We start from the raw sequence: 57,295 nt of genomic DNA, 5'->3' as shown, positions 1-57,295 counted from the left end.
CATACGCAGCGGGAGTTCTCGATAGCTGTGGGAGCGGGAACGGTAGATCACGGCGTGGTGGGGACAGAGGCTGGGCCGCAGGACGACCTGCTCGCCGCCCAGGTCCATCGGGGGGAACATGTCGTCGCTGTAGTGGGACCAGTGCCCCGAGATCTCGTACAGCTCGCGCTTGCCGAGGACCGGCGAGTACACGTGCCGGTAGCCGGCCCGCTGCTCGGCGGTGCGGATGTACTCCTCGAGGGTGTGCCGTACCGCTGCGCCGTCGGGCAGCCAGTAGGGCAGTCCCGCGCCGATCAGGGGGTCGGTGCCGAAGAGGCCGAGCTCACGGCCGAGCCTGCGGTGGTCGTGCTTCGGACCCTCGGATTGGTGGCTCTCGGGCTGGTGCCTCTCTGGCTTGTGGCTCTCTGGCTTGTGGCTCTCTGGCTTGTGGCTCTCGCGCTTCGCGTGATCTTCACTGCGCTGGTCGTGGTTCTGCTGGTCGCGCTTGTGCTGGTTCTGCTTCTGCTCGTTCATCTGGGGATTCCTCGCGGTCGTCGGGCGAGTGGTCCCACGGCGAAGCCCCGGGGCACTCGCCCCGGGGCTTCGGACTGAGACAGCTGTCAGCGCGCCGGGACACTCTCCGGCGTCGTCGTCATGGCAGCTGCGCGTCGCTTCATGGTCGGACCGTAACAGGGCCCCGGCCACCTCCGCTCGTCATTTTCCGGCGGGCTCAGTGCGCCGTACGGAACCGGTCCCGCAGCTCCCGCTTGAGGATCTTGCCGCTGGCGTTGCGCGGGAGTTCGTCCACGAAGACGACCCGCTTGGGCGCCTTGAAGTGGGCGAGCCTCTCGCGGGCGTGGGCGATGAGTTCCGCCTCGCTGACCTCGCCGCCGCGCACGACGACGGCCGTGACGGCCTCGATCCATCGTTCGTCGGGCAGTCCGATGACGGCGGTCTCGGCCACCTGCGCGTGCGTGTAGAGCGCGTCCTCGACCTGGCGCGAGGCGACGAGCACTCCCCCGGAGTTGATGACGTCCTTCACGCGGTCGACGACGGTGAAGTAGCCCTCACCGTCGCGCACGGCGAGATCTCCCGAGCGGAACCAGCCGTCGCGGAAGGCCGCCTCGGTCTCCTGTGGCTTGCCCCAGTAGCCGTCGCACAACTGCGGTGAGCGGTAGACCACTTCACCCGCGGTGCCGTCCGGCACCTCCTTGCCGTCCTCGTCGACGACCCGTGCCTCGACGAACAGGACGGGCCGCCCGCAGGAGTCCATCCGGCCCTCGTGCTCGTCCGGCCCGAGGACGGTCGCGAGGGGCCCGATCTCGCTCTGGCCGAAGCAGTTGTAGAAGGCTAGTCCGGGCAGGCGCGCGCGGAGCCGTTCGAGGACCGGCACCGGCATGATCGACGCGCCGTAGAAGGCCTTGCGCAGGCCGCTCAGGTCCCGGGTGGCGAAGTCCGGGTGCTGCGACAGGCCGATCCAGACGGTGGGCGGCGCGAAGAGGCTGTCGCCGGCGCCCGCCTCCACCAGGTCGAAGATCTTCGCGGCGTCCGGGGCGTCGAGGATCGTGTTCTGCGCGCCGACGGCTAGATAGGGCAGCAGGAAGACGTGCATCTGCGCCGAGTGGTAGAGCGGCAGGGAGTGGACGGGCCGGTCCGTCTCCCTGAGGCCGAGGGCATGGATCGCGCTGACGTACTCGTGGACGAGCGCCCGGTGCGACATCATCGCCCCCTTGGGCAGCGCCGTCGTGCCCGAGGTGTACAGGAGCTGCACCAGGTCGTCGGCGTCCGGCTGCGGACCGTCGTACGGCTCGGCGGAGGGGATCCGGGCGAGCAGGGACTCGTCCGCGTCGCGCAGGGCCAGGGTGCGCACGCCTGAGGGGAGCCGGTCCGTCAGGCCGGGGTCGGTCAGTACCAGTGCGCAGCCGGACTGACCGACGATGTAGGCGAGGTCGTCCCCGGTGAGGCTCTGGTTGACCGGCACGTGCACGAGCCCGGCGCGTGCGCACGCCAGGAAGCCGATCAGGTACGCGTCCGAGTTGTGCCCGTAGGCGCCGACGCGGTCCCCTCGTCCGAGACCGAGGCCGCGCAGCACGCCGGCCGCGCGCGAGACGGCCGCGTCGAGTTCGGCGTACGTCCAGGTACGCGCGCCGTAGCGGACGGCGACGCGTTCGGGGGCGCGCCGTGCGCTGCGGCGCAGCGTCCCGTCGACCGTGCTGGCACGTACGTCTCGTTCATTGCTGACACCCGTCATGGCATTGCTGACACCCGTCATGGCGCGATCCTGTGCCCCGTCCGACGCGAAATCAAGGCACGTGATGCCGGCCGACGCGAAAGTGCGCCGACATCGGAAGTGTCAGTGCTCAGCACGCCGGCGCCCCGGCTTCGGCGGTGCCGGGACAGGCCGTCGGACCCGGACAGCCGAGCACCGCTTCATCTCGTGCGCCGTCAACTACCCGGTCGTGGAACGACCGGGCTTGCTGCTCGAGTCATCACTGGCTGTGATGGGTTCGGCTGCGTCCAGGACTCACGCGATGAGGGTGGCTCCGCAGCCGGGATGGCCAGCGGCACATCACGGCGACGCTCCGCGTCACACCCCGTGGATACGATTCCTCCCGGGCGTGAACGCCCAGGGTTCCTCACAAGAATCCGCTGAACGACGGGAGCGGCCCGGGGATCTCTCCCCGGGCCGCTCCTCCGTCACACCTCCGCCCGTGGATCACATCGCGCGCGTACGGCCCTCCCAATACGGGTCGCGCAGGCGGCGCTTGTAGAGCTTGCCGTTCGGGTCGCGCGGCATCGTCTCGATGAAGTCGACGGTCTTCGGCCGTTTGTAGCCTGCGAGTTGGCGCTCGCAGTGGGCGAGGATCTCGGCGGCGAGCGTGTCCGAGGCCGTGTGTCCCTCCGCAGGTTCGACGACCGCCTTGACCTCCTCGCCCCAGTCGTCGTTGGGGATCCCGAAGGCCGCGGCGTCGGCGACGGCCGGGTGGGTGAGGAGCGCGGACTCGATCTCGGCGGGGTAGATGTTGACGCCGCCCGAGATGATCATGTCGATCTTGCGGTCGCGGAGGAAGAGATACCCGTCCTCGTCGAGGATGCCGAGGTCGCCGACGGTGAAGAAGTCGCCGATGCGGTTCTTCTTCGTCTTGGTCTCGTCCTTGTGGTACGAGAATCCGCCGGTGCTCATCTTCATGTAGACGGTGCCGAGTTCGCCGGGCGGCAGCCGGTTGCCGTCGTCGTCGAACACGGCGAGTTCGCTGATGGGCCAGGCCTTGCCGACCGTGCCGGGCTTCTTCAGCCAGTCCTCGGCGGTGGCGAACGCGCCGCCGCCCTCACTGGCCGCGTAATACTCCTCGACGCTGTGGCCCCACCAGTCGATCATGGCGCGTTTGACGTGGTCGGGGCAGGGCGCGGCGCCGTGGATGGCGTGCCGCATCGCCGACACGTCGTACGCGCTCCTGACGGATTCGGGCAGGGCGAGCAGGCGGTGGAACTGGGTCGGCACCATGTGCGTGTGCGTGCACTTGAAGGTGTCGATGAGGCGCAGCATGTCCTCGGGGGTCCACTTGTCCATCAGGACGAGGGTGTGCCCGATGTGCAGGGACGCGCCCGCGAACTGGAGCACGGCCGTGTGGTAGAGCGGCGAACAGACCAGGTGGACGTTGTCGTCGAACGGCTTGATGCCGAAGATGCCGAGGAAGCCGCCGAGGTAGGTCTCCTCGGGAAGTTTGCCGGGCAGAGGGCGGCGGATGCCGCGGGGGCGGCCCGTGGTTCCCGAGGTGTAGTTCATGACCCAGCCGAGCGTGCGGTCGTCCGGCACCGACTCGGGCTGCCCGTCGAGGAGTTGGGAATACGGGCGGAAGCCGTCGATGACTCCTACCGCGTACCGCTGTCCTGCAGGCAGTGCCGCCTCGTCGGCGGCGGCAACGGCCTGTTCGGCGAAGCGCTCGTGCGCGACGAGGACCTTCGCTCCGGAGTCGGCCACGATCCAGGCGATCTCGGGGCCGACCAGATGGTGGTTGACCGGGACGAGGTAGAAGCCGGCCTGCGAGGCGGCGAGGAACGCGGTGAAGAACTCCACCCCGTTGGGCAGGACGACGGCGAACGCGTCGCCTCGTTCGAGCCCGGCCGCGCGCAGACCGTGCACCAGTTTGTTGACGTCGGCATGCAGCCGGCCCGCGGTCCACTCCTCCCCGTCGGGTGCGACGAGGACGGTGCGGCCGGGATCCTCGGTGGCCTGGGCCCAGAATCCGTTGGGGGGAGTGCTGTTGGAGGGAGTGCTGTTGGAGGGCGTCCTGTTGGGGTGGGGGCCTGTGTTCACGACTGGCCGCTCCTTCCTGCGATGCGGTTGATCCGGTCGACGGCGCGCTCGAAGCCGCGGGTGAGGTCGTCGAACACGGCCTGAACGGGGCGTTCGCTCGTCATCCGGCCGACGATCTGCCCGACGGGCGTGCCGAGCAGCGGATCGACCTCGTACTTCTGGATACGCGAGACCGCCTCGGCGACGAGCAGCCCCTGGAGCGGCATGGGCAGGGTGCCGGGGCCCGCCGGGTCGTCCCAGGCGTCGGTCCACTCCGTGCGGAGCTGGCGCGCGGGCTTGCCGGTCAGGGCGCGGGAGCGGACGGTGTCGCCGGAGCCGGCCGCGAGGAGTTTGGCGGTGAGTGCGCGGGAGTGGAGGTCGGCCTCGGTGGTGGTGAGCCAGAGGGAGCCGAGCCAGGCGCCCTGGGCGCCGAGCGCGAGGGCAGCCGCGATCTGTTCCCCGCTGCCGATTCCGCCGGCCGCGAGGACGGGCAGTGGCGCCACGGCGTCGACCGCTTCGGGCGTGAGCACCATGGACGCGATCTCGCCGGTGTGTCCGCCGGCCTCGTAGCCCTGCGCGACGACGATGTCGATGCCGGCGTCCGCGTGTTTGCGGGCGTGCCGTGCGCTGCCCGCGAGGGCGGCCACGAGCACGTCGTGCTCGTGGGCGCGCCGGATGACGTCGGCGGGTGGTGAACCGAGCGCGTTGGCAAGGAGTTTGATCGGGTAGTCGAAGGCTACGTCCAGCTGGTTGCGGGCGACCTGCTCCATCCAGCCCGTGATGCGCCAGCCCGATGCCTCGCCCTCGGCGAGCTCGGGCACACCGTGCTTGGCGAGGGTGTCTCTGACGAACTGGCGGTGTCCTTCGGGGATCATCGCCTCGACGTCGGCCTCGGTCAGTTTCTGGTGGTTCGGACCCTCGGCCTTCTTCGCGGGCATCACGACATCGAGACCGTAGGGTGCGCCGTCGACGTGTTCCTGCATCCAGTCGAGATCTCGGGCCAGGTCGTCGGGTGCGGTGTAGCGGACCGCGCCGAGCACGCCGAACCCCCCGGCCCTGCTGATGGCGGCGGCCACCGCCGGGAAGGGCGTGAAGCCGAAGATGGCGTGCTCGATCCCCAGTTTCTTGCTCAGCTCCGTCTGCATGGGCGCAGAATGCCGCACTCCTCCGAACGAGGGAAGACACTTTCTGATGCTGCGTCAGATTTCTGCGACGCAATTCCGAGCTTGACACGACCGGAACCTGACATGAAAGTTTCAGGCGTCGAGCTAGATCCCGAAAGATTCTTTCAGAAGGGGTTCGTTCATGACCGACGGCGCGGCGGACAGACTGCACGACACGGGCGACGGGGTCTCCCGTCGCCAACTGGGCGCGGGCATGCTGGCGTTGGGCGGGGCGTTGGCCATCGCCCCGTTCCCGGCGGGGCCCGCCGCCGCGGCGGACACACACACGGGCGGGCACGCCGACGGGCACGGAACCACGCTGCGACGCGGGTCCCCGGAGAGGGCCGGCCTGGTCGCCGGGCATCTGCGCCAGCTCGTCGCCGACGCCGAGAAGTTCCTCGCCCCCTCCCCCAAGTACCCCTGGTACGCGGGCGCCGTGCTGCTCGCCGGCCGCGGCGGCACGGTCGCGCTCCACCAGCCGATCGGCAAGGCCGTGCGCTACTCGGCCTACGACGACAAGTCCGACACGGGCGTGGAGTTCCCCGCCGACCAGCAGATCGCGGCGGCCGAGGACACGGTCTACGACCTGGCCTCCGTCTCGAAGCTGTTCACCTCGCTCATCGCGGTACAGGAGATCGAGCGCGGCAAGCTGGAGCTGGAGGCCACGGTCGCCTCCTACATCCCCGACTTCGCGGGCGCCGGCAAGCAGGGCATCACGATCCGTCAACTCCTCACGCACACCTCGGGATTCCGTGCCTGGATCCCCCTCTACAAGGAAACGACGCGCGAGGGTCAGCTCCGGCTCATCTGGAACGAGGCTCCCCTCAACCCGCCCGGCACCGTGTACCTGTACTCCGACCTCAACCTGATCTCGCTCCAGCTGGTCCTGGAGAAGCTCACGGGCCAGACCCTCGACGTGCTCCTGCGCGAGCGGATCACCGGCCCCCTCGGCATGCGCCGCACCCGCTACAATCCGCCCGCCTCGTGGAAGCCGAAGATCGCCGCGACGGAGGACGCACGCCTGCCCTGGTCGGGGCTCGACCGCGGACTCGTGTGGGGCGAGGTGCACGACGAGAACGCGTTCGGGCTCGGCGGAGTGGCGGGCCATGCCGGTGTCTTCTCCTGCGCGTGGGACCTCGCGATCCTCGGCCGCACGCTCCTCAACGGAGGTTCGTACGGCAAGGCGCGCATCCTGTCCGAGGAGTCGGTGCGGCTGCTGTTCACCGACTTCAACCAGGCGTTCCCCGGAGACGAGCACGGCCTCGGCTTCGAGCTCTACCAGCACTGGTACATGGGCGCGATGGCGACCCCGCGCACGGCCGGGCACACCGGCTTCACCGGCACGTCCATCGTCCTCGACCCGACGACGGACTCGTTCCTCATCGTGCTCGGCAACTCCGTCCACCCCGTGCGCACTTGGCGATCCGGCTCCGCTCCCCGGGTCGCCGCGGCGAACAACCTCGCCCGCGCCGTCGCCGTACGCCCCGCACACGGCCGCACCGCCTGGTTCTCCGGCATGGCGAGCGCCACGTCGGCGACGCTCACCCTGCCCGGCCTCGACGTCACGTCCGACACCGCGAGCCTCCGCTGCGATCTGTGGTGGGACACGGAGCCGCACTCCGACTTCCTGTACCTGGAGGCGTCGGCCGACGCCGGGGCGACCTGGCAGGCCCTGCCGTTCACGACCACCCGTAAGGGAGAGAGCGCCGAGGACCACCCGAAGGGCACCGCCGACGGCTGGTCGGGCCGTACCTGGCACAGCCTGACCGCCCCTCTCGGCGCGTTCAAGGGCGGCCAGGTCCACCTCCGCTGGCGCTACGCGACGGACCAGCTGTACGTGGGGCGCGGGGTGTACGTGGACGGGGTGCGCGTCACCGACGGCCGCCGGACGGTGTTCGACGAGGCACGCCCGTCCGACGCCGCGCGGATCGAGGCGGTGGGGTGGTCACCGTCGCGGGACTGAGCGGCGCGCGGGCCCCCTTCGGGAGCCTGGGTCGGGCTCGAGTCGGCGGCTTGAGTTGAGGGGCCGGGGTCGGGGTCGGCGGCTCACTTCCCGAGTACGGCCATCGCCGCGTTGTGCCCGGGAATCCCGCTGACCCCGCCGCCGCGCACGGCACCCGCGCCGCACAACAGGACGTTGGCGTGGGCCGTCTCGACGCCCCAACGGCCCGTCCCCTCCTGGGAGTACGGGAAGGACAGGTCGCGGTGGAAGATGTTGCCGCCGGGCAGGCGCAGGTCCCGCTCCAGGTCGAGCGGGGTCTTCGCCTCGATGCACGGCCGGCCGTCGGCGTCCAGGGCGAGGCAGTCCTCGATCGGCTCGGCGAGCTGCGCGTCGAGCTGGGCGAGGGTGGCCTTCAGGAGCTCGGCGCGCGCGGCGTCGTTGTCTCCCGCGAAGAGCCGGGCGGGCGTGTGCAGGCCGAACAGGGTGAGGGTCTGGTATCCGCGCGAGACGAGGTCCGGGGCGAGGATGGTCGGATCGGTCAGCGAGTGGCAGTAGATCTCCGACGGAGGCGCCGCGGGCAGTGAACCGGCCGCCGCCTGGCCGTACGCGGTCGCCAACTGCTCGTAGCCCTCGGCGACATGGAACGTTCCGGCGAACGCCTCGCGCGGGTCGACGGAGGTGTCCCGCAGCTTCGGCAGCCGCGTCAGGAGCATGTTGACCTTGAGCTGCGCGCCCTCGGCCGGGGTCGGCGGCTCGTCACCGACGAGGGCGGCGAGGGCCTGCGGGGACGCGTTGACGAGCACGTGCCCGGCACCGACGCGGCCCGCGCCGCTCTCCGACTCGTACGTCACCTCGGCGCGGCGCCCGTCGGTCTCGACGCGGGTCACCTCGTGCCCGGTGACAAGCTCGGCGCCTGCCGCGCGCGCGGCGGTGGCGAGGGCGTCGGTGAGGGCGCCCATGCCGCCGACGGGCACGTCCCAGTCGCCGGTGCCGTTGCCGATCACGTGGTAGAGGAAACAGCGGTTCTGCTGGAGGGACGGGTCGTGGGCGTCGGCGAACGTGCCGATCAGGGCATCGGTGAGAACGACGCCGCGCACCAGGTCGTCCGTGAAGCGGTCCTCGACGGCGGCGCCGATCGGCTCCTCGAAGAGCATCCGCCAGGCCGCCTCGTCGTCGACCCGCCGGCGCAGCGCGTCCTTGTCCGGGAGCGGCTCGGTGAGCGTGGGAAAGACCCGCTCGGCGACGCGGCGGGTCGTCTCGTAGAAGTCGGTCCAGGCCGCGTACTCGCGCCCGCCGCCCGTGAGGCGCTCGAAGGAGGCGCGGGTGCGCTCCTCGCCACCGCCGACGAGCAGCCCGGTGGCCCGCCCCTCGCGCACGGTCGGCGTGTACGAGGACACGGTGCGGCCGCGCACCGCGAAGTCGAGCCCGAGATCGTCGACGATCTTGTGGGGCAGCAGGCTGACGAGGTACGAGTACCGCGACAGGCGCGCGTCGACCCCGGCGAACGGCCGGGTCGAGACGGCGGCACCGCCGGTGGCGCCGAGCCGCTCGAGAACCAGGACGGAACGTCCGGCCCGAGCGAGGTAGGCGGCGGCGACGAGGCCGTTGTGACCTCCGCCGACGATGACGACGTCGTAGCGCTCGTGTGCTGGCATCCCTCTTGGTAACACGAGCCGATCATGCCGGGCCAGACCTCGGGGCGGCGGATCGCGCAGGACGGGAGGCGCTGGGGCCCGCGACGCGGGGAGAGCTGCGGCGCGGGGAGAGCTGGAGGGGGCGGGGGGAGAAGTGTCGCGGGCGCCGCACGCGGGGAGAGCGAGCGGGCGAGCGGGCGAGCAGGCGAGCAGGCGAGCAGGCGAGCAGGCGAGCAGGCGAGCAGGCGAGCAGGCGAGCAGGCGAGCAGGCGAGCAGGCAACTGGGCGAGCGAGCGGGCGAGCGGGCAACTGGGCGAGCGAGCGGGCGAGCGGGCAACTGGGCGAGCGAGCGGGCGAGCGGGCAACTGGGCGAAGCGCTCGCGGGAAGACGACCGCGGGCAGCGCTCCCGGGCAGCCGACCTCACGCAGCCGACCTCCGGCAGACGATCACGGGCTCCCGGTCACGGGCAGCGACCGCACGCGTCCGATCACGCGCAAGCGACCGCCGCCAGACGCTCAGTGGCCGCCGGACCCCCGCTGCCGGCGCAGGGCCGCCACGCGTCGGTACAGGTCGATCGCCTCCGTGCCGCGGCCGAGTTGTTCCAGGCAGTGCGCCTCGTCGTTGCGGCTGGCCAGGGTGTCCGGGTGGTCGGCGCCCAGGACCTGTTCACGGGCCGCGGCGACCCGCCGGTACTCGGCGAGCGCGTCGGCCCACCGACCGAGCCAGCCGAGCCCGACGGCCACCTCGCGCCGGCTGACCAGCGAGTCCGGGTGGTCGGCGCCCAGGACCCGGGCGCGGATCGCGCAGACGTCGCGGGCCTCGGCGAGCGCTTCCTCCCAGCGGCCCATCCGCCCGAGGTTCACGCCGAGGCCGTGGCGGGCGCGCAGGGTCTCTGGGTGGGCCGCGCCACTGACGCGCGTACGGTCGTCGATGAGGTCGCGGTAGAGGCCGAGGGCCTCGGCGCTGCGGCCGAGCCGGCCGAGGCTGATGCCTATCTCGTAGCGCGCGGCGAGGGTGTCCGGATGGTCGGCGCCGAGCGCCTGTCCGCGGGCCTCCGCCACCTCCTGGTAGGCGCGCAGGGCCTCGGTCCACCGCCCCAACTGACCGAGCGCGTAGGCGACTTCGCACTTGGTGACGAGCGTGTCCGGGTGGCTGGGGCCGAGGACGCGGGCGCGCGCCGAGGCAACCTCGCACGCCATGCGGTACGAGTCCTCGAGGCGCCCGAGCCGGCTGAGGTTGTACGCGAGGTTGTGGCGACAGCGCAGGGTGTCCGGATGGTCGGTACCCATGGCTCGCTCACGCGCCGCGAGCACGGACGTGTACACCTGGTGCGCGTCGAAGTGCCGCCCCAACTGGCCCAGGACGTAGGCCATTTCCTGCCGGGCGCCGAGCGTCTCGGGGTGCTCGGGGCCGAGGACCCGCTCGCACCCCTCGGTGACGCGACGGTACTCGCGCAGCGCGTCGGCGGGGCGGCCGGTGCGGCTGAGCGTGAAGGCGACCTCGTAGCGGCTGGCGAGTGTGTCGGGGTGGTCCGGGCCGAGGGCGTGCTCGCGCTCCGCCGCGACGGCGCGGTGCACCTCGCCGGCCTCCTCCCAGCGGCCGAGCCGGCCGAGGCTCAGGCCCGCATTGTGCCGGGCGGCGAGATGCGCGACCAACTCCGGTGCCGGCGTGGGGCGTTCCGCAGGGATCGACTGCTCCCCGCGTCGCGACTCGGGGCGGGCGATCCACTCTCCAGCCAGCCCAGCCGCCGCGTCGGGCGGCGTGCCGCGCAGGACGGGCGGGCCTGCCGCCTTGTGGCCCGTCGTCATGCCGCGCGTCCAGGAAGGCAGCCGCGGCTCACGGGACACCGGCGGCCCCGGCTCGACAGCGGTCTGCCACGCCGGCGTGGTGGTCACCGTCGGAACGTATCCGGACGGAGAACGGCTGTCACCGATACGGCGGGCCAGCTCACGGGCGTCCCGCGGCCGCTCGTCCGGCTCCTTCGCGAGCAGGTCGAGGATGATCCGGTCCAGGAAGCCGGGGAGCTCCGCTCGGTGCGTGCGGGGCGGTTCGGGGAGGGTGTCGCGGTGCCCGACGAGGACGGCCCAGGCGTCCTCCAGGTCGAACGGCGGCGCTCCCGTCGCGATCTCGTAGAGCACGCAGCCGAACGAGTACAGGTCGCTGCGCTGGTCCACGTGGTCGCCGCCGATCTGCTCGGGCGACATGTAGTGCGGGGTACCCATCGCGATGCCGGTGCCGGTGAGGCGTGAGGTGAAGCCGATGTCGTGGCCGAGCCGCGCGATGCCGAAGTCGCAGATCTTCACCGTGCCGTCGGTGAGCCGCATGATGTTCGCGGGCTTCAAGTCGCGGTGGACGATGCTCTGTTCATGGGTGTAGGCGAGCGCGGCCGAGACCTGGCCGGCGATCTCGACGATGTCGGCGACGGGTAACGGGTGCTGTTTGTTGTCCTCCAGGAGCTGGCTGAGGTTCTTGCCCTCCAGGAGTTCCATCACGAGGTACAGCACGCCGTCGTGCTCGCCGAAGTCGTGGACGACGGTCACCCCGCGGTGCTGAAGGGCGGCCGCCACGCGGGCCTCCCTGCGGAAGCGCTCGCGCAGGACCCGGGTGAAGGACTGGTCGTGCTGCGGCCCCAGGGGCTTGAGGCACTTGACCGCGACTCTGCGCCCGAGCGACTCGTCCCTGGCGCGCCACACTTCGCCCATACCGCCCCGCCCGATGAGATCGAGCAGCCGGTACCGGCCCTGGATCAGCCTGGTCTCCCCCGACTCCGGCATCTCGCGCTGTCGCCTCCGTCGCCTCGCTGCGCCCTCCCCGGCCTGTCCAGTATGGCCGTCCGACTCCCGATTTTGTACGGTGCCGGGCGGCTGCCGGGGCCGAGTCGTGACATGGCGCGCAGGATGTGTTTCGGCGGGAGTTGCCAGCGCACACGTGCGGGAACGCAGCGCAGGACGGTTCCGGTGAACCGCAGCTCCCGGGTCACGGCGGCCGGTGTCGGGGCCGGCCTGCCGTACAACTCGTGGGCGTACGGCGGCAGAGAGGCGTACGCGAGCTGCGACACGCGCCGCCACAGCGTCGCGCGCGCCGGGATCAGCAGGGGGTGAACGGGCGGCCTGAGCAGGAAGTCGTCGACGTCCCGGGCCTCCGGACCGGCGGCGAGCAGGGGCCTCATCTTCTCGAAGTACGCGGCGAGTTGGGCCCGGTCGCCGGGCACGTCGGCGGGGTCGAGGCCCACCAGCCGGGCACTGGTGCGGTGTTCGGCGATGTACTGGTCGGCATGCGCTTCCGTGAGCCGGAACCCGGAGCGGCGTGCGACGTGGAGGTAGGAGTCGATCTCGGCACAGTGCACCCACAGGAGCAGCTCAGGCTCGTCGACGCCGTACGGCTCCCCGGTGTCGGGATCGGTGACCTTGAGATGACTGTGGATCTTCCGCACGCGAACACCGGCGCGCTCGGCGGCCTCAGTCGTCCCGTACGTGGTCGTGCCGACGAACCCGGCCGTCCGCATCAGCCGCCCCCAGGCGTCCTTCCGGAAGTCCGAGTTCTGCATGACGCCCCGAACGGCCCGCGGAAGGAGCGCCTGGAAGTAGAGCGCACGCACACCGGCAACCCACATCATCGGATCCGCGTGCACCTGCCAGGTGACCGAACCGGGCCCGAAGAGCCCCGGATCACCCCGCCCCTGTTCCGCTCCTGTGCCCTCCACACCATCGCCTCTCTCCCGAATCAGCGGTTCCCACTGCGATCGAGGACCTGTACTTGGCGCTACGGTGCAACGCTACCGGCGAGTTGGGATGCCGGTCGACGGCGCGGCGGCCGGCGTCCCTCCGGGGGCGCGCTCGACCAGGGGCGCGCACACCGGACGTCAAGATCCACTTTCGACACACCGGCCCCGGGCCGGCCCGGGGACACAGCGGGCAGGCCGCGGGTCAGCATCCTGCGCCCGATAGCCTGGCCCGCATGTCTGACGGGATCGCCTGGATAGGCGCACACAGCACTACCGACACGGCAGCACCTGGGGCCGGGATGCTCGGGAGGATCTCCCTCACGGTGGCCCGCGGCTTCGACGAAAAGGACGAGTTCCTGATCGCGCTGGGCGCGGACCTCGACGAGTTGGCCGGCGGGGCCCTGTACAAGGACCGTGGGCTTGTACCGTCCGATGCGCATGCCGCGATGTACGGCAGGTGCGGCGAATGGACGTACGTCCTGGAGGACTGGGGCATGGCCACATGGGCCACGGGCTGGCAGGGCGTCAAGTCGATGCGCCCCTACCCCGGCGAAGAGGTCGTGTGCCTGACGCTGAACCGTTGGTCGCCCCCGAACCGGATCATCCACGCGCCCGGCGACGGACAGGTACGGCGGGCCGACTTCGGCACCGACACCGGGTGCGCCTCGGACCTGGACGCTGCACTGCACGCGGCCGGGGCTGTGGTCCCGCCGCGCCCCGACGCCGGGGACGAACCGGCCGTCGCACAGTACGAGCAGGACCGGGAGCGTCTGCCGCAGGCGGTGTTCGCTGCGGTCGGCGACTACTGCGGACTGGTCCTCGACCGGGCCGCCATCACGGCCGGGACCCTGCCGGGGCTGGTGCTGCCCGCCGTCCACTGACCCAACGCGGACCGGCCCCCACCCCTGGCTCGGGGTGGGGGCCGGTCCATGGTGCGGCCGTGCGGGTCAGGCGGTGGGGGTCAGCTTGCAGATGACCGGGGTGCTACCGCCGTTGAGGCACGTGATGCCCGGCGTCATGCGGGTGTCCAGCCAATAGGCGTCCTTGTCCATGATCCGCATGTCCTTCATGAACTTGCCGAAGTGCCCGCCCATCGACTGCTGATTGTGCATGCCGCTGATTGCCGACCGGCCGCACACCTCGGTGAACGTCGGGTCGGTGCCGTCCAGACTGAACAGGTGCACCGTCGTACCCAGCTTCTTCGCATAGGTGGACAGGCACGCATCACCGGTCGGGGTCGGCTTGCCTGGCAGCAGCGCCGGGTTCAGGCCTCCCTCGGTCGCCGTCATGCCGCCACTGTTGTAGCTGGACGCAAAGGCGAACTCGTCGCAGTTCAGTTCATCGGTCGCATCCACCAGCGCCGACGCGTCGCCGTGGTCCTTGGCCCATCCGGTCGGACAGATCCGGTCACGGCTGCGCCCGTTCTGCGCATCGTCACCCATGTAGTACAGGGGCTTACGTTCGGCCTCGGATCCGGGGTGAGTCGGGTTGTACGTCTGGATCAGCCACGCGTGCGCGGTCGCCTGCGGGAAAGCCTTCGAGTTGAACTCGAACGTCGGCGCGGAGTTCACGAACACGCAGCCCGTGCCGGCCCCGGCCGTGGTGGTGTCGCATCGGATCTGGTCCAGCTCGGCCGTGTCGCCGCGGTAGTCCAACGACCACTGATAGCCGGTCATGAACGGGCGGATCTTCCCGTCAGACGGCATGATCGCTCCGTCGACCTGCACATCAGGCTTGTACAGGTACGTCTGACCCGCGGTCGTCGCGTCCCATGTGTACGGGGTGGAGATCTCCGCGGAGTGCATCTCGCCGGGCACCCACCAGTTCTTGCCCTTCCACGCGGACGCGTCGGGCTGGATCGGGTCGCACGACCCCTGACAGAAATGCTTGCCAAGGTTCATGTCGATCTCGGCGAAGTCGAATGGGATCTGTTGCGCGGGCTCGATCAGCAGGTGCTCGGTGAAGCTGTTGGCCCCGTCGAGTTGCAGGGTGCGCACGAACATGAAGTACGCGGTGGCCTGCACGACGTCGTCCATGGAGATGTACACGGGGACGGACCGCACGTCGCACTGAGTGGACCGGGTCGACAAGATGCTGGGGAAGTCCGTGTTGCACCACGGGATCCCAGCGATCTCGTCGGCTGCCGCCTGCATCTTGGCGGCCACCTTCTTGGGGGCGTCGGCCTTGGACAGTTGCTTGCCGAAGCAGGCCTGACGCCCCTCGGCGTCCTTGGGCCCGCACTGCTCGACCGCGGGCTTGGTCTTCCCGGCCAGTGTCGCACCGGCCCCCAGCGGCTTGGTCTGTAGCTGGCTGGGCGGGTTGTCCAGAGCCGACGGGTCGGGCGCGGTGTAGTCCGGGGTGGGCAACGTCAGGTCGACGGGCATTTCCACACGGAACGGGGCCCACGGCGACCACGTCGTTTCGTACAGGGACCCGTCGAAAGCGCTGGTGTGGAACACGTAGTTCGTGTTCAGGGACAGCCTGCCCGCCGGGACATCGACCGTGACCAGTGTCCCTGTCGCCACGTACGGGGAGACGATGACGCCGAACTCGGAGTCGTTCAGCTTGATCTTGGTCTTCGGCTTACCGGCCGCGTCCGCCGTCCACACCTCGAACGTGAGGGTGGACTTGTCGCCGTCCGCATCGGTCACAGTGTTCTTCAGCTGGACCTTTTGCGAGATGACTCGCTGGAACCCGGCCGCGTCCTTCCGCTTCGACGGCGCGGCGGTGGGGCTCTTTCCCGACACCGGACGCGAACCGGCCGCGGCAATGGACTTCACCTCGGGCCCGGCAGCGGGCCTCGTGGAGGGGGCCGCGTTGGGGTCGGGCTGCGTGGCGGTGCCGGTGGCCGCGGTCGCCACACCAGCGGTTGCCAGCATCAGCATGGCGACACCGGCGGCTAACCTGGAGATGAGACGTCTTGTTGTGCGCATGCCAGACAAAGGGGTTGCCCTTCTGGCCCGGCCTACCCGGTAGTTGGGCATGCGGCCGGACGGATCGTGTGTCGCGCCGGGGACATTCCTACGGGCAACAGCGATCGACGGCAAGATCCACAACACGGGAGGTTCGCCCTTAACCGGAGCTAACAGACGTGATCCACAACACTGTTGACTCTGAGCCCGTCAGGTGACCGGCTCGAGGCCTGAGCGGTGGGCGTAGTCGTATCCCTTGTCGCCGTGGAGTTTGCCCGGTCGCCTGCGCCGCGGTCTGCGGTGGGACCGGATAGTGGGATGCCACGCACGAGGGGTTCCAGTCCCTGACGGGGGACCTAGGCGCTCGCGCCTGAACGGGTGGGCCCCGAACGGCGGTTGCCGGTCGGGGCCCCGAGCGCTCAGGCCTTGGATGCCGTCAGCCCGGACCGGGTCCGTTCCTCCGCGTCCGCGTCGAAGCCGATCGGCTCCCAGCGCTTCGCCAGCAGTGCGGCCAGGCCCAGGACGGGGGCGGCCAGGATGACCCAGTAGACGTGGGTGCCGAGGCCGGTGCTGAGGATGGGGAAGAAGAACAGGGTCAGTGTCGAGCCGAGGCGCAGCACGGCCTGGTTGAAGCCGATGCTGACGCCGCGCATGGACGTCGGGAAGCCCAGCGAGGCGTAGCTCATAATGTGCGCGCCGGGGCCGAAGCCCTGGGCGAACATGAACGCGCCGAGCATCAGGATGCCCGCCGTCACGAAGGCCGTCCCGGACGGATCCCCGATGAGGCCGAGCACCGTGATCGCGACGAACTGGATCGCGAAGCCCAGCGTCATCATCGGCCAGGCGCCGCGGGTCGACGCCCAGCGGATTCCGAGCAGCCCACCGGTCAGGGCGAAGACGAGGTTCAGGGCGAAGGAGGACGCGATCGTGGTGAGCGGGCCCTGGGTCAGCAGCGTGGCGATGATGACCGGCAGTCCGAACGCGACCGCGTTGTAGCCGAAGGTCTCCGCCAGACCGACCGCCACCGACTGGAAGGTGCGTGTGCGGTACGGCGGGGTGAAGAGCCGTGCGTACGCGCCGATGCCGGTCCGGGGCGGGCGGGTGGTTGCGGTCGCGTCGTCGGCGACGCGCGCGTCCACGCCGTACGACTGCCGCAGGATCTTCGCCGCGCCTTCCAGATCGCCCTGGTCGGCCGCCCAGGTCGGCGACTCGTTCATGTAGCGACGGCGCAGCAGCAGTACGAGCAGTGCGGGGACCGCGCCGAAGCCGACGGTGAACCGCCACAGCCAGCCCAACTGGGCGTCCGGCAGGAGGAAGTACAGCAGCATGATCACCAGGTAGCAGCCGCTGGTCGCGGTGTACCAGGCGGGTGACCAGGCGGCCGTGCGTGAGCCCTTGCTGCCCTTGCCGCGCAGCCGGGAGAACTCGGCGAGGAACGCGATCGCGACCGGGATGTCCATGCCGACGCCGATGCCCATCACGAAGCGTGCGGCGATCAGCGTCCACACGTCCTGCGCGACCGCGCACACCAGCGCGGTCGCGACGAAGAAGAGCATGTTGGCCATGAAGACCCGGTAGCGGCCGATCCGGTCCACCAGCCAGCCGCCGACGAGGGCGCCGAGGAGCGAACCGACGCTGATCGAGGCGGTGACCGTGCCGGCCATGGTGGAGCTGAGGCCGAACTGCCGCGTGATGTCGGGCAGGCCGTAGGCCAGGGAGCTCAGGTCGTAGGCGTCGAGGAAGATGCCGCCGAGCGCGATGACCACGATCATCTTGGCGTGCCGGCCCCGGGCCGTGCCCGAGTTGACCAGATCGGAGACGTCGGCCGCGGAGCGGATCAGCACCGGGCCCGGCTCCGTCACCGGGGATGTGCTGGTGGACTGGGGGGAGGTCGTGCTCACGAGCGCCTTCCGGTGTGGTGCGGGAACGTACCGTCGGATCGTATGCACCGGCCGGAATTCGCTCGTCCGTATGTCCAGATGGTGGTCAACCCTGTGGACTCGGCAGCGGCACATGATCCAAGCTGTGAAGGTGGAATCGTCCCGGCCTCGGACACAGGCGACATCCTGCGTTCTCCGTCCATTGGGGCGGAGCTTGGTGCGGTGATCCGGAAAGCGCTCTACCTTCGACCGAATGAGAGAGGCGCATAGCGACATTCGGGTCTGGGCACAGCGGGGCGTGTGGGGTTCCGTGCTGCTCTCATCAGGCGCCTGGGGCGCCGGCGCTCTGCCGCGCGGCGTGCCGGACGGCATCTGGGGAGCCCCGGGACCCGCCCTCGCGCTGATCGGTGCCACGGCGGCGTATGCGGGACTCGCTCTGCTGCTGTGGTCCTGGTGGCAGTTGGGCACGCTGCTGCGGGCCGGCGCGGTGATGAGCAAGCGGCGGCAGTGGCTCACCTTGGGAGGCTGGGCGCTGCCCCTGCTTCCGGCGCCGTCGCTGTTCAGCACGGACATCTACAGCTACGTGGCCCAGGGCGCTCTGGCCGGGCGCGCCTGGAACGTCTACGAGGTCGGACCCTCGGCACTCGGCGGGCCGCTCGCCGCGAACGTCCCGGAGGTGTGGCAGAACGCTCCGGCTCCGTACGGGCCCCTGTCCGTGTTGGTGAGTCGGGCCGTGGTCTTCGTGACCGGCGAGCAGCATGTGGTCGCCGCTGTCGTGCTCCATCGGGTGGCCGCGCTCGCCGGACTCGCCCTGCTGGCCTGGTCGGTGCGGCGGCTGGCCACGCGGTCCGGCGGCGACGGCGCGGGAGCCTGGTGGGCGGCTCCGCTCAACCCGCTGGTGCTGGCCCACCTGGTGGGCGGGGCGCACAACGAGGCGCTGATGATCGGCTTGATGATGGCCGGTCTCGTGGCATGCCGGTCGGGACGGTGGATTCTGGGACTTGTCGCGCTGACGTGCGCCGCGTTGGTGAAGGCCCCTGCCGCAGTGGCCCTGGGGTGCGCCGCGTTGGTGGCAGTTGCCGGGCAGACGGGCCGGTGGCGACGCCTGGGCCGTGCGGCGGCCATCCTGCTCGTGTCCGTCGGGACGCTGTTGCTGACGGTGACGCTTTCCGGGCTGGGCTGGGGTTGGCTCGATACGCTCCGCACACCGACCCACTCGTACACACCGATGTCGGTGAGCACGGACGTCGGCCGGCTGCTGAGGTGGATCGGGACCGAAGCCGGCTGGGTCACCACTCCGGACCCGGTGACCGTGATGCGTGCGATCGGGACCCTGGCCGGGCTCTGCGGGGCCTTGTACTTCCTGGCGCGTGCTCCGCGTCTCGGCGCCGAACGCGCGGCGGCCCTCGGGTTGTTGGCCCTGGTGGTGTGTGCTCCCGCCGTACAGGGCTGGTACCTGCTGTGGGGGGCGGTGCCGCTGGCCACGGTCGCATGGCGCGTACTGGCGGACAACCGGATCAAGATCGCAGTCCTCGTTCTGGTTCTCATGGTGTTCCCGTCGGGCCGGGGGCCCACCGTCACCGATGTGGTCGGCGCCGTCCTGGGGGGCTCGATGATCCTGCTGTGGGCGGCATGGATGTCTCAGCGAACCCGTGACGCGGGGCTGCAGCCGTCCTCCCGGCCCAGTTACGGTGAGGCACCGTTGCGGTTTCCCTGACGCTCGGGCCGACGGTCGGTGCCTCCAGTGCAGGCGTTCCGGGGAACGGGCGGCGGCCGAATTCGGCCGACCTCACGCGCCACTTCGCGTTCATCGACATCCGGGACCCTGACGGGCGCCGGATGACCACATCACCTAGGAGTCCGTCACATGGAACCCGTCACGCTGATCACCGGTGGCTCGTCGGGAATCGGCGCCGCCACCGCCCGTGCTCTGCTCGAGCAGGGTCACCGCGTAGCCGTCACCGGACGTGACGCAAAGAAGCTGGCCGCCTTCGCCGCTTCGGCGGCAGCGGGTGAGCGACTGCTGACGATCACCGGCGACACCAGCGACGAGCACGACGTCGCCTCCGCCGTCGGCCACGTGGTGGACGCGTGGGGCCGGCTGGACAACGTCGTCGCCAACGCCGGTTTCTCACTGCCGGGCAACCTCGAGAGCCATGCTCCCGAGGACATGCGCGCCATGGTCCTCACCAACGTCCTGGGTCCTGCCCTGCTGGTGCGGGAGACCCTGTCGCACCTCAGGGAGTCCAAGGGCCGGATCGTGATCATCGGTTCGGTCGCCGGAGTGCGCAACACGCCCGGCAACCTCTACTCGGTCACCAAGTGGGCCGCACACGCGCTGGCCGAGAACACCCGGCTGCTGGTCGGCAAGGACGGGGTCGGCGTGACCGTCATCGCCCCCGGAGTGGTGGACACTCCGTTCTGGGACGAGCGCGGCGGCACGCCCGAGGCGGCGCCGGCCATGACTCCCGAGCACATCGCGGACACGATCGTCTTCGCCGTCAACCAGCCCGCGGGCGTGGACATCAACCACATCACCATGCGGCCGACCGGTCAGCTGGGCTGACGCCCCGGGGCCGTGCCCCGCCCTCCCTGTACCTGCGGTGGCCGAACCTGTGACCACAGCCGCTGGATGACTCCGGAGCCCCGCACTGACCTGCTACACCCGTGAACTCTCCTCCTGTCGCTGCCACTCCCGTCACCCTGGCCGTCACCCGCGCCCGCACCACCACGGCACCACCGGCAGCGAACTCGTACCGGCCGGCGGCCGCGAACTGCTCCGACTCCTGAGGATCACTGCTCTGCCCCGCCACAGACTGCTTCCACTGTTGCTACGTCGGCGACGGCTTGAGCGGCTCGATGATCGGCGCGCCGTCCTTGTCGGTCATGAAGTCGCGGCGGACCGGCTTCTTGTCCGTCGGCTCGGGATGGTTCGGGCATGCGATTGGCCACGACGTACAGGCGATTGGCCTTCTCGTCGACCGTGAGGTCGGCGGGATTCGCGCCCACCTGGATTGCGTCCGCTCCGCGCTCCGTCGGTGTGGAGGTGTCATTCAGCGTGAACGACGACTTTTCGCCTCGACCGCACTTGTTTTCCTCGCCGACCACCACCACGTCATGGTCTCGACCGGCCACCGTGACGGCATGCAGACCCTCGAGACCAGCATCAACGCCCTCGTCGCGGCAGGCACCATCGCCTACGGGTAGGCCGTGCTGTCCACGGCCTACCCGGAGGACGTCCAGCGGCCCTACGTCCCGGTCGGCCGCACCTGACCGTCCGATGGGCAGCGTCTCGAAGAGACAGCCTGGAGCGCGGAGGTCGATCGCGCGGGATTCACTTCGCTCGTCGACGAGTGCGCCCCGCGATCCGCTGCCCGGCGGGGTCACGGTGATCTGTGACGACCAGGCCGGTCGCGCCGGCCCCTTGCGGCCTCGGCGGGGCAGGCGGGAACACGGCACCGCCCGCCCTCCCTGTCCCTGCGGTGGCCGAGGTCCCTGCAGTTGCCGAGCCTCAGCGGCGCACGCGCGGCATTCCCAGGCCGATCCAGGAGATGATTTCGCGTTGGATCTCGTTGTTCCCGCCGCCGAAGGTGAAGATCACGGCTGATCGGTAGCCGCGTTCGAGCTCGCCGTGCAGAACGGCGCCCGCGGAGCCCTCCTTGAGCGCTCCCGCTGCTGCGACGACCTCCATCAGCCAGGCGTACGCCTCGCGGCGCGCCTCGGAGCCGTACACCTTCACGGCGGAGGCGTCCTGCGGGGTGAGGCTGCCTTCCTGGACGGCGTTCACCATCTGCCAGTTGAGGAGTTTCATCGCGTCGAGCCGGGTGTGGGTCTGGGCGAGACGCTTCCGCACCCAGCCGAGGTCGATGACGCGGCGCCCGTCGGCCAGTTTGGTGTCCATGGCCCAGCGCTGCACGTCGCGCAGGGCGCGGATGGCCATGGTGCCGTGGGCGGCGAGCGTGACGCGCTCGTGGTTGAGCTGGTTCGTGATGAGACGCCAGCCCTTGTTCTCCTCACCGACACGCCGGCTGACGGGAACGCGGATGTTCTCGTAGTAGCTGGCCGTGGTGTCGTGCGAGGCAAGGGTGTTGATGATGGTGCAGGAGTAGCCGGGGTCCGACGTCGGCACGAGGAGCATGGTGATGCCCTTGTGCGGCGGGGCGTCCGGGTCGGTGCGCACGGCGAGCCACACCCAGTCGGCCGTGTCGCCGTTGGTCGTCCAGATCTTCTGCCCGTTCACCGTGTAGTGGCCGGTGGCCTCGTCTCCGTCGCGCACCGCCCGCGTCTTCAGCGCGGCGAGGTCGGTGCCCGCGTCGGGCTCGCTGTAGCCGATGGCGAAGTCGAGCTCTCCGGAGAGGATCCTCGGCAGGAAGTACGCCTTCTGCTCGTCGCTGCCGTACTGCATGATCGTGGGGCCGACGGTGTTGAGCGCCATGAGCGGCAGGGGCACTCCCGCCTGCGCGGCCTCGTCGAAGAAGATGAACTGTTCCATGGGCGTGAGGCCACGCCCGCCGTACTCCTTCGGCCACCCGACGCCGAGCCACCCGTCGGTGCCGAGCCTGCGCACGGTCTCCCGGTAGAACCGCTTCTGCGCGGCCGGGTCCTCGTAGCGGGCGTACGCGTTGTCGGGCACCAGCTCCGCGAAGTAGGCGCGCAGCTCCGCGCGCAACTGCTGTTGCTCGGGCGTGTATTCGAGGTGCACGGCCCCTCCTGGCGGTCGCTGGTACACCGGGTCCCGGTCCTGACGGCGCACACAGTAGAACTCGTTTCAGAAATAGGGAATGGGCACGGGCGGACGGTTCCGGTGCCGGGGCCCCAGCGCGGCCAATCCCTTTGCCGGGGCCGCGCGGTCAAACCCTTTGCGGGGGCGTGCGCCCGTGGTTAGGTTCAGCCGCGTCCTCAACTCCCTGACCAAGGAGCCCTCTTGTCGCTGCACCTGACACCGCTGACCGATCCGTCCGGCGGTCCGGACGTCCGCCGCCTCGCCTGGCTGGCGTCCGACGCCGACGGGAATCCGGTCGGCTCCGCGTTCCTGCGGCTCATCGACCGGGACGGGCAGCGGCATCTGGCCCAGTTGTCCCTCCAGGTGCATCCCGCGGAACGCCGTCGCGGCGTCGGCACCCTGCTCCTGGACGCGGTGGTGAAGGGCGCGAAGGACGACGGGCGGCGCTCGCTCACCGCGCCGGCCGACGACGGCTCACCCGCCGACCTGTTCCTGGCCGCGCGAGGGTTCCGCCGGGTGCTGAACCTGACCTACGCACGGCTCCCGCTCGCGGGCGCGGATGTCCCGGCCCTCACTCGGACGAAGCATGCGGCGCACCCCGGCTACCGCCTCGTCTCCTGGGAAGGCACGGTTCCGGACGACCTGGCCGCGACGTTCGCCGCGTCGCGTCGCGCCATGGACGACATGCCCATGGACGACACCGACTACGGGACGGTCGCGTGGGACGTGGACCGGGTCCACGCGGTGGCCAAGGCGGTCGAGCAGCGTGGCGAACACCTCGACACGGTGGCGGCGGTCGACGCCGCCGACGGCACCGTCGTGGGATTCACCGAGCTCGTCGTCCCGGGTGACGGCACGGGCGACGGAGAACACTACGGAACAGGCGTGCTGCCCGAACACCGAGGTCACGGCCTCGCGCGCTGGATGAAGGCCGAGTCGATCCTCCGCGCCCGCAGCCGCCACCCGGAGCTCGGTGGCCTGCTCACGGACACCGCCGACAGCAACACGCACATGCGCGCGGTGAACGACGGACTCGGATACGTGCCGACGCACCGGACGTACGAGTACCAGCTCGACCTCCAGCGGGGCTGAAGGCACGTGCGCCGGCCGCCGCGGGGCCGCGGTGGCCACCGTCACACCCTCCCCCGTACCCCATCCCGGCGAGATAGTTGTAGAGTACAACGTGAAAGGTTGTAAACGCCAACTCACACAGCCGGAGGTCCTGCCCATGCCCGCCGATCACAAGGCACACCGCCCCGAGCACTCGGGCGCCGTGCACGGCGTGCGGAATCCGGCGCTGCGCCACGTCCTGACGCACCTCATCACCCCACTGCTGATGTGCGTGGGCATGGGGCTCGCCTACATGGGGGCCTTCGTGGCGCCCGAGCCGCACCATCTGCCGGTGGCGGTCGTCGGGGCGGGGCCCGAGGCGAAGGTCTTCGCCCAGACGGTGAAGGACAAGGCCGGCGACGCGCTCGACGTCCGTACGCTCGACAGCCGCTCGGCGGCCGTGGAGCAGCTTCAGTCCCGTGACATCGACGGCGCGTACGTACTGAGCGCGAAGTCCCCCGAGCTGATCGTCGCGACCGCCGGGTCCGACATGAGCGCGATCACCGCCGAGAAGATCTTCACGCCCGTCGCCACACAGCGGGGCGTGCCGCTCAAGGTGACCGACGTGACCCCGACCGTCTCCGACGACCCGACGGGGCAGGGCCTGTTCTTCCTGCTGGTGGCCCTGAGCATCGGTTCGTACGCGTCGGTGGCCGTGATCGGCGCGGCGGGCTCCGCCCTGTCGATGCGGACGCGGGCCGCGCTCGTGGTCGGCGTGTCCGGTGTGGTCAGCCTCGTCGGCGCGGCACTCGCAGGGCCCGTCTTCCATCTGGCCCACCACGGCCTCGGGGGCATGTGGGCCATGTCCTGGCTGTACTCGGCGGGCATCCTGTTCATCGGCGTGGGTCTGCACACGTTCCTGAAGCGGTGGACGACGCTGGCGCTCATGGTGCTGTTCGTGATGCTGAACTTCACCAGCTCCGGCGGCCTCTACCGGCCCGAACTGCAGAACGGCTTCTTCGGCACCCTGCACGCCTTCTGGAACGGCGCCGGATTCGTCGAGGGCTCGCGCAGCCTGCTCTACTTCGGCAGCCACGACCTGGCCAGGAACGTGTGGACGCTGGCCGTCTGGCTCGTCGTCGGCCTGGCCGTGATGGGGCTGGCCGCCCTCGCGGAGCGACGGCGCGGCGCCGCCACGGCCGAGCCCCGGCAGCACGCCGCGCACAGCGTGCCGGAGGCTCCCGCACGCTCCGTGGAGAGCTCCACCGAGAGCTCGGCGGAGGCGGCAGAGGAGGAGATGGAGGAGACGGTCGCGGTCTGACCGTCACCGACCGGTCGGCTGCCGCGCCGGGCCATCGTTCTTGAAGCCCCGACAGGTCGGCTGCCGCGCCGGGCGTCCCGATGCGGGCGCCCGGCGCTCACGTACCGGCCCATCGTCCTCGAAGGCCCCCTCACACCCCCTGCGGCACCCGCTTCGCCCTGCTCCGCAGCTGGAACGCCGTGACGATCTCCACCACGCCGACGGCGATCAGCCAGCAGCCGCCCACCAGGGTGAGTACGGCGACGGACTCGAACGGCGAGACGATCAGGACCACACCGGCCAGCGCGCTCACGACGCCGAGGAAGATCTGCCAGCCGCGCGCCGGCATCGCCTGGTCGGAGGCGGCCGCGACGGCCTGGGTGATGCCGCGGAACAGCCAGCCGATGCCGATCCACAGCGCGAGCAGCAGGGTCGACTGCATCGCCCCGCGGAAGCAGAACAGGCCGAGCAGGATCGACACCGCGCCGCTGATGAAGGCCATCACGCGCAGCCCGGTGGTGACATGGGTGCCGAACGCGGCCACCACCTGGAAGACGCCGGCGACCAGGAGATACACGCCGAAGAGCACTCCGGCGGCGAACAGGGACGCCCCGGGCCAGACCAGGACCAGTACGCCCAGGATCACGGCCGCCAGTCCCGCGAGGAGCACCACCTGCCACGCGGATTGAGCCAGTCGTCCGAGCGGCCCCTCGGGCGCGGCTGGGCGCTCTTCGCGGGTTTCGTCGGCCGTCGGGGTTCGGGGTTCGTGCGGTGCGTGGGTCATGTCCGACTGTTCACACGGCAACGGCGCGACCGCCACTCGGGTGAGGCGAACGACGTACGCCACCGGCTGCTGGGGGCCGTCACCGCAGCGGCGGACGACCACCGGCACGAAGCCGCGAGACTCCGCACAATTGGGCCATGACCGAACGCTCCAAGAGCTCCGAACCGCCCTTCCGCGTCCGCCGGGTCTACGATCCGCCGTCGCCCGCCGACGGAACCCGGGTCCTGGTGGACCGCCTGTGGCCGCGCGGCGTCTCCAAGGAGCGGGCCGACGTCCAGGAATGGATGAAGGACCTGACCCCGTCCACCGCGCTGCGCTCCTGGTACCACGAGGACCGCGAGTCCCGCTTCCCTGAGTTCGAGCGCCGCTACCGCGACGAGCTCGCGGAGCCGGACCGCGTGGAGCTGACGGACAGGCTGCGGGCGCTGGCCCGTACGAGCACGGTCACGCTGGTCACCTCGGTCAAGGACATCGAGCACAGCCATGTGCCGGTCCTGGTGCGGCATCTGACCGAGAGCTGACCGGCCCGGGGACGGTACGGACCGGGTCCCGTCGCACGCCTCGGGCGTGCCGGCCCGACCCGACAGCGGGTGCGAACCGGCACAAGCTATGCCAATTTTGTGCAACGACGTACCACTTGACCGTCTACTGCCCAGACCAGCTCGACCGGATCCAGGACAAGACCGACGACCTCAGCACCGACGACACGGTGAGGCGATGAAGCATGTCCGCGCCCGACAGTGAACTGGCCGCCCGCATCGCCGAGTTGATGCCGCGGGCGAAGGCCGACCTGGGCGAGCTCGTCGCCATCCCGTCCGTCGCCGACCCGCGCCGGTACCCGCCCGAGGAGTGCCGCAAGGCCGCGCAGTGGGTCGCGGAGGCGTTCACCGAGGCGGGCCTGCACGACGTCCACCTCGCCGAGACCCCGGACGGCAGCCATGCCGTCATCGGGCACCGGCCGGCACCGCCCGGCGCACCGACCGTGCTCCTGTACTGCCACTACGACGTGCAGCCGCCGCTCGACGACGCGGCCTGGACGAGCCCGCCGTTCACCCTCACCGAGCGCGACGGACGCTGGTACGGGCGTGGCACCGCGGACTGCAAGGGCAACATCGTCATGCACCTCACGGCGCTGCGGGCCCTCGGCGACGACATCCCTGTCGGCATCAAGTTCGTCGCCGAAGGCTCACAGGAGCAGGGCACGGGCGGCCTGGAGGCGTACGTCGCCCAGCATCCCGAACTGTTCCTCGCCGACGCCCTGTTGATCTGCGACACCGGGAACGCGGTGGTCGGCACGGGCACGGCGACGACGTCCCTGCGTGGCCTCACCGACGTCGTGGTGAGCGTCGACACGCTGGCCGGCGAGCTGCACTCCGGCGTGTACGGCGGACCCGCGCCCGACGCCCTCGCCGCGCTCGTCCAGATGCTGTCGACCCTGCGCGACCCGAAGACGGGCGCCACACGCATCGACGGGCTCGACGGCGAAGGGACGTGGAAGGGCGCCGGGTACGACGAGGAGCGGTTCCGCAAGGACGCGGGCGTGCTCGACGGGGTGCGGCTGACCGGGACGGGCTCCGTCGCGGACCGGCTCTGGGCGCGTCCCGCGGTCACGGTCCTCGGCATCGACTGTCCGCCCGTGGTCGGTTCGTCCGCCTCGATCCCCGCGACCGCCCGCGCGCGGGTGAGCCTGCGCGTGCCGCCCGGCACGAACGCCGACGCGGCGCGCGAGGCGCTCACCACGCATCTCGTGGCGGCGGCGCCGTGGGGTGCGCGGGTCGCCGTGGAGGCCGGGTCCACCGGCTCCCCGTTCCGGGCCGCCACCGACGGTCCCGCGTACGCGGCGCTGGGCCGGGCCATGGCCGCCGTGTACGGAAAACCGATGGAGTTCCTCGGCCAGGGCGGCTCCGTCCCGCTGTGCGGCGTCCTCGCCAAGGCCTTTCCCCGAGCCGAGATCGCCCTGATGGGGGTGGAGGAACCGCAGTGCCTCATCCACGCCCCGAACGAGAGCGTGGACCCGTCCGAGATTGAGCACATGGCGCAGGTGGAGGCACTGTTCCTGCGCGCGTACGGCACCGAAGCCCGCCGCTGAGACATCCCTGGGAGACCGAAGTGACCACCGCCGACATCCCCGCCGCCGCCCCCGACTTCGCCGACCGGTCCGACTTCGAGGAGGCGGACCGGGGTCTCGTCTCTCCGCCGCTCTCGTCGACGATCACGGCCGAGGACGGGCGCGTCGTGTGGAACTTCGACGACACCGCGTTCCTCGACGAGGACTGCCCCGGCACCGCGCACCCGAACCTGTGGCGACAGTCCCAACTGTGCGCTCGGGCAGGCCTGTTCGAGGTGACCGAGGGTGTCTTCCAGGTGCGCGGGTTCGACCTCTCCAACATGACGCTGATCGAGGGCGACCACGGTGTCGTGATCGTCGACCCGCTCGCCTCGACGGAGACCGCGGCCGCCGCCCTGGAGCTGTACCGGTCGCAGCGCGGCGAACGGCCGGTCGCCGCCGTCGTGTTCACCCACTCCCACATCGACCACTTCGCCGGCGTGCTCGGCGTCGTCGGAGCCGACGACGGCGTGCCCGTGGTCGCTCCGCAGGGCTTCATGGAGCACTCCGTCGCCGAGAACGTGTACGCGGGTACGGCGATGCTGCGCCGCGGCGTCTACTACTCGGGCTCCACCCTGGAGCGCGGGCCGGAGGGGCTCGTGGGCATGGGCCTCGGTTTCACCGCGTCCACCGGCACCGCGGGAATGGTGGCGCCCACGGTCGAGGTCCGGCACACGGGACAGGAACTGACCCTCGACGGCGTCGTGTTCCGCTTCCAGATGACACCGGGCGCCGAGGCTCCGGCCGAGATGAACTTCCTGCTGCCCCGGCGGCGCGCCCTGTGCATGGCCGAGAACGCCACGCACAACCTGCACAACGTCCTGACCCTGCGCGGCGCCGTGGTCCGCGACGCCCGGATCTGGGCCCGCTATCTCAACGAGGCCATCGAACTCTTCGGCCACGACGCGGACGTCCTGTTCGCCTCGCACCACTGGCCCACCTGGGGATCGGACCGGATCAGGTCGTTCCTGGCGGAGCAGCGCGACCTGTACGCGTATCTGCACGACCAGACCTTGCGTCTGCTCAACCAGGGGTACACGGGGGCGGAGATCGCCGAGCTGATCGAGCTGCCGCCGGCGCTCTCCGCGGCCTGGCACGCGCGCGGCTACTACGGCTCCGTCAGCCACAACGTGAAGGCCATCTACCAGCGTTACATGGGCTGGTACGACGGCAACCCCGCCTCACTGTGGGAGCACCCGCCCACCGAGACCGCCGAACGCTACGTCGACTGCATGGGCGGCCTCGAATCGGTCCTCGGCAAGGCGCGTTCGTACCTGGAGGAGGGCGATCTGCGGTTCGCCGCCCAGCTCCTGAGGCACGCCGTGTTCGCCGCGCCGGACAGCGCCGACGCGAAGGAACTGCTCGCCCAGACCTTCGAGCGGCTCGCGCACGGCGCGGAGTGCGCGACCTGGCGCAACTGCTACCTCACCGGCGCCCAGGAGCTGCGCGGCGAGATCAAGGCGACCAACATCGGCGGCGGCAACATGAGCGACGCGCTGAGCGTCGAGCAGCTCTTCGACTCGCTCGCGGTCCGGGTCGACGGGCCCAGGGCGTGGGACCGCTCGCTCACCCTGCACTGGCATCTGTCGGACCTGGGCGAGATGTACCGCATGACGCTGCACAACGGTGTCCTGGTCCACACCCGTACGACCCGGCCTGCCGACAGCGCGGACCTCTCCCTCACGCTGACGAAGCCCCAACTCCTCACCCTGATGGCCGGGAAGGGTCTCCACGGCGTCTATCACTCGGGCGACCTGGGCGCCCTCGACACCCTGCTCTCGGTCCTCGACGAGAACGAGCCGGACTTCCCGATCGTCACTCCGTGACGGTGGCGACGGGCGGGGCGTGTGACCGGGCCACAGCCCATACGCACTAGTCCAGCGGGCCCTCCGCCACCCCGTGGCATCCCATGAGTACATGACACCGGACCGTGAGGACCGTCCCCCGGCGGACGCGAGCGACGAGATCGCCGCGCTCCGCGCGCGAGTCGCCCATCTGGAGTCCGCGGGGCCTGCACGGCCCCGGCACCGTCTGCGCTCGTTCTTCGCGGGCCTCCTGATCGTCCTCGTGGCGATCCTGACGCCGCTCAGCGCCGTCGCGACCTGGGCGAGCGACGTCGTCGGCGACACCGATCGCTATGTGGCGACGATGGCACCGCTGGGTTCCGACCCCGATGTCCAGGCCGCCGTCACGGACCGCGTCACGAACGCCGTCATGGAGCACATCGATCTCAAGACGCTCCTCAGTGACGTGGCACCCGAGGACCGGCCGAAGCTCGAAAAGGCACTGGGGAGGCTGAGCGGCCCGCTCACCAGCGGACTCAGCGGATTTGTACACAACACCGTGCAGAAGTTCGTGTCGAGCGACGCGTTCGAGACGCTGTGGACCGGCCTCAACCGGCGCGTGCACACGGCGGTCGACAAGGCGCTGACCGGGAGCGGCGGCGGAGCCGTCAAGCTCACGAACGACGCGGTGACGATCGACCTGGCTCCCGTGATCGAGGAGGCGAAACAGCGGCTCGTCGACCGCGGCCTCAAGGTCGCCTCGAAGATCCCCGAGGTGCACACCGACTTCACGGTCATGACGTCGGACTCCATCGGAAAGATCAAGAAGGGGTTCCGGCTGCTCCAGCTCCTGGGTGTCTGGCTGCCGGTCATCACCCTGATCCTGGCCGCCTGCGCCGTCCTCCTGGCCGTCCGCAGGCGGCGCGCGCTGGTGGCGGCGGGGATCGCCGTCGCGGTGGGCGCCGCGATCCTCGGCATCGGTCTGTGGATCTTCCGCGCGATCTACCTCGACGGGTTGCCTGCCGAGGTCTCGCAGCCCGCCGCCGGAGCCGTGTACGACGCGCTGGTGCGGTACCTGCGCACGACCGTACGCATGGTGATCACCGTCGGCGTCGTGGTGGCGCTCGCGGCCTGGCTGACCGGCGACGGCCGTGCAGCGACCCGGGTCAAGGCCATGTGGCGGGGCGGCATCGGCGCGGTGCGCGACGCGGCCGGCCTCACGGGCGGCGCGGTGGGCGCGTGGGTGCACCGGGCAAAGACGTGGCTGAACTGGACCGTCGTCGCGGTGTCGGTCGTGATCATGCTGGTGTGGGACCGTCCGACGGGCGTCGTCATCGTGTGGATCGCCCTGTGCGCGCTCATCGCTCTCGCGGTGGTCGAGTTCCTGGACGACGACGGATCACCGCATGTGACGGCCACCCCCGCCGGATGACGCGGTGGCGCCTCGGTGTCAGGCGCGCGCGGGTCGGCGTACGGCGCGTGGGCGGTACTCGACCACGGTCAGCGCCAGGGCCACGTACCGCTCGACCAACTCGTCCACGGATACGGGTCCCTCCGCCTGGTACCACTCCGCGATGGCGTTGCACATGGCGATCACCGCGCGCCGGGCGTCGTCCGGGAAGGGGGTGAGGAAGATGCCCTGCGCCACGCCACGCTCGACGACCTCGCGGAACTGCCGGCTGCCGCGCGCCTCGTTCTTCCGGTAGCGCGCCAGGTGCTCCGGCTCCAGGCTGCGCCCTTCGGTCAGCACGATGCTGCTCTTCACGGGGTGGTCGGTACGGAACCGTACGGTCGCCGCGACGAGCGCCTCCAGTTGCTCGGCGGGGTCGTCGCCCGCCGCCTCCAACGCCTCGTCGCACGCGCCGAAGTAGGCGTCGAGACCGTCGTCGAGAATGGCGACCAGCAGGTCCTGCTTCCCCTTGTAGTAGTAGTACAGGGCGGACAGACTCACCCCCGCGCGCTGGGCGATGTCGCGGATCGAGGTGGTTCCGTAGCCCCGCTCGGAGAACTCCTGCCGGGCAGCCTCGACGATGGCCCTGTGGCCTGCGGGTTGCGTGGACACAGTTCTCCGATCTCCTGCCCCGTCCCGGCGATGCGCGCGCTGAACGAACGGTCGAACAGTCGTAGCGGGACGCCGCCGAGTGTAGTGGCACACACCGCGAACCGGCCCGTCGCAGGGCAAATGACCAGCGCGAACTCCTCGGAGCTCCGATCCTGGCGGCACGGCGGCGGGCCGCGTGATCACCGTCACAGCCGCGGAGGCGTCCGGCCTGGCAGCATGCCGACCATGGGTGCTCAATACAACCAACTCGCCGTTGCGCAGGCCGATGCCACGTCCGGACGCGCGGACCTGCTTCCCCTCGGTGAGCTGCTGGGGCTCGACGCGTCGGGCGACAGCGCCTTCACCGGCATGCCGCACACGGGCCGGCCGCCGCTGGCCTTCGGCGGGGTCACGCTCGCGCAGGCGCTGCTGGCGGCGGGGCGCACGGTCGACGGCGGGCGGCAACCGCACTCCCTGCACGCCTACTTCTTGCGTCCCGTCGCTCCGCAAGACCCGGTCTCGTACGAGGTGGAGCGGTTGCGGGACGGGGCGTCCTACGCTGCACGGCAGGTGGCCGCGCGTCAGGACGGCATGACCGTGCTCAGCCTCTCCGCCTCCTTCAAGAAGCCAGAGAACGCGCTTGACCACCAGCCGGAGATGCCCAGCTCACCGGCGCCGGACGACTGCGAGGCCCCGTACCGGGCGATGGCCCGGGAGCACCCGGAGCGGTACGCCGAATCCGTCATCCCCCGCGCCGTAGACCTGCGGGTCGTGGAGGCGGACGCCCATGAGCTGGCGGCGCGGGCGGAGGGGATGTCGCGGCGGCGGTGCTGGCTGCGGGCGGCGCGACCGCTGCCCGACGAGCCTGTGCTGCACGCCGCGGCGCTCGCCTACCTCTCCGACCTGACGATCTCCCCCACGGCCGCGCTTCCCTGGGAGTCGCCCGGTGCGGGGCGTACCCGGCGGCCGAGGGTGCGGCTGGCGTCGCTGGACCACGCCATGTGGTTCCACCGTCCCGCGCGCGCCGACGCCTGGCTGCTGTACGCCCAGCACACCACGAACCTGTCCGACGGCCGCGCGATGTCACGCGGTGAACTCTGGTCGCAGGACGGTCAGTTGGTCGCCTCTGTACTCCAGGAAGCGCTGATCCGCCACCGGCCCGCGACCGCCTGACCCAACCCGCCCCCGCAGCGCAACCGGAAGGAATCCTCTCCACATGCTCGACTTCTCCTGGGGTGCCGGCACCGGCCTCGACCGCATCCGCACGCTCGCCGAGGAGCTGGCTCACTCGCCGCACGTCCCCTACACGCAGTTCGGCCTGAGCATCACTCAGGTCGACAAGGGGCGGGTGGAGATGGCCTGGTCGCCCGGGGCGTCCCTGCTCAACCGAGGCGGTGTCGTGCACGGCGGCTTCATCGCGACGACGCTCGACGAGGCGTGCGGCACCGCTGTGATGTCCGGGAGCGAGCCGCTCACACCGTTCCTGACGATGAGTCTGAACGTCGAGTACCTGCGCCCGCTCCGTGCGGGCGCCACGTACAAGGTGGTCGGGACGGTGCTCAAGCCGGGCCGGCTCCGGACGCTGGTACGGGCGGCCGTCGAGGACGCGGCGGGCAGGCTGTGCGCGGAGGCCACGGCTTCGATGACGCCCAACCGGGCCCTGCTGCAGACGTCTGGACACGCACCGACGGGGACCGTAGCTTAACGAATGTTCTGACAGCACGCCCGTCGCACCCGCCGACAAGGGAGTTGTCACGTGATCCGTCGCCACCCCAAGGGCATGCCGGCCCGCCTCTCCTACCCGGAGGCGGCCGTCGGAGACATCCTCGCCGGCTCGGCCAGGAGATACCCCGACCGCGTCGCCCTGCGCGACGGCGACGACACGCTGACCTACGCGGAACTGAACGAACAGGCACTCCGCTGTGCGCGGGGCCTGCGCGAACGCGGTATCGCCCAGGGCGACGTGGTGGCACTGCACCAGCCCAACTCCCTATGGTTTCCAGTCACTTACTACGGGATCCTGCTGGCCGGCGCGATCGTGGCGCCGATCAACCCGACCCTCCCCCCGGCCGCCGTGCGCGCACAGCTGGACGAGGCGGGCGCCCGCGCGGTCGTGACACACCCGGCCCCCTCCGCGACGCTCCTCGCGGCGGGCACCGACGCGCTCGAACTGGTCGCCGTAGTACCGCCGTCGGCCGTCGCGCCCGGCGATCCGGCGCACCTCGACGGCACAGTGCCGCTCACCGAACTGCTCGCGGGCGAGGCGGAGCCCGGCCCGCGCGTTTCGCCCGACGCGGTCGCCCATCTGTCCTTCACCGGCGGCACGACGGGGCGCTCGAAGGCGGTCCAGGTGCTGCACCGCCACGTCGTGGCGAACTGCCTCCAGTTCACCTGCTGGCGCGCGGCGGCCGTACCCGCGGTGGACCCCGACGGGGGCATCTTCCTCGACCCGGTGCCCGAGGCCGCCACCGAGTACACCAACACTCCGGGGCAGGGCCTCTCGATCGCCGTCGCGCCGTTCTTCCACGCCATGGGTCTGGTGGGCCAGTCGATCGGTGTGCTCGCGGGGCTGACGAGCGTCCTCGCCGGGCGTTTCGACCCCGAGCGGTTCCTCGAACTGGCCGAGAAGTTCGGGGCCACCCAGATCGCCGGGTCCCCCGCGCTCTTCCACGCCCTGCTCGCCGCCCCCGCCGCTCAGGGCCGCGCGCTCCCGGCGGTCCGCGTGGTCAACTCGGGTGCCGCGCCCATCGATACGACCACGTTGCGGGCCCTGCGGACACTGTTCCCCCGGGCTTGTGTCGTGGAGGGGTACGGGCTGACCGAAGCCACCATGGGTGTCACGTCGGGGATCGTCGACCCCGACGACCCGGTGCCGATCGGGTCGGTCGGCCTGCCCGTGTTCGACACCGAGGTCGAGATCCGCGACCTCGCGCAGACCGGGAGTTGCGTCCCCAACGGCGAGACGGGGGAGCTGTGGGCCCGCGGCCCGCAGATCACGGCGGGCTACCACGGCCACCCGGAGCTCACGGCCGAGCAGTTCGTCGACGGCTGGCTGCGCACGGGCGACCTGGCGCGGTGCGACGAGCGCGGCCACGTCTACATCGTGGGGCGCGCCAAGGACATGCTCATCTACAAGGGATACAACGTCTATCCGGGCCAGCTGGAGGAGATCCTCAGCGGGCATCCGGCGGTCGCGCAGGTCTCGGTGATCGGGGTTCCCGCGGCGGACGCGGGCGAGATCCCCGCGGCGTACGTCGTGGCTCGCCCCGATGCCTCGCCGGCCCCCGGCCCGGCACTCGCCCAGGAGCTGATGGCGCACGTGTCCGCCCACGTCGCGCCGTACCAGCGGGTGCGCGAGGTGCGGTTCCTGGAGGCGCTGCCGACCTCGGCCGCGGGGAAGGTCCTGAAGGCGGAGCTGCGGCGGGCACACCAGCCGTAGATTTAACGAACGTTCAACACGCCCGGCGCAGGGTCTCTCGATCAGGCGCCGGGTCCCTCGATCGATGGAGACCCGGCCCTCCCCGCTCACACCTCCCCCGCACCTCCCTCACACCCCCGGTCGCCCTGAGCCGCATGGCAGGCGGCGTTCCGGGCAGGCGACCACCGTACGTGCCTGCCCTGTCACCCGTTCGGGCTAACCCGAGATGTCGTGGAGCCAATCCGCACGCACGTTTGGAAGGTAGAGCCCGTGGGGTGTCGTACCCGTCGGCAACCGCGCCGACGACCGGACGGGCGCCGGGGAGGTGCGTGATGCCAGAGATTTCCGTGGACGTCCACATCAGCCGATCCGTCACAGAGGTGTACGACTTCCTTGCCGACGCACGCAATCTCGCACTCTGGTTCTCGGGGGTCGACACCGTAGCCGAGAGCTCGGAGCCCGCAGGTCCCGGCGTGACCCATGTCTACCGCTTTCCGGGGCGTCACCGGGACCAGCTGCTCCAGTGCGTGGCGTACGTCCCGGGCGAACACCTCGTCTTCCGTGGCGACCGGATGTGGAACCCCCTGGGCGCCCAGACGCCGCTCTACTCGTTCACGCTCTCGCCGCGCCGGCGCGGCACGCTCCTGCGCCTCACCGTGCAGTGCCGCCTCGCGGGCGCCCTGACACTGCTCGCGCCCGTCGTCGCCATGGCCTGGCGGCGCGATCTGCCGAGGGACGCACGCCGACTCGGCGAGCGCCTCGGCGCCCCGCACTGCCACGTCATAGCCGCCCCGCGACGGATACGCCTGCCCGTGCCGGCACTCGCGCCGGCCGTCATACCCGCGGCCACTCCGCCGCCCCTCGCGCCGTCGATCCCGCAGGTCCAGCCCGAGCCCCGCCCCGAGCCGCGTCCCGCCTCGGTCCCGGCCGCCAAGGAACGCGCGTCGCGCCCCGCGGCGTGAGCCGCCCACATCAAATCCCGTGCGCCGGGGGCAGCGCGGCCGGTAGCGTCCCCGCCCATGACTCTTCCTCGCATACGCCCTCCCTACGACGCCGACGAGCGAACGCAGTTGGTCGCGTGGCTGGACATGCAGCGGGCCATCGTCGAGTGGAAGTGTGAGGGCGTGTCCGAGAAGGACGCCCATCGCTCCGTACTCCCCGCGTCCCCCGCCATGACCTTGGCGGGGGTCGTGTCGCATCTGCGGTGGGTCGAGCACTGCTGGTTCGAGGTCATGCTGATGGGCGGCGCGGCCGAGGGCCCGCAGTTCGACGACGGACCGGAGGACGCCGACATGCTGGTCGCCGACGACGTCCCCCTCGACCAGCTCCTCGGCGAGTACGCGCGCCAGTACGCCCGGTCGAACGAGATCACCGCCGCCCACTCCCTCGAACAGCCGGGCCGGCACCCCGACTTCCGCGCGGGGTCCGCGAATCTGCGGTGGATCCTCCTGCACATGATCGAGGAGACCGCCCGGCACGCCGGTCACCTCGACGCGATCCGTGAACTCCTCGACGGCGAGAGGGGCTACTTCTGACCGCCCGGTCCGGCCGGCACGTCGTCCTGACAGGTGCGTCGACCCGGCCTTCAGCGGTTGTCTGCGAGCTGCTGCGCGCGGGCCGCCAGGTCCACCTTCCGGATCTTCATCGTCGTCGTCATCGGCATCTCGTCGACTATCTCCACGAGGGGAACCTTGTAGGACGCCATGCTCTCGCGGGCCCAGTCCCTGAGCACCGAGGCCTCCACCGAGCCTCCTTGACGGAGCATCACGAAGGCCACCGGGATCTGGCCCTTCGTCAGGTCATCGGCCGGGACGACGGCGGCCGTGTCCACATCGGGGTGGCGGCACAGCAGCATCTCGACCTCCGCGGGAAAGACGCTCATGCCCCGCACCTTGATGAGGTCCTTGTCGCGGCCGAGGTAGTGCAGGCAGCCGTCGTCGTTGATCCGGCCGTTGTCCCCCGTGTACAGCCATCCGTCGCGCAGCTGGCGCGCCGTGGCGTCCGGCTTGTTCCAGTAGCCGGTCGTCACCGAGGGGCTGCGGACGACGATCTCGCCCGCCTCGCCGAGCGGCAGCGGTTCACCGGTCACGGGCGACAGCACGGCGATGTCCGTGCCGGGCATGGGCAGTCCGCAGAAGACGGGGTCGGCGTGCAGATCGTGGTCCCCGTCCTGGAACCCGTAGGGGGTCACGTCGATCGTGTGCGTCTCGGTCATGCCGTACGCGGCCTCACGCAGGACCGAGTGTGCGCCCACCGCGGCCGTCCAGCGCCGCCGGACCCCGACGTCGAGCTTGCGGATGAACGAGGTGCAGAGCGGGTCGACGAGGGAACTCAGGTCGTACGAGGCGAAGTCGGGCCGGTCGAGCAGTTCCAGGTAGTTCTCCACGATGCCGACCATCGTGGTGACCTGGCGTTCGTCGATCGCCTTTAGCACGCGCGCCGGGTCCCAGCGCGGCATGAGGACCGAAGTCCCGCCCAGCATCAGGGGATTGAGGATGCCCAGGTCCTCGCCCGCGATCCAGAAGACGGGGATGTAGCACAGGACCACCACCTCGCCGTCGGCCGTCTGGCGGGTCGCGCCGGCACTGGTGGCGATGGTGTAGATCATGTGCCGCTGGGTGTGCATGCAGCCCTTGGGGAGCCCGGACGTACCGCCGGTGTAGTTCAGGGCGGCCAGGGCGTCGAGGTCCGCGGGAGCGCCGTCGACCGGCTCGTGGGCCACGGCCTGCGCCCACGTGTGGACCACGAGCCCCTCGGCCGTCACGGCATCGGGGGCGGTCGCGGCCTCGGTCATCTCGGCGAGCGAGGTGACGAACACCCGGCGCACGGCGGTCTGCCGGCGCACGGAAGCGAGCAGCGGGAGCGAGGTGTCCAGGGTGATGACGGTCTCGGCGCCGCAGTCCTCGAGTTCGTAGGCGAGTTCGGCGCTCTGGAACATCGGGTTGACCGGCACGTGCACCGCGCCGAGGCGCAGCACGGCCAGGAAAGCGACAAGGAACTGGGGGCAGTTGGGCAGGTGGACGGCGACCCGGTCGCCCGCGCCGACCCCTTCGGAGGCGAGCCGTCCAGCGACCCGGCGGCTCAGCTCGTCGAGTTCACGGTAGGTGACGGTGCGGCCCTCGAAGACGATCGCGGCCCGGTCGGGCCGCAGCCGCGCCCAGTGCGCGACATGCTCCGGCACGGAGATCTCGCCGAGCGGGTACACCACGTCGGACGGGGTGCCGTGCGGACGGACCCGGGCCTGACGGGCGCGGAGATCTTCCAGGTACTCCTCGATCTTCATGCGGCTCCTCGGTTGTTGTCCCGGCCTGACCTGCCTGGACCTTCACCGCACCGGCGTCACCACGTGTCGACGAAGCGGGTGCGCGTGCGGCCCTCGGACGGGCGCGGGTGCGGATGCGTGGGGTGCTGGGCGAACGCCATGGTGATCCAGCGGCGGGTGTCGGCCGGGTCGATCACGTCGTCGACCTCGAAGGTCGTCCCCGCGCTGAGCGCCTTGCCCCGCTCGTACTGCTCCGCGAGCAGCGCCTCGTACGTGGCCCGGCGCTCCTGCGGGTCGGCGATGGCTTCGAGTTCGCGCCGGTAGCCGAGCCGGACGGCGCCCTCCAGGCCCATCGGGCCGATCTCGCCGGTGGGCCAGGCGACCATCGCCGCGGGGGCGCGGAAGCCGCCGCCGGTCATCGCCATCGCGCCGAGGCCGTAGCCCTTGCGCAGGACGGCGGAGAAGACCGGTACACCGAGATGCGCTCCCGCGACGAAGAGCCGGCTGAAGTGCCGTACGGTCGCTGTCTTCTCGGCGTCCGGGCCCACCATGAACCCGGGTGTGTCGCACAGGGTGACCACGGGCAGGCCGTGGGCGTCGCAGAGTTGCAGGAAGCGTGCCATCTTGTCGGCTGCGTCGCTGTCGATGGCGCCGCCGAGGTGCTGAGGGTTGTTGGCGACCAGGCCCATCGGCCGCCCCTCGACCCGTACGAGCGCGGTGATGACGCCGACGCCGAACTCGCGGCGCAGTTCCAGAACGGAGTCGGTGTCGGCGAGGAGGGTGACCGCCTCCCGGACGTCGTAGGCGCGCAGCCGGTTCTCGGGGACGACGTACCGCAGGTGGCGCTGGTCCGCGCAGTCCCAGTCGCTCAAGTCGCCCTGGAAATAGGAGAGATACTTCTTGGCGACCGCCACGGCCTCGGCCTCGTCGTCGACCAGGATGTCGACGACGCCGTTCGGTACCTGGACCGGCATCGGTCCGACCTCCTCGGGCAGGAACTGCCCGAGGCCGCCCGCCTCGATCATCGCGGGGCCGCTCATGCCGACCGTGGCGTCGGGGGTCGCGATGACGACGTCGCAGCAGCCGAGGAGCGCGGCGTTGCCCGCGAAGCAGCGCCCGGCGACGATGCCGACCGTCGGCACCTGTCCGCTGAGCCGGGCGAGGGTGGCGAAGGTGGGGACGTCGAGCCCGGCGACCGCCATCATGTCGGTGTCGCCGGGGCGTCCGCCGCCGCCCTCCGCGAAGAGCACGACCGGGATCCGCTGCCGCTCGGCGAGTTCGAGCAGGCGGTCGGTCTTCTTGTGGTTGAGCATCCCCTGCGTGCCGGCGAGGACCGTGTAGTCGTAGGCGAGGACGGCGCACTGACTGCGCCGGTCGCCGAACTGCGCGCCGTTGACCTGGGCGACGCCGGTGACGATCCCGTCGGCCGGGGTGTTGGCGATCAGGTCCTCGAGGGTCCTGCGGCGGCGCTGCGCGGCGATGGCCAGGGCGCCGTACTCGGTGAAGGTGCCCGGGTCGCAGAGGTCGGCGAGGTTCTCGCGTGCGGTCCGGTGGCCGGTGCGCCTGCGGCGCTCGACGGCCTGGGGCCTGGCCTCGTCGAGGCCGATGCGGTGGCGCTCGACGACCTCGGCGAGGTCCGGCCTGATCACGTCGAGATCGACGTCGGCCGCCGCCTCGTCGACGCTGTCCTCGCCCTGCGAAGGTGCGAAGACGACGAGTTCGGCACCGGCCGGGACGACGTCCCCGACGCTCGCGCGGACCTCGCGCACGATTCCGCCGCGGGGCGCGGTCAGGACGTGTTCCATCTTCATCGCCTCGAGGACGACGAGTGGCGCACCGGCCACCACCTCGGTGCCCGGCTCCACGCAGACGTCGACGACGCTGCCCGCGGACAGGGCGGTGAGGACCGAGCCGTGGTTCTCCCCCGACGGAAGAGTGCCCGGCACAAGCTTGTCGAGGTGTTCGTCGACGAAGGCGGTCGTCACCGTGCCGTCCCCGAAGGCCTCGTGGCGCAGGACGGCACGCAGCAGCGGGATGTTCGACGGGACCCCGCAGAGTGTGAACTCGCCGAGTGCTGCGGCCGCCCGCCCGGCCGCGTCGGAGAAGTCGCCGCGGACGGTGCGGGTGATCACCTTGGCCACGAGGGAGTCGTACGAGCCGTTGATCTCCAGGCCGGCACGGCCGTGGGTGTCCACGCGCACGCCGGGGCCGCCGGGAGCCTCGAAGGCGGTCAGTGTGCCCTGCGAGGCGCGGGCCGTGCCGTCCACGGACAGCTCTTCGAGGTTGACGCGCGTCTGGATCGCGAAGCCGCGCGGCCGCGGGATGTCCTCCTGGAGGAGGCCGAGTTCGGCGAGGGTCCTGCCCTGGGCGAGGCGCAGTTGGGTGGCCACCAGGTCGACGCCGGTGAGTTCCTCGGTGATGGTGTGCTCGACCTGGAGGCGCGGATTGGTCTCGATGAAGTAGTACGCGTCCGGGTCGTCCGCGTCGACGAGGAACTCGAAGGTCCCGAGGCCGGGATACCGGGTCGCGGAGGCCATCGTGACCGCCGCCTCGATCAGCCGGTCGCGTGTGTCCGCGGGGAGCCAGGGGCTGGGCGTCACCTCGATCAGCTTCTGGTTGCGGCGCTGGACAGAGCACTCCCGGTCCCACAGGTGGGTGGCCCGGCCGGTCCCGTCCCCGACGATCTGGATCTCGATGTGCTTGGCACGGGGCAGGAGTTGCTCGACGTAGACGTCGCCGTTGCCGAAGGCGCGCTCGGCCTCGGAGCGGGAGCGCTCGTAGGCCCAGGCGAGGTCCGACGCGTCGTGCACCGCGCGCATGCCGCGGCCGCCTCCCCCGGCGACGGCCTTCACCATGACGCCGTGCCGCGCGCCGGCCAGGAACTCCGTGGCCTGCGCGAGTGAGGCCGGGGCGCCGGTCGCCGCGAGGACGGGGACTCCGTGCCGGACGGCGAGCGCCCGTGAACTCGCCTTGTCGCCGAAGAGGGAGAGGAGCTGCGGGGTGGGTCCCACGAAGGTGAGCCCCGCCTCGGCACATGCCTTCGCGAAATCGGCGTTCTCGCTGAGGAACCCGTAGCCGGGATGGACCAGATCGCACCCCGCGCGCCCGGCGATCCCCACGATCTGACGCGCGTCGAGATAGGCGGCGACGCCGTCGCCCTTGAGCAGATGGGCCTCGTCGGCGAGCCGTACATGGGCCGCCGAGCGGTCGTCCGCGGAGTGCACGGCCACGGTCCGCAGACCGAGCGCCGACGCCGCCCGGTGGATCCGGACCGCGATCTCGCCCCGGTTGGCGATCAGCACACCTGTCATCGGACGTCTCCTCCGTGGGCCCTGGACGCGGGCCTTGTGTACGTGACGGCTTCTGGCTGTACGTGATGGCTTCGGGCGCCGCCTGACGTGCCGACGCCTCGGTGCGTTGACGCTGGCGTCAACGTCAACAGCAGGCCCAGTCTGCGTTGACGCCATCGTCAACGTCAATAAGCTGGGGCCATGCCGACCGCGAAAAACTCCTGGACCGTGCGCGACAAACTGGACCGCCAGGACAGCGCCACGCGTGCCCGGCTGCTCACGGCGGCCCGCACGGTCTTCGAGCAGCGCGGCTACGCGCGGACGACGATCGCCGACATCACGGCACAGGCCGACGTCGGCCGCGCCACGTTCTACGTCTACTTCGCTTCGAAGCAGGATGTCTTCGCCGTGCTCGCCGCCGATCTTCGGGACCGGTTCCTCGCGGCGCAGGAGGCGGCGGACCCAGAGGCCGAGGACCCGTACGTGCTCGCCGAGCGGACCAACGCGGCGTTCCTGGACGCCTATGTGGACAACCTCGCGTTCATGACCGTGCTCGAACACCAGTCGCTCACGGATCCGGCGATGCGCGTGCTCCGCGACGAGATCAGCGACCGCCCGCGCGGGCGCACCGCGCGCTACATCGCCCGTCTGTCGCGTCAGGGCCTGGCAGAGCCGGCCGGTTCACCGGAGTCCGTGGCCACCGCCGCGGCCGGCATGGTCGCGGGCTTCGCCCGAGCCGTGGCCGCCGACCCGGCGTGCCGGGACCAGGCGGTCGCTGATCTCACGGCGATGTATCTGCGGCTGCTCGGGCTCTCGCCTCGCCACCGCTGACCTGGCGTGCCATGCCCCGGCTGCGGGTGGGCGACCGCCCCGGAGCTACCGTTGCGGCATGGAACTCGTACGTGAGATCACCGCCGGCCGCCCCCTGCTCGTACTGGCAGTGAAGGAAGAGGCGCAGTTCCTCGAAACGGACCTTCCCGTCCTGCTCACCGGAATGGGCAAGGTCAACGCTGCCACCGCGCTCGCCACGGTCCTGGCCCGCGGCCCGCACCCCTCGGACATCGTGAACCTGGGCACGGCGGGCGCGCTGCGTCCCGGCTGGACGGGCACCCACGTCATCGGCTCCGTGATCCAGCACGACCTCGACAACGCCGTGCTCGCCTCCCTGACGGGCGAGACGTACGGTGCGCCGATCGACCTGCCCGACCACGGCGGGCCCGTCCTCGCGACCGGCGACTCCTTCATCTCCGACGAGGTGGCCCGCGCCCGCCTGGCCGCGCACGCACCGCTCGTCGACATGGAGGGCTACGCCCTCGCGTCCGCCGCCCGGCGGGCCGGTGTTCCGCTGCGCATCGTCAAGCACGTCAGTGACGAGGCGGGCCACGGCGCGGCCAGGACGTGGCGCGAGACGGTCGCCGACTGTGCACGCGTCCTTGCCGACTGGACCGCGCGGAACATCCACGTTCGCCTCTGATCCACGACTCCCCGGCAGAGTGCGGGGTCGGCGATGAGATGATCGCGGACCATGTCCCGCGCGCGCAGGCCCTCACGCCGAGGCCGCCGGGCGCCCTCCGACCGAGACGAGCACGCCTTGGGAACGCGGCCGACGGCCCCGGTCACCCGTACCGACCCCTCCCCCGCCACGACCCCCTCCGCCGATCACCGCCACAGCCACGCGCCGGGCGCCCTGTCGGTGTCGATGGACTGGCCCCGGCTGCGTGCGGCGCTTCGTCGCACTCCGGTGTCGATGTGGAACGACGACGTGTCGGACTGGGCCGCGGCGCTGACGTACTACGCGATCCTCGCCCTTCTGCCCGCCCTCCTCGTGACCGTCTCGCTCATCGGCCTGGTCAGCCCGGCGACGACGGACGCCCTGATCGAGCACGTGACGGCCTGGGCGCCCGCCGAGTCCGGCGGCGCCCTGCACAGCGCCCTGCGCCACATGGCACACGAGCGGTCCGCCGCGCTGACCGTGACGATCGCCGGCGCCGTCAGCGCCCTGTGGTCGGCGTCGAGTTACTCGGCCGTGTTCCGCCGAGCCCTGAACACGCTGCACGGCGTCCGCGACACCAGGCCCGCGTGGCGCAAGGCCCACCGCATCCTGCTGACCGCCTGCACCCTGCTCGCGCTCCTCGTGGCCAGCGCGCTCGTTCTCGTGCTCAGCGGATCCCTCGCCCAGTCGCTCGGGCACCGGCTCGGGCTCGGCGACGCGGGCGCCGCGGCCTGGAACCTCCTCAAGTGGCCTGCCCTCCTCTGCCTGGTGGCGCTGCTCGTCCTGGTCCTGTTCCGCTCGGGGCCTCCCGCCGCCCGCGGGTGGCGGCACGGCCTGCCGGGCGGTCTGCTCGCCGCGCTGATCTGGCTCGTCGCGTCTGCGGGCTTCACGTTCTACGCCTCGCAGCTCGGCACCTACAGCAGGCTCTACGGCTCCCTGGCGGGCGTCGTCGTCTTCCTCGTCTGGCTGTGGGTGTCGAACCTGGCGCTGCTGGCCGGCGCCCAGTTCGGCGTGGAACTGAACCGGTCCGCGCCGCACGCGCCGCTGGTCAGCGCCTGCGACGCAGCGCCTGCGGAGTGAGGTCGGCGAGCGTCGGATAGCCGTCGACGGCCATGATCAGGTCGGTCTCCGCGAGCAGGGACCGCAGCACGTGGACAATCCCGTCGACGCCGCCGAGTGCGAGGCCGTAGGCGTAGGGACGGCCGATGCCGACCGCCGTCGCGCCGAGGGCGAGCGCCTTGACCACATCGGCTCCGGAGCGCACACCCGAGTCGAACAGCACGGGCAGACCGTCGGCGGCCTCCACCACGTCGGGCAGGGCGTCGATGGCGGCGAGTCCTCCGTTGGCCTGCCGTCCGCCGTGGTTGGAGCAGTAGATCCCGTCGACGCCGCCGTCCTTGGCGCGGCGGACGTCCTCGGGGTGGCACAGGCCCTTGACGATGAGCGGCAGGCTGGTGAGCGAGCGCAGCCAGGGGAGGTCGTCCCACGTCAGGGGGTTGCCGAAGACGCTCGCGAACTGCATGACGACGGCCTGCGGGTCATCGGTACGGTCCTGCGGGAGGCGGGAGCGGAAGACCGGGTCGGAGCTGTAGTTGCTGAGGCAGTGGCCGCGCAGCTGGGGGAAGTTGCCGGTGGACAGGTCACGGGGGCGCCAGCCGGTGACCCAGGTGTCGAGGGTGACGACGATCCCCTTGAAGCCGGCCGCCTCGGCGCGGCTGACGAGGCTCTCGGCGAGGTCACGGTCGGTCGGCGTGTAGAGCTGGAAGAAGCCGGGGGTCTGGCCGAACTCCTTCGCCACGTCCTCCATCGGGTCCGCGGACAGGGTGGAGGCCACCATCGGAACTCCCGTGCGCGCGGCGGCCCGTGCCGTCGCGAGGTCCCCGTGCCCGTCCTGCCCGCAGAGCCCGATCACGCCGATGGGGCACATGAACAGCGGGCTGTCGAGCTTCAGCCCGAAGAGGTCGACGGTCAGGTCCCGCCGGCTCGCCCCCACGAACATGCGCGGCAGAAGCCCCCATTGCTCGAACGCGGTGACGTTCTCGCGCTGCGTGAACTCGTCGCCCGCGCCACCCGCGACGTACGACCACACGGACGGCGCCAGCGCCTCGCTCGCCCGCCGCTCCAACTCCGCGAAGGCCATGGGCAGCTCGGGGACGACACCTCCGAGCGCGTTGAAGTAGATCTCGTGCTGGTAGTCACCGAACTGCTGCGTCATCGCGGCCACCCTCCTCGTCGAACGCCACCGTGTCCTGGCGGCGGCGATCAGACACTAGTGCGCAGGCCGGCAGGTCGGTGCCTCCGGGACACACGATGGCCCCGCCGCCGAGCCAGACGTTGTCGCCGATGGTGATGTTGCTGCCGTAGTCGACGTACAGCGGCGCCCGCACCACGACGCCCTCCCCCACGGATGCGAGCAGGTCGGCCAGGATCGGCCGGGCCTTGTCCGCGTCCTCGATGAAGGCGTCCTGGTAGCAGGCGGCCAGCCGCATCCCTTGAGAATGTACGAACGTACGCTCACTGATCGGCGAGCCCGGACAGGCTTGTCCCGTCACCCAGCTGACAACCGATCGAATGTCATCCCCTCGGCGGGCTTCAGGTCCCCGGGATGGATTCAATAACGCAGTCGTCCCAGTCCCAGGGAGCCCAAGAGCAATCCGACTTGGCTGACGTGGTACCCATTTCTGCCGCAGCCGCCGGACCAGCCCCGGCGAGGGCAATTGCCGTGACAGCCGTCGTCGCCAGGGCAGTCATCCATGCTTTCTTAACCCAATTGCGAGCCATCATCTCCTCTTTCGTCGATGAGTCAATCAGGCGGCCCGATGAATGCACCGTCTGACGCAAATATCATCCGACACTTTCAACAATTTCCGTCGGACGGATTAGCTCACTGCAATGGGAACCGTAATTTCCGTCACCTTGAGCGTCAAGGAATTTGAGGTTCCCCTGAGGAAACTCGGTCGACCAAAAGAGGAATTCTTCATTCCTTTCGAAGTCGCGTCCCGCCTCGCCCGACAGCCGAACCATCCGGGTCGCAACGGGTGCTCGCCACAAGCCGTCCGTCGATACTGACGTTGCGCCGCCACCACGGATCGCGGGAACCTGATCAAGCGTCACCGAAGCCAGCATTCAGACAGTAACTGCCGACGTCACTCGGAGGTACCAGTGAAGATGCTCATCAACGTGGCCGAGAGCGTGGTCGCCGACGCGTTGCGGGGAATGGCCGCGGCCCATCCGGAGCTGGTCGTCGATGTCGAGAACCGGGTGATCGCGCGCAGGGACGCCCCCGTCGAGGGGAAGGTCGCGATCGTCTCCGGTGGCGGGTCGGGGCACGAGCCGTTGCACGGGGGGTTCGTGGGGCACGGGATGCTGTCGGCCGCTTGTCCCGGCGAGGTGTTCACGTCGCCGGTGCCCGACCAGATGGTGCGGGCCGCGGCCGCCGTGGACAGCGGCGCCGGGGTGCTCTTCGTCGTGAAGAACTACACGGGTGACGTGCTCAACTTCGACATGGCCGCGGAACTCGCCGAGGACGAGGGGATCCAGGTCGCCAAGGTCCTCGTCAACGACGACGTGGCCGTCACCGACAGCCTGTACACGGCGGGCCGGCGCGGCACGGGCGCGACCCTGTTCGTCGAGAAGATCGCGGGCGCGGCGGCCGAGGAGGGACAGCCGCTGGAGCGCGTGGAGGCGATCGCCCGTCAGGTCAACGCCAACGCGCGGAGCTTCGGTGTGGCCCTGAGCGCGTGCGCGACGCCCGCCAAGGGCAGCCCGACCTTCGATCTGCCGCCGGGCGAGCTGGAGTTGGGCGTCGGCATCCACGGTGAGCCGGGCCGCGAGCGGCGCGCCATGATGACCTCCGGCGAGATCGCCGACTTCTCCGTGGATGCCGTCCTCGAAGATCTGCAGCCGACCGACCCGGTGCTCGTCCTCGTCAACGGCATGGGCGCGACCCCGCTCCTCGAGCTGTACGGGTTCAACGCCGAGGTCCAGCGCGTGCTCACCCAGCGCGGCGTGCCGGTGGCACGCACGCTCGTCGGGAACTACGTCACCTCGCTCGACATGGCCGGTGCCTCCGTCACCCTGTGCCAGGTCGACGAGGAACTGCTGCGCCTGTGGGACGCGCCGGTGAGCACGGCGGGCCTGCGTTGGGGCATGTGAGGCAGCCTGTCGTCCGAACCATCACCACCACGCAAGGAGATGACGTGCTCGACGCCGATTTCTTCCGACGCTGGCTCACCGCGGCCACCGCGGCCGTCGACCGGGAGGCGGCCCGGCTCACCGAACTCGACTCGCCGATCGGTGACGCCGACCACGGCAGCAATCTGCAGCGCGGCTTCTTCGCCGTGAGTGCCGTCCTGGAGAAGGAGGCACCGGCCACCCCGGGCGGCGTCCTCACTCTCGCCGGACGACAGCTGATCTCGACGGTGGGCGGCGCTTCGGGCCCGCTGTACGGGACGCTCCTGCGCCGGACCGGCAAGGCGCTCGGGGATGCCACCGAGGTGAGCGAGGCCGAGTTCGCCGCGGCGCTGCGGGCCGGGGTGGACGCGGTCATGACGCTGGGCGGGGCGGCGCCGGGAGACAAGACCATGATCGACGCGCTGGTGCCCGCGGTCGACGCGCTCAGCACGTCCTTCGACGCGGCGGCCACCGCCGCCGAGCAGGGCGCTCTGGCGACAACGCCGATGCAGGCGCGCAAGGGGCGGGCGAGCTATCTGGGCGAGCGCAGCATCGGACATCAGGATCCCGGCGCCACGTCGTCGGCGCTGCTGATCACGGCCCTGGCCGAGGCGGCTCGCGATGAGTGAGCCGGGGGGCGTGGGCAACGGGGGTAGCGGTCAGGAGAAGGCCGTCGGGATCGTGCTCGTGTCGCACAGCCGCGCCGTCGCCGAGTCGGTGGCGGCCCTCGCGACGGGGCTGGCGGGCGGCGGTGCGGTCGTCGCCGTGGCCCCGGCGGGCGGCACCGAGGACGGCGGTCTCGGCACCAGCGCCGAGCTGATCTGCGGCGCCGCGCGGTCGGTCGACCGGGGTGCGGGCGTCGCCGTGCTCGCCGATCTGGGCAGTGCGGTGCTCACCGTGAAGGCGCTGCTCGCCGAGGGCGACGAACTCCCCGACGGGGCACGCCTGGTGGACGCCCCCTTCGTCGAGGGGGCCGTGGCCGCGGTGGTCACGGCGTCGGCGGGGGCGGACCTGGACGCGGTCGAGGCGGCTGCCGTCGAGGCGTACACGTACCGGAAGGTTTGACGTCCTCCCCCCCGCTGGAGCAGGGGGATTCCTAGCTCACTTTGCCTGGCACCTAGCAGGTGGCAGGGCTTACAAGATCAGCACTAGCCGGGTTGAGACCAGCCCGGACGAGCATCACGCGGGCGGAGTTCTTGTCCCTGGGGGACACGGTTCCACACGCGGTGCACGTATACGTTCTCTCGGAGAGAGGCAGGCGATGCTTGGCTCTCGCATCGCAGTGCGCACAGTCCATGGTGGTGTGCGCGGGGCTGACGAGGTGCACGGCGCGGCCGTGTTTACGGGCCATCTCGACCAGGGCGCTCTTGGTCGCGCCGATCGCAGCGTCAGCGGCCTTGCGGGCCATCGTCGACTTCGCCAGGAACTTCGGGCGGAAGTCCTCTACCGCCAAGGCATCGTGGTCGCGGACCACACGCTTGGCCCACTTGCGGGCGGTGTCCTGACGCTGCCGGGCCACCTTCTTGTGCAGCTTCGCCGCCTGCTTCTTGGCGCCCTTGTAGCCGTTCGAACCGGGCTGGCCCTTCTTCGGCTTCCTGCGGGCCATCATCCGCTGGTAGCGGGCGAGGCGCTGCGCGGCCTTGTGGCCATGCTCGGGATGAGGAAGGTCGTAGTCGTCGGATGTGGTGGTCGCGGTCTCCTTCACACCCCAGTCGATGCCGATCACGCAACCGGTTTCGACAAGCGCCTGGGTGCTGGTGGCGACAACGAACGAGGCGTACCAGTGGCCGAGACTGTCGCGGTAGACGCGCACGCTGGACGGCGGCTTGGGCAGTTCACGCGACCACACGACCGTCGCCGCGATGCCGCCGGCGAGGTGCAGACGGCCGTCTTTCACCCGGAAACCGCGCTGGGTGTAGTTCAGGCTCGGGTCGACCTGATGCTTCTTCTTGTACTTCGGCATACCGGCCCGCTGCCGCATCGGCAACCGGGCCTTGATGTCTTTCAGCGCCTTCGCGCGGGACTTCGCGAAGTCCCGTATCAACTGCTGCTGCACAACGCTGGAGCCCTCACGCAGCCACGCGTTCGCGGTACGGGCCGCGGTCAGCATCTTGTCGAGCTGCGCCGGGCCACACGTTGTCTTCTCGCCGGTGGCCTTGTTGTGCAAATGCGCGGCCTTCGACTTGGCCACCGACTCGTTCCACACCCCAGCGGCAGCGCACCCATTCCGCTTCCAGCGCGCGGATGGCCGTGGACGACAGACGCAGCCGGAAAGTGTAGCGGGCATGCCCGCCACCTGCCGTCAACACTCCGGTCGCCATGAAGCACAACCTATCTGGGAGGACTGACAGTTGAGAACAACTGATCTCGCTGGGGTTCCTCATCATCACGCGAGGTGGACGCCGGATCGCCCTGACAGCGATCCGGCTTTCTCTGCCCTGCTCCCCAGGAGTCCGATTCCTCCCCGGCCCAAAGGCCGGGGCATCCTCGGAGGAATCAGGTGAGCGATCCGGGGCGGCGGCTGGTCCGTCGCCCCGACTCGCCGCGTTCCTGCTGTCAACCAACTCGCCCTGATCCTCGCCAAGTTGGCGGCGACGAGCTTCTTCGCCTGTACCTCGCCCAGACCATGCAGTCCACCGCTCAGGGTCCGGACGTGCCCGACGCGCCACCTCTTGATGTGACCCCGTCACTCATGGCATACAGGTCTGTACCAATGCTTCCGAACGGAAGGCCCGCCGTGCGACGCACCCCCGGACGCACCCCTCTGGCGTACGCGGCCTGCGCCGCCGCGCTTCTGTTCGCCACCTCGTGCGGCCTGCTCGGCGACGACACCCGGCAGGGTCCGGCACTCACGGCCCCGGCCGGAGTCACCGCGCAGGCGGGCAGCGCCACCACCGTCCACGTCATGTGGAGCCGCCCCGAGACGGACGCCGACATCAAGGGCTACACGGTGTACCGGGGCGCCACCAAGATGAAGGAGGTGCCGGGCGAACAGCACATGGTCGACGTCGTCGGCCTGCACCCGCGCTCCGCGTACACCTTTTCCGTCCGGGCCGAGGACACCGGCGGCACACTCGGGCCGCTCAGCGCAAAGGTGACCGTCACCACCCCGGCCGCCGTGGCCGAGGACCGGTCGGCCCCGACGCGGCCGGGAGCACTGCGCGGCCACCCTGAGGGCGGGCGCGCGGCGTCGCTGTCGTGGGGTGCGTCGAAGGACGACAAGGCCGTCGTCTCCTACGACATCTACCAGGGCGCCTCGAAGATCCACAACGTCGGCGGGAGCGAGACCCGGGCGCTGATCTCCGGGCTGCGGCCGGGCACCGCCTACTCGTTCACCGTGAAGGCGCGCGACGCCGCCGACAACACCTCACCCGCGGGGCCGGCCCTCAGCCTCACCACCGCGAAGGGCTCCGACGAGGGCCCCGGCACCGCGCCCACCGACTTCCGCGCAGCCTCACGCCGGGCCGGCGGGGCGTACTACATCGACCTTTCGTGGACGCCGCCGCGCACGGGCGGCACCGTACCCGCGTACCGCATCTACCTCGACGGCCGGCAGGCCACCACGCTCGTGTGGGGCGACGCCCCGCCCAAGGGCACGGCGCACAACAGTTTCTACGTCGGCAAGGAGGCCGGCGTCCGGCACCGGGTACGGATCCGCGCGCAACTGCCTGACGGGACGTGGGGCGCCTCCTCCGCCGAACGGAGCGTCACCACCGGGTCCTGAGCAGGGTTCTTGTAGCCGCGGGAGTTGGTGGCAGCTCCTGGTCCCTGCGCAGGCGCGGGGCACACCACCGGATCTGGGTCCGTGGCATCTCTGTGTCCAGACCGCGACGCGCCCTTGTCCGCTCCCCCACGAGCGTCCTACCGTCTCCGGAGCCGCGCGGGAGCGGCCGCATCACCAACGCATCCGCCTTGGGGGCAGCGTGAGTTCGGGGCCGGTCGGTGTCGCCGTCGTCGGAGCGGGCGTCATCAGCAAGCAGTACCTGCGGACGCTGTCCGCCTTTCCCGATCTGCGGGTGGTGGGCGTCGCCGACCTCGACGCGGACCGCGCCACGGCCGTCGCGCGCGAGCACGGCGTACCGGTCGCCGGCGATGTGGCGACGGTGCTCGCCGTTCCCGAGGTCGAGCTCGTCGTGAACCTCACCGTGCCCGCCGCCCACGCACAGGTCGCGACGCAGGCGCTGCGGGCCGGAAAGCACGTGTACGGCGAGAAGCCGATCGCCCTGGTCCCCGGTGAGGCGGAGAAGGTGCTCGCCGAGGCGGCGGAGCGGGGGCTGCTCGTGGGGAACGCGCCGGACACGTTCCTCGGCGCCGGGCTGCAGTCGGCGCTGCGGGCCGTCGGAGCCGGGCACATCGGCGAGCCGGTGGCGGCGACGACAGCGGTGCAGGGCCTCGGACCGGAGCGGTGGCACCCCGATCCGGCGTTCTTCTACCAGCCCGGCGCAGGCCCGCTCTTCGATCTCGGGCCCTACTACCTGACGTCCCTGGTGGCGCTGTTCGGCGGTGTGTCTCGGGTGGCGGCCTCGGCGGCACGCGCGCGCGAGGAGCGTGTCGTCGGGGCGGGGCCCAGGGCGGGGCAGGTGTTCCCGGTGGCGGTGGCGACGCATGTGTCGGCGCTCGTCGAGTTCGCGTCCGGGGTGCGCGCGACGTCGGTGTTCAGCTTCGACTCGGCGCTGCCGCGCATCCAGTTCGAGGTCACCGGCACCGAGGGTGTCCTCGCGGTGCCGGACCCCAACACGTTCGGCGGGCCGCTGAAGGTGCGGACCAACGGGGCGGACGACTGGCGCGAGCTGCCGGTCACGGGGCGCACGGACGGGCGCGGGCTCGGCGTGCTCGACCTGGCGCGCGCGATCCGCGGTGGCGGGGCGCCGCGTGCGTCGGGGGCGCTGGCCCTGCACGTCCTGCGGACGATGACGGCGATCACGCACTCGGCCGAACACGCCGAGTTCACCCACGTCGCGACCTGTCCCACGCCGCCGCCCGTGCCGGCGGACTGGGACCCGGAGGCGGCGACGCTCGCGAGCCCGACATGATCCGAACGAGAGGTCAGGTCCGGCCGAGGCCGAGTTCCTCCAGGGTCTGTTCGAGCCACCGGGCCCAGAACGTCTCCAGGTCGATGCCCGCGCGCAGCACGACGTGCTGCAGGCGGTCCTCGACGGAGTCGAGGCCGGGCGGGAAGTCCCGCTTCTCGATCTCCTCGTACTCCGCCAACTGCCGCCGGTGCAGGTCGAGATGGTGGCGCAGGTCGGCCTCGATGCCGTCGGTTCCGACGACGGCGGCGGCGCGCAGGCGCAGGAGCAGCGGGTCGCGCAGCGGTTTCGGGTCCTGGCTCGCGGCGGTCCAGCGGGCCAGTTCGGCGCGGCCCTCGGGCAGCACCTCGTACTCCTTCTTCTGGCCGCGCGCGGGCGTCGGCGCGGGCAGGGCCCTGATGTACCCCTCGCGTTCCAGGCGGCCCAGCTCGCGGTAGATCTGCTGGTGCGTGGCCGACCAGAAGTAGCCGATCGACTTGTCGAAGCGGCGCGTCAGTTCGAGGCCCGACGACGGCTTCTCCAGGAGGGCCGTGAGGATCGCGTGCGGGAGTGACATGGCTGCACCTTATGCGGAGGCGGTCACGTGGCCGGCGGGCCCGGCCACGTGAGCGCCGGTCTCACAGCGCCGCGGCCAGCTCGGTGCCCTGGCGGATGGCGCGCTTGGCGTCCAGTTCGGCCGCGACGTCGGCGCCGCCGATCAGGTGCGCCTCGCGGCCCGCGGCGAGCAGGTCGTCGTACAGGCCGCGCCGCGGCTCCTGGCCGGTGCACAGGACGACGGTGTCGACGGGGATGACGGTGGAGTTGCCGTCGACGGTGACGTGCAGGCCCGCGTCGTCGATGCGGTCGTAGGTGGCGCCCGCGACCATGGTGACGCCGCGGTGGCGCAGTTCGGTGCGGTGGATCCAGCCGGTGGTCTTGCCGAGTCCGGCGCCGACCTTCGAGGTCTTGCGCTGGAGGAGGTGGACGGTGCGCGGCGGCGCGGGCCGGTCGGGCTTAGCGAGGCCGCCGCGGTCCTGGTAGTCCATGTCGACGCCCCACTGCCGGAAGTACGTCGCCGGGTCCTGGCTCGCCTTGTCGCCACTGTCGGTGAGGTACTCGGCGACGTCGAAGCCGATGCCGCCTGCGCCGACGATCGCGACGCGCTCGCCGACGGGCGCGCCGTCGCGCAGGACGTCGAGGTAGCTGACGACGCTGGGGTGGTCGAGCCCTGCGATCTCGGGGGTGCGCGGGGTGACGCCGGTGGCGACGACCACGTCGTCGTACGCGTCCGGGGTGAGGTCGGCGGCGGTGACGGGGGTGTTCAACCGGACGTCCACGCCGTGCAGTTCGAGCTGCGCGCGGTAGTACCGCAGGGTCTCGTCGAACTCCTCCTTGCCGGGGACCTTGCGGGCGACGTTGAGCTGGCCGCCGACCTCGGACGCGGCGTCGAAGAGGGTCACGGCGTGGCCGCGCTCGGCTGCGGAGACCGCGCAGGCGAGGCCCGCGGGGCCCGCGCCGACGACGGCTACGCGCTTGCGCAGACGGGTCGGAGCGAGGACGAGTTCGGTCTCGTGGCAGGCGCGCGGGTTGACGAGGCAGGAGGTGATCTTGCCGCTGAAGGTGTGGTCCAGGCAGGCCTGGTTGCAGCCGATGCAGGTGTTGATGGTCTCGGAGCGCTCGGCCTGGGCCTTCGCCACGAAGTCCGGGTCGGCGAGCAGGGGTCGCGCGAGGGACACCATGTCGGCGCAGCCGTCGGCGAGCAACTCCTCGGCGATCTCGGGGGTGTTGATGCGGTTCGTGGTGACGAGCGGGATGGAGACCTCGCCCATGACCTTCTTGGTGACGAAGGTGTAGGCGCCGCGCGGCACCGACGTCGCGATGGTGGGGATGCGGGCCTCGTGCCAGCCGATGCCGGTGTTGATGATGGTGGCGCCGGCGGCCTCGATCTCCTTGGCGAGCTGCACGACCTCTTCGAGGGTGGAGCCGCCGGGCACGAGGTCGATCATCGAGAGCCGGTAGATGAGGATGAAGTCCGTGCCGACGCGCTCGCGGACGCGGCGGACGATCTCGAGGGGGAAGCGGATGCGGTTCTCGTACGAGCCGCCCCAGCGGTCGGTGCGCTGGTTCGTGGCGGCGACGATGAACTCGTTGATGAGGTAGCCCTCGGAGCCCATGATCTCCACGCCGTCGTAGCCCGCGCGCTGGGCGAGTTCGGCGGCGCGCGCGAAGTCCTCGACGGTCTGCTCGACCTCGGCGTCGGTGAGTTCGTGCGGCGGGAAGGGGCTGATCGGCGCCTGGAGCGGGCTGGGGGCGACGAGGTCCTCGTGGTAGGCGTAGCGGCCGAAGTGGAGGATCTGCATCGCGATCTTCGCGCCCGCCGCGTGCACGGCGTCGGTGACCTGGCGGTGCTCGTCGGCCTCGGCCTCAGTGGTCAGTTTCGCGCCGCCGGCCCAGGGGCGCCCGGCCTCGTTGGGGGCGATGCCGCCGGTGACCATGAGGCCGACGCCGCCGCGGGCGCGGGCGGCGTAGAACTCCGCCATGCGCGCGAAGCCGTTCTCCGCCTCCTCGAGTCCCACGTGCATGGATCCCATCAGGACCCGGTTGGGCAGTGTGGTGAATCCGAGGTCGAGCGGGGTGAGCAGGTGCGGGTATCGGCTCATGGTGGCCCTCCGTGCGCGGCGAACGTCGTCACAGTTGTAGACGACGACAGCTCTCTTTTGCAACAAGTTGCATAAGAGAGCTGCGCCACGATGCGTCACGGCTCGGCCGGGCGGACAGGCGGGCCGGCGTCCGGCCGGTCAGTCCTCGGCGACCTCCGCCACCCACCCGTACGGCAGCTCCTCGCCGTCGACCGTCACGGCCTCGACGGAGCGGGTGAGCGGGTCGATCTCCGCCTGCACCCCTTCGCCCGCGAAGCACGGATAGCCGGACTCGCCGGACGATCCCGTGGCCTCGACGGACACCACGCGCAGGGGGTTGCCGTGCACGGGGTGGCCGTCCTTGTCGGCGAGTTGGGGCTTGACCAGAACGGTGTAACGGGCGGGCACATCACTGGGGGCGCTCATGCTCAGGAGGCTAGCTCCGGGCACGGGAACGCGCCTGCCCGCGACTCGCCCGCCCTCTCGGTTGTAGAATGCAACGAGCAGCGGGCGAGACAGGGGACAGCACGTGACAGACCGCGATACGGCCGTCGAGACCATCCAGCGCGAGATGACATCCTTCGCGCGGCGCGCCAGAGCGCTGGCCGGACGGATGCACCCCGAGCTGTCGCTCGTGTCGTACACCCTGCTCAGCCACCTGGAAGAGAAGGGCGGCTGCCGGGCGACGGACCTCGCTTCGCACTACGCCCTCGACAAGTCGACGGTGAGCCGGCAGGTCTCCGCGCTTGAGCGGGCCGGGCTCGTGATGCGCCGGGTCGACCCGGACGACCAGCGCGTCCAGGTCCTCCATCCGACCGAGGCGGGCTCCGACATCCTCGCCCAGGTCACCGTCAGCCGCCGCCAGGCCTTCCAGGAGCGGCTGGGGGACTGGCCCGAGGAAGACCTCGTCCGCTTCGCGGACTATCTCCTGCGCTACAACGCGCAGGCCCAGGAAGAGGCCTGAGCCCGTCCGAAGACCGTGCGCGCCATCGCTCAGCCGGCTGCGACGTGCTCGAACTCCGGGACCCGGGCCGCCATGAACTTCGTGGTGCGCCGCAGCCGGAAGCCCAGCGACTCGTAGAGCCTGATGGCGTTCGTGTTGCGCGCCGCCGTGTGCAGGAACGGGGTCTCGCCGCGGTCCCTGATCCCCGCCGCCACGGCGAGGACGAGGCGGGCCGCGAGCCCCTGCCCCCGGTGGTCCGGGTCGGTGCAGACGGCGCTTATCTCCGTCCAGCCCGGCGGGTGCAGCCGCTCCCCCGCCATCGCCACGAGCGCGCCCTGCCTGCGGATCCCGAGATACGTGCCGAGTTCGACGGTGCGGGGCAGGAACGGGCCCGGCTGGGTGCGCGCCACGAGATCCAGCATCTCGGGCACGTCGGCCGCGCCGAGGAGTACGGCCTCCGCGTCCGGTGTCCCGGCCACGCCGTCGTCGACGAGCTGTACCCCGTCCATGCTCATCGTGAGTTCCCAGCCCTCCGGCGGCGCCGTGCGCATTCCGGGCAGCGGGACGGTCTCACCCGGCCCGGCGAGCGCCGCGAGATCGGCCCAGTCCTCGGGGCCTGGCTCGTCCGGCAGCGCGAGCCACGGCGACACGTCGAGCGGGTACCGCACGACCCGCCCCCGCCGCTCGGCGAAGTGGGCGTGCGGGCCGGTGAGGGAGGCGTACGCGGGGTTGTCGAGCGGGTGGGCGGTGGCGGCGGCCGGGACGGACATACGGCGGGCTCCCAGGAGGCGGCAGTGGACGTGCGGGCAGGTGGAGCGGCCGTGCCGACGACGGCCGCTCTCTGATGAAAGCCCATGTCATCGCCGTCTCATTCCCGCACCGGGGGATGTTCACGAGCCCGCAACGATGCGCGTGGCGCGGTGGACGTTGCCGACGCGCGATCCTTCTTGACATGCTGGCGCGATGCCCTCCGTACCCCTGAGTGACCGCGTCGAGGAACTGCTCGCGGGCGAGCACCCGTTGCCGGTCGTGGAGGCGGGCGACCCCGTCCTCCGGTCCCCCGCGCAGACCTACGACGGTCAGCTCGCGCCCGCGCTCCTGGAGCGCCTGATCACCGCGATGCGCGCGTCGATGCACGCAGCTCCCGGCGTCGGGCTCGCCGCACCGCAGATCGGCGTCCCGCTGCGGATCGCCGTCATCGAGGACGCGGCCGTCGTCCCCGACGAGGTGCGGGAGGTGCGCGGCCGGGTGCCGCAGCCGTTCCGCGTCCTGATCAACCCGTCGTACGTACCCGTGGGGGCGCACCGCGCCGCGTTCTTCGAGGGCTGCCTGAGCGTGCCCGGCCTGCAGGCCGTGGTCCCCCGGCACCAGCGGGTGCGGCTGCGCGGCCTCGACGAGCGGGGCCACGCCGTGGACGAGGAGTTCACGGGGTGGCCCGCCCGGATCGTGCAGCACGAGACCGACCATCTGCACGGCACGCTCTATCTCGACCGGGCGGAGCTGCGCTCGCTGTCCACCCGGAACGCGATGGCCGAGCGCTGGACGCAGCCCACCGCGGAGCTGGCCGCGGGCGCGCTCGGCTTCTCGCTTCCCTGAGGTCCGTGCGTTCTGCCGTCAGGTGAGGTCGGGCATCTCGCCCTCGGTCGTGCTCAGGTCGATCACCGAGAACGCGGCGCCCTGCGGGTCCGTCACCGCCGCGAAGCGGCCGAACGGGGTGTCCATCGGGCCGTAGTGGAGCTTCCCGCCGA

Annotated in this window: 46 protein-coding genes and 3 pseudogenes (2 of these 49 running past the window's edge); 25 read left to right on the top strand and 24 right to left on the bottom strand. The window is 70.9% G+C overall.

Features of this window, described 5'->3' with window-relative positions; translation table 11 throughout:
* The 4 genes from thrS to AC07EJ_RS21320 form a co-directional block, all read right to left on the bottom strand.
* Positions 1-513 carry the 5' portion of a threonine--tRNA ligase gene (thrS, locus tag AC07EJ_RS21335; protein ID WP_478884717.1) on the bottom strand. It extends 873 nt beyond the left edge of the window, so the window shows 513 of its 1,386 coding nt (coding positions 1-513); its start codon is at positions 511-513; the stop codon falls past the left edge of the window.
* Positions 514-709: 196 nt separating this feature from the next.
* Entirely contained in the window at positions 710-2,251 is a 1,542-nt protein-coding gene (locus tag AC07EJ_RS21330) for an acyl-CoA synthetase (RefSeq protein WP_389482500.1), read from the bottom strand.
* Between the two features lie 444 nt (positions 2,252-2,695).
* Complete coding sequence (locus AC07EJ_RS21325) at positions 2,696-4,297, bottom strand: acyl-CoA synthetase (protein ID WP_478884716.1); 1,602 nt, start codon at positions 4,295-4,297, stop codon at positions 2,696-2,698.
* Entirely contained in the window at positions 4,294-5,421 is a 1,128-nt protein-coding gene (locus AC07EJ_RS21320) for an NAD(P)H-dependent flavin oxidoreductase (protein ID WP_389482504.1), read from the bottom strand. The genes AC07EJ_RS21325 and AC07EJ_RS21320 overlap by 4 nt, the downstream gene beginning before the upstream one ends.
* Before the next feature lie 160 nt (positions 5,422-5,581).
* On the opposite strand from AC07EJ_RS21320, the gene AC07EJ_RS21315 reads away from it, so the two are divergent.
* Positions 5,582-7,402, top strand: coding sequence for a serine hydrolase domain-containing protein (locus tag AC07EJ_RS21315; RefSeq protein WP_389482506.1), 1,821 nt, complete (start codon positions 5,582-5,584; stop codon positions 7,400-7,402).
* A gap of 83 nt (positions 7,403-7,485) precedes the next feature.
* Here the strand turns inward: AC07EJ_RS21315 and AC07EJ_RS21310 are convergent, their stop codons facing one another.
* The 3 genes from AC07EJ_RS21310 to AC07EJ_RS21300 form a co-directional block, all read right to left on the bottom strand.
* Positions 7,486-9,036 (bottom strand): phytoene desaturase family protein, encoded by a 1,551-nt coding sequence (locus AC07EJ_RS21310; protein ID WP_389482508.1) that lies wholly within the window; start codon positions 9,034-9,036, stop codon positions 7,486-7,488.
* 495 nt (positions 9,037-9,531) lie between these two features.
* Positions 9,532-11,790, bottom strand: a complete 2,259-nt coding sequence (locus tag AC07EJ_RS21305) for a serine/threonine-protein kinase (RefSeq protein ID WP_478884715.1) — start codon at positions 11,788-11,790, stop codon at positions 9,532-9,534.
* Complete coding sequence (locus AC07EJ_RS21300) at positions 11,763-12,719, bottom strand: oxygenase MpaB family protein (RefSeq protein WP_389482513.1); 957 nt, start codon at positions 12,717-12,719, stop codon at positions 11,763-11,765. The genes AC07EJ_RS21305 and AC07EJ_RS21300 overlap by 28 nt, the downstream gene beginning before the upstream one ends.
* A gap of 254 nt (positions 12,720-12,973) precedes the next feature.
* On the opposite strand from AC07EJ_RS21300, the gene AC07EJ_RS21295 reads away from it, so the two are divergent.
* A complete protein-coding gene (locus tag AC07EJ_RS21295; RefSeq protein WP_478884714.1) occupies positions 12,974-13,621 on the top strand; it encodes a hypothetical protein in 648 nt (215 codons plus the stop codon).
* 66 nt (positions 13,622-13,687) lie between these two features.
* Here AC07EJ_RS21295 and AC07EJ_RS21290 read toward each other — a convergent pair whose 3' ends face one another.
* From AC07EJ_RS21290 to AC07EJ_RS21280, 3 genes and pseudogenes are all read right to left on the bottom strand, one after another.
* On the bottom strand, positions 13,688-15,673 hold the full coding sequence (locus tag AC07EJ_RS21290) for a hypothetical protein (RefSeq protein ID WP_478884713.1): 1,986 nt from the start codon (positions 15,671-15,673) through the stop codon (positions 13,688-13,690).
* A 216-nt stretch (positions 15,674-15,889) separates the two neighbouring features.
* A pseudogene (locus AC07EJ_RS21285) lies at positions 15,890-15,999 on the bottom strand (IS5/IS1182 family transposase); the annotation flags it as partial.
* Between the two features lie 72 nt (positions 16,000-16,071).
* On the bottom strand, positions 16,072-17,553 hold the full coding sequence (locus AC07EJ_RS21280) for an MFS transporter (RefSeq protein WP_389482520.1): 1,482 nt from the start codon (positions 17,551-17,553) through the stop codon (positions 16,072-16,074).
* Between the two features lie 232 nt (positions 17,554-17,785).
* On the opposite strand from AC07EJ_RS21280, the gene mptB reads away from it, so the two are divergent.
* Both mptB and AC07EJ_RS21270 read left to right on the top strand, forming a co-directional pair.
* On the top strand, positions 17,786-19,249 hold the full coding sequence (gene mptB / locus AC07EJ_RS21275) for a polyprenol phosphomannose-dependent alpha 1,6 mannosyltransferase MptB (RefSeq protein ID WP_389482521.1): 1,464 nt from the start codon (positions 17,786-17,788) through the stop codon (positions 19,247-19,249).
* A 150-nt stretch (positions 19,250-19,399) separates the two neighbouring features.
* Positions 19,400-20,098: an SDR family oxidoreductase gene (locus AC07EJ_RS21270; protein ID WP_389482524.1), complete on the top strand. Its 699-nt coding sequence runs from the start codon at positions 19,400-19,402 to the stop codon at positions 20,096-20,098.
* Between the two features lie 227 nt (positions 20,099-20,325).
* Here the strand turns inward: AC07EJ_RS21270 and AC07EJ_RS21265 are convergent, their stop codons facing one another.
* Both AC07EJ_RS21265 and AC07EJ_RS21260 read right to left on the bottom strand, forming a co-directional pair.
* Positions 20,326-20,643 (bottom strand): hypothetical protein, encoded by a 318-nt coding sequence (locus AC07EJ_RS21265; RefSeq protein ID WP_389482528.1) that lies wholly within the window; start codon positions 20,641-20,643, stop codon positions 20,326-20,328.
* Between the two features lie 400 nt (positions 20,644-21,043).
* Positions 21,044-22,234, bottom strand: a complete 1,191-nt coding sequence (locus AC07EJ_RS21260) for an acyl-CoA dehydrogenase family protein (protein ID WP_100597361.1) — start codon at positions 22,232-22,234, stop codon at positions 21,044-21,046.
* Positions 22,235-22,456: 222 nt separating this feature from the next.
* On the opposite strand from AC07EJ_RS21260, the gene AC07EJ_RS21255 reads away from it, so the two are divergent.
* Together AC07EJ_RS21255 and AC07EJ_RS21250 are read left to right on the top strand one after the other, a co-directional pair.
* Positions 22,457-23,347 (top strand): GNAT family N-acetyltransferase, encoded by an 891-nt coding sequence (locus AC07EJ_RS21255; RefSeq protein WP_478884712.1) that lies wholly within the window; start codon positions 22,457-22,459, stop codon positions 23,345-23,347.
* A 136-nt stretch (positions 23,348-23,483) separates the two neighbouring features.
* Positions 23,484-24,626 (top strand): hypothetical protein, encoded by a 1,143-nt coding sequence (locus AC07EJ_RS21250; protein ID WP_478884711.1) that lies wholly within the window; start codon positions 23,484-23,486, stop codon positions 24,624-24,626.
* A gap of 130 nt (positions 24,627-24,756) precedes the next feature.
* Here AC07EJ_RS21250 and AC07EJ_RS21245 read toward each other — a convergent pair whose 3' ends face one another.
* Positions 24,757-25,389: an HdeD family acid-resistance protein gene (locus AC07EJ_RS21245; protein ID WP_389482536.1), complete on the bottom strand. Its 633-nt coding sequence runs from the start codon at positions 25,387-25,389 to the stop codon at positions 24,757-24,759.
* 137 nt (positions 25,390-25,526) lie between these two features.
* On the opposite strand from AC07EJ_RS21245, the gene AC07EJ_RS21240 reads away from it, so the two are divergent.
* From AC07EJ_RS21240 to AC07EJ_RS21225, 4 genes are all read left to right on the top strand, one after another.
* Positions 25,527-25,910, top strand: a complete 384-nt coding sequence (locus AC07EJ_RS21240; protein ID WP_389482539.1) for a DUF488 domain-containing protein — start codon at positions 25,527-25,529, stop codon at positions 25,908-25,910.
* Between the two features lie 203 nt (positions 25,911-26,113).
* The gene (locus tag AC07EJ_RS21235; RefSeq protein WP_478884710.1) at positions 26,114-27,478 is read left to right on the top strand and encodes a M20/M25/M40 family metallo-hydrolase; all 1,365 of its coding nucleotides are present in this window, start codon (positions 26,114-26,116) and stop codon (positions 27,476-27,478) included.
* Positions 27,479-27,498: 20 nt separating this feature from the next.
* Positions 27,499-29,322, top strand: a complete 1,824-nt coding sequence (locus tag AC07EJ_RS21230; protein WP_389482544.1) for an alkyl/aryl-sulfatase — start codon at positions 27,499-27,501, stop codon at positions 29,320-29,322.
* A 91-nt stretch (positions 29,323-29,413) separates the two neighbouring features.
* The gene (locus tag AC07EJ_RS21225; RefSeq protein WP_478884709.1) at positions 29,414-30,712 is read left to right on the top strand and encodes a hypothetical protein; all 1,299 of its coding nucleotides are present in this window, start codon (positions 29,414-29,416) and stop codon (positions 30,710-30,712) included.
* Between the two features lie 18 nt (positions 30,713-30,730).
* Here AC07EJ_RS21225 and AC07EJ_RS21220 read toward each other — a convergent pair whose 3' ends face one another.
* Positions 30,731-31,342, bottom strand: a complete 612-nt coding sequence (locus AC07EJ_RS21220) for a TetR/AcrR family transcriptional regulator (RefSeq protein ID WP_389482546.1) — start codon at positions 31,340-31,342, stop codon at positions 30,731-30,733.
* Positions 31,343-31,567: 225 nt separating this feature from the next.
* On the opposite strand from AC07EJ_RS21220, the gene AC07EJ_RS21215 reads away from it, so the two are divergent.
* The 5 genes from AC07EJ_RS21215 (at position 31,568) to AC07EJ_RS21195 (ending at position 36,274) form a co-directional block, all read left to right on the top strand.
* Positions 31,568-32,494: an acyl-CoA thioesterase gene (locus tag AC07EJ_RS21215; RefSeq protein WP_478884708.1), complete on the top strand. Its 927-nt coding sequence runs from the start codon at positions 31,568-31,570 to the stop codon at positions 32,492-32,494.
* A gap of 43 nt (positions 32,495-32,537) precedes the next feature.
* A complete protein-coding gene (locus AC07EJ_RS21210) occupies positions 32,538-33,026 on the top strand; it encodes a PaaI family thioesterase (protein WP_389482551.1) in 489 nt (162 codons plus the stop codon).
* A gap of 51 nt (positions 33,027-33,077) precedes the next feature.
* Positions 33,078-34,760: a class I adenylate-forming enzyme family protein gene (locus AC07EJ_RS21205; RefSeq protein ID WP_478884707.1), complete on the top strand. Its 1,683-nt coding sequence runs from the start codon at positions 33,078-33,080 to the stop codon at positions 34,758-34,760.
* 311 nt (positions 34,761-35,071) lie between these two features.
* A complete protein-coding gene (locus AC07EJ_RS21200; protein ID WP_389482556.1) occupies positions 35,072-35,701 on the top strand; it encodes an SRPBCC family protein in 630 nt (209 codons plus the stop codon).
* Between the two features lie 57 nt (positions 35,702-35,758).
* A complete protein-coding gene (locus AC07EJ_RS21195; protein ID WP_389482559.1) occupies positions 35,759-36,274 on the top strand; it encodes a DinB family protein in 516 nt (171 codons plus the stop codon).
* A gap of 50 nt (positions 36,275-36,324) precedes the next feature.
* Here the strand turns inward: AC07EJ_RS21195 and AC07EJ_RS21190 are convergent, their stop codons facing one another.
* Positions 36,325-38,022, bottom strand: a complete 1,698-nt coding sequence (locus AC07EJ_RS21190) for an AMP-binding protein (RefSeq protein ID WP_478884706.1) — start codon at positions 38,020-38,022, stop codon at positions 36,325-36,327.
* A 56-nt stretch (positions 38,023-38,078) separates the two neighbouring features.
* Positions 38,079-41,312, bottom strand: a complete 3,234-nt coding sequence (locus AC07EJ_RS21185) for a carboxyl transferase domain-containing protein (protein WP_478884705.1) — start codon at positions 41,310-41,312, stop codon at positions 38,079-38,081.
* Positions 41,313-41,492: 180 nt separating this feature from the next.
* Here AC07EJ_RS21185 and AC07EJ_RS21180 point away from each other — a divergent pair, with 180 nt between their 5' ends.
* The 3 genes from AC07EJ_RS21180 to AC07EJ_RS21170 all read left to right on the top strand — a co-directional run bounded on the left by AC07EJ_RS21180 (position 41,493) and on the right by AC07EJ_RS21170 (position 43,863).
* Positions 41,493-42,122: a TetR/AcrR family transcriptional regulator gene (locus tag AC07EJ_RS21180; protein ID WP_389482568.1), complete on the top strand. Its 630-nt coding sequence runs from the start codon at positions 41,493-41,495 to the stop codon at positions 42,120-42,122.
* Between the two features lie 58 nt (positions 42,123-42,180).
* Positions 42,181-42,765: a nucleosidase gene (locus tag AC07EJ_RS21175; RefSeq protein WP_389482571.1), complete on the top strand. Its 585-nt coding sequence runs from the start codon at positions 42,181-42,183 to the stop codon at positions 42,763-42,765.
* Positions 42,766-42,990: 225 nt separating this feature from the next.
* Positions 42,991-43,863 carry a YihY/virulence factor BrkB family protein gene (locus AC07EJ_RS21170; protein ID WP_478884764.1) on the top strand — a complete coding sequence of 291 codons (873 nt, stop codon included), beginning with the start codon at positions 42,991-42,993 and terminating at the stop codon, positions 43,861-43,863.
* Here AC07EJ_RS21170 and AC07EJ_RS21165 read toward each other — a convergent pair.
* Together AC07EJ_RS21165 and AC07EJ_RS21160 are read right to left on the bottom strand one after the other, a co-directional pair.
* Positions 43,832-44,998 carry an alpha-hydroxy-acid oxidizing protein gene (locus tag AC07EJ_RS21165; protein ID WP_478884704.1) on the bottom strand — a complete coding sequence of 389 codons (1,167 nt, stop codon included), beginning with the start codon at positions 44,996-44,998 and terminating at the stop codon, positions 43,832-43,834. The two genes, AC07EJ_RS21170 and AC07EJ_RS21165, sit on opposite strands and share 32 nt — an antisense overlap.
* A 76-nt stretch (positions 44,999-45,074) precedes the next feature.
* A pseudogene (locus AC07EJ_RS21160) lies at positions 45,075-45,278 on the bottom strand (LbetaH domain-containing protein); the annotation flags it as partial.
* Positions 45,279-45,945: 667 nt separating this feature from the next.
* On the opposite strand from AC07EJ_RS21160, the gene dhaK reads away from it, so the two are divergent.
* From dhaK to AC07EJ_RS21145, 3 genes are read left to right on the top strand one after another with little or no spacing between them, the layout of a single operon-like run.
* Positions 45,946-46,938 (top strand): dihydroxyacetone kinase subunit DhaK, encoded by a 993-nt coding sequence (dhaK, locus tag AC07EJ_RS21155; protein ID WP_389482581.1) that lies wholly within the window; start codon positions 45,946-45,948, stop codon positions 46,936-46,938.
* A 44-nt stretch (positions 46,939-46,982) separates the two neighbouring features.
* Positions 46,983-47,585, top strand: a complete 603-nt coding sequence (gene dhaL / locus AC07EJ_RS21150) for a dihydroxyacetone kinase subunit DhaL (RefSeq protein ID WP_389482583.1) — start codon at positions 46,983-46,985, stop codon at positions 47,583-47,585.
* Complete coding sequence (locus AC07EJ_RS21145; RefSeq protein ID WP_478884703.1) at positions 47,578-48,021, top strand: PTS-dependent dihydroxyacetone kinase phosphotransferase subunit DhaM; 444 nt, start codon at positions 47,578-47,580, stop codon at positions 48,019-48,021. Before dhaL ends, AC07EJ_RS21145 begins: the two co-directional genes overlap by 8 nt.
* A 52-nt stretch (positions 48,022-48,073) precedes the next feature.
* Here the strand turns inward: AC07EJ_RS21145 and AC07EJ_RS21140 are convergent.
* A pseudogene (locus tag AC07EJ_RS21140) lies at positions 48,074-49,277 on the bottom strand (RNA-guided endonuclease InsQ/TnpB family protein).
* A gap of 392 nt (positions 49,278-49,669) precedes the next feature.
* Between AC07EJ_RS21140 and AC07EJ_RS21135 the strand changes: the two are divergent.
* Together AC07EJ_RS21135 and AC07EJ_RS21130 are read left to right on the top strand one after the other, a co-directional pair.
* The gene (locus AC07EJ_RS21135; protein ID WP_478884702.1) at positions 49,670-50,680 is read left to right on the top strand and encodes a fibronectin type III domain-containing protein; all 1,011 of its coding nucleotides are present in this window, start codon (positions 49,670-49,672) and stop codon (positions 50,678-50,680) included.
* Between the two features lie 199 nt (positions 50,681-50,879).
* Positions 50,880-51,989 (top strand): Gfo/Idh/MocA family protein, encoded by a 1,110-nt coding sequence (locus AC07EJ_RS21130; RefSeq protein ID WP_478884701.1) that lies wholly within the window; start codon positions 50,880-50,882, stop codon positions 51,987-51,989.
* 13 nt (positions 51,990-52,002) lie between these two features.
* On the opposite strand, the gene AC07EJ_RS21125 is transcribed toward AC07EJ_RS21130, so the two are convergent.
* The 3 genes from AC07EJ_RS21125 to AC07EJ_RS21115 all read right to left on the bottom strand — a co-directional run bounded on the left by AC07EJ_RS21125 (position 52,003) and on the right by AC07EJ_RS21115 (position 55,030).
* Positions 52,003-52,542, bottom strand: coding sequence for a PadR family transcriptional regulator (locus AC07EJ_RS21125; protein WP_389482595.1), 540 nt, complete (start codon positions 52,540-52,542; stop codon positions 52,003-52,005).
* Between the two features lie 61 nt (positions 52,543-52,603).
* On the bottom strand, positions 52,604-54,625 hold the full coding sequence (locus AC07EJ_RS21120; protein WP_389482596.1) for an oxidoreductase: 2,022 nt from the start codon (positions 54,623-54,625) through the stop codon (positions 52,604-52,606).
* Positions 54,626-54,763: 138 nt separating this feature from the next.
* Positions 54,764-55,030, bottom strand: coding sequence for a hypothetical protein (locus AC07EJ_RS21115; RefSeq protein WP_389482598.1), 267 nt, complete (start codon positions 55,028-55,030; stop codon positions 54,764-54,766).
* Positions 55,031-55,175: 145 nt separating this feature from the next.
* On the opposite strand from AC07EJ_RS21115, the gene AC07EJ_RS21110 reads away from it, so the two are divergent.
* Positions 55,176-55,568 carry a MarR family winged helix-turn-helix transcriptional regulator gene (locus AC07EJ_RS21110; RefSeq protein WP_389482626.1) on the top strand — a complete coding sequence of 131 codons (393 nt, stop codon included), beginning with the start codon at positions 55,176-55,178 and terminating at the stop codon, positions 55,566-55,568.
* Between the two features lie 29 nt (positions 55,569-55,597).
* Here the strand turns inward: AC07EJ_RS21110 and AC07EJ_RS21105 are convergent, their stop codons facing one another.
* Positions 55,598-56,317 (bottom strand): GNAT family N-acetyltransferase, encoded by a 720-nt coding sequence (locus tag AC07EJ_RS21105; protein ID WP_478884700.1) that lies wholly within the window; start codon positions 56,315-56,317, stop codon positions 55,598-55,600.
* A 193-nt stretch (positions 56,318-56,510) separates the two neighbouring features.
* On the opposite strand from AC07EJ_RS21105, the gene def reads away from it, so the two are divergent.
* A complete protein-coding gene (gene def, locus AC07EJ_RS21100; RefSeq protein WP_389482604.1) occupies positions 56,511-57,143 on the top strand; it encodes a peptide deformylase in 633 nt (210 codons plus the stop codon).
* 18 nt (positions 57,144-57,161) lie between these two features.
* Here the strand turns inward: def and AC07EJ_RS21095 are convergent, their stop codons facing one another.
* A protein-coding gene (locus tag AC07EJ_RS21095; RefSeq protein WP_393581730.1) for a VOC family protein crosses the window boundary here: on the bottom strand, positions 57,162-57,295 show its final stretch. The gene runs 658 nt beyond the window's last position; only the last 134 of its 792 coding nucleotides appear in the window; its start codon lies beyond the right edge, outside the window; it ends in the stop codon at positions 57,162-57,164.

It is taken from the genome of Streptomyces sp. NPDC045026 (genome assembly GCF_056432625.1).
This window is presented reverse-complemented; position numbering and strand designations above follow the sequence as displayed.

Excerpts from the sequence above, each read along its gene's own strand:
- AC07EJ_RS21320 (WP_389482504.1), bottom strand. The coding sequence starts at position 5,421 with ATGCAGACGGAGCTGAGCAAGAAACTGGGGATCGAGCACGCCATCTTC.
- AC07EJ_RS21165 (WP_478884704.1), bottom strand. The coding sequence starts at position 44,998 with ATGACGCAGCAGTTCGGTGACTACCAGCACGAGATCTACTTCAACGCG.
- AC07EJ_RS21270 (WP_389482524.1), top strand. The coding sequence starts at position 19,400 with ATGGAACCCGTCACGCTGATCACCGGTGGCTCGTCGGGAATCGGCGCC.
- AC07EJ_RS21245 (WP_389482536.1), bottom strand. The coding sequence starts at position 25,389 with ATGACCCACGCACCGCACGAACCCCGAACCCCGACGGCCGACGAAACC.
- AC07EJ_RS21115 (WP_389482598.1), bottom strand. The coding sequence starts at position 55,030 with ATGAGCGCCCCCAGTGATGTGCCCGCCCGTTACACCGTTCTGGTCAAG.
- AC07EJ_RS21315 (WP_389482506.1), top strand. The coding sequence starts at position 5,582 with ATGACCGACGGCGCGGCGGACAGACTGCACGACACGGGCGACGGGGTC.
- mptB (WP_389482521.1), top strand. The coding sequence starts at position 17,786 with ATGAGAGAGGCGCATAGCGACATTCGGGTCTGGGCACAGCGGGGCGTG.
- AC07EJ_RS21305 (WP_478884715.1), bottom strand. The coding sequence starts at position 11,790 with ATGCCGGAGTCGGGGGAGACCAGGCTGATCCAGGGCCGGTACCGGCTG.
- AC07EJ_RS21290 (WP_478884713.1), bottom strand. The coding sequence starts at position 15,673 with ATGCGCACAACAAGACGTCTCATCTCCAGGTTAGCCGCCGGTGTCGCC.
- AC07EJ_RS21225 (WP_478884709.1), top strand. The coding sequence starts at position 29,414 with ATGACACCGGACCGTGAGGACCGTCCCCCGGCGGACGCGAGCGACGAG.
- AC07EJ_RS21145 (WP_478884703.1), top strand. The coding sequence starts at position 47,578 with ATGAGTGAGCCGGGGGGCGTGGGCAACGGGGGTAGCGGTCAGGAGAAG.
- AC07EJ_RS21310 (WP_389482508.1), bottom strand. The coding sequence starts at position 9,036 with ATGCCAGCACACGAGCGCTACGACGTCGTCATCGTCGGCGGAGGTCAC.
- AC07EJ_RS21180 (WP_389482568.1), top strand. The coding sequence starts at position 41,493 with ATGCCGACCGCGAAAAACTCCTGGACCGTGCGCGACAAACTGGACCGC.
- AC07EJ_RS21200 (WP_389482556.1), top strand. The coding sequence starts at position 35,072 with ATGCCAGAGATTTCCGTGGACGTCCACATCAGCCGATCCGTCACAGAG.
- AC07EJ_RS21250 (WP_478884711.1), top strand. The coding sequence starts at position 23,484 with ATGCCCGCCGATCACAAGGCACACCGCCCCGAGCACTCGGGCGCCGTG.
- AC07EJ_RS21120 (WP_389482596.1), bottom strand. The coding sequence starts at position 54,625 with ATGAGCCGATACCCGCACCTGCTCACCCCGCTCGACCTCGGATTCACC.
- def (WP_389482604.1), top strand. The coding sequence starts at position 56,511 with ATGCCCTCCGTACCCCTGAGTGACCGCGTCGAGGAACTGCTCGCGGGC.
- AC07EJ_RS21295 (WP_478884714.1), top strand. The coding sequence starts at position 12,974 with ATGTCTGACGGGATCGCCTGGATAGGCGCACACAGCACTACCGACACG.
- AC07EJ_RS21110 (WP_389482626.1), top strand. The coding sequence starts at position 55,176 with ATGACATCCTTCGCGCGGCGCGCCAGAGCGCTGGCCGGACGGATGCAC.
- AC07EJ_RS21135 (WP_478884702.1), top strand. The coding sequence starts at position 49,670 with ATGCTTCCGAACGGAAGGCCCGCCGTGCGACGCACCCCCGGACGCACC.
- AC07EJ_RS21215 (WP_478884708.1), top strand. The coding sequence starts at position 31,568 with ATGGGTGCTCAATACAACCAACTCGCCGTTGCGCAGGCCGATGCCACG.
- AC07EJ_RS21185 (WP_478884705.1), bottom strand. The coding sequence starts at position 41,312 with ATGACAGGTGTGCTGATCGCCAACCGGGGCGAGATCGCGGTCCGGATC.
- AC07EJ_RS21195 (WP_389482559.1), top strand. The coding sequence starts at position 35,759 with ATGACTCTTCCTCGCATACGCCCTCCCTACGACGCCGACGAGCGAACG.
- AC07EJ_RS21235 (WP_478884710.1), top strand. The coding sequence starts at position 26,114 with ATGTCCGCGCCCGACAGTGAACTGGCCGCCCGCATCGCCGAGTTGATG.
- AC07EJ_RS21240 (WP_389482539.1), top strand. The coding sequence starts at position 25,527 with ATGACCGAACGCTCCAAGAGCTCCGAACCGCCCTTCCGCGTCCGCCGG.
- AC07EJ_RS21105 (WP_478884700.1), bottom strand. The coding sequence starts at position 56,317 with ATGTCCGTCCCGGCCGCCGCCACCGCCCACCCGCTCGACAACCCCGCG.
- AC07EJ_RS21210 (WP_389482551.1), top strand. The coding sequence starts at position 32,538 with ATGCTCGACTTCTCCTGGGGTGCCGGCACCGGCCTCGACCGCATCCGC.
- AC07EJ_RS21175 (WP_389482571.1), top strand. The coding sequence starts at position 42,181 with ATGGAACTCGTACGTGAGATCACCGCCGGCCGCCCCCTGCTCGTACTG.
- AC07EJ_RS21190 (WP_478884706.1), bottom strand. The coding sequence starts at position 38,022 with ATGAAGATCGAGGAGTACCTGGAAGATCTCCGCGCCCGTCAGGCCCGG.
- AC07EJ_RS21330 (WP_389482500.1), bottom strand. The coding sequence starts at position 2,251 with ATGACGGGTGTCAGCAATGCCATGACGGGTGTCAGCAATGAACGAGAC.
- AC07EJ_RS21170 (WP_478884764.1), top strand. The coding sequence starts at position 42,991 with ATGGACTGGCCCCGGCTGCGTGCGGCGCTTCGTCGCACTCCGGTGTCG.
- AC07EJ_RS21125 (WP_389482595.1), bottom strand. The coding sequence starts at position 52,542 with ATGTCACTCCCGCACGCGATCCTCACGGCCCTCCTGGAGAAGCCGTCG.